Below are 55,364 nucleotides of genomic sequence, written 5' to 3'. Positions count from 1 at the left end.
GGCTGCCCAGCGCGGACGCCACGACGGCGCCGCCCATGCTTTCGCCCAGCACGTACACCGGCAATCCCGGATGCGCGGCGGAAACCGCCTCGACGGCGGCATTCAGGTCGGCGACCATGGTGGCGGTATCCGCCCAGATGCCGGGCCGGGGGCCCGCGCCGAAGCCGCGCTGGTCGTAGGCATAGGTGACGATGCCCAATCCGGCCCAATAGCGGGCGGCCTGGTCGAAGGCGTTGGAATAATCGTTCATCCCATGCAGCGCGACGATGGCCGCCCACGGCGCCCGCGCCGGCTGCCAGGTGCGCAAAGGCAGGCGTGCCCCGTCGATCGAAACCAGCTCGTCGCCGTCGATCGCCGGCGTCGCGCGTGCCGGCCCCATGGGCTGGTAGGCGGTGCCGCAGCCGGCCAGCGCCAGCACGGCCACCACGCAGGCGCGCCGCAGCCAGGGCCGTACGCGTGAGTACGGGCGGCGGAGCGGCGTGGCTGGCGTGCGGGGCATCGGCATAGGCATTAAGCGGTTGGGCGGAGCGGGTGACGGTGGCGCGCGGAGCGCGGCATCCGGCGGCGCGCCCATATCGGTAACCGCTTCGATTCTAAAAGACACCGGGGCCGGCGCAACGGCGGATACCTGGCGCCGGTGGTGCCGCTATCAAGCCAGGGCCGGAACCGGCGACGTGGAATCTGGCGTACTATATCGCCCGTTGTATATATCCGAACATAACGAAGGGAGTTGCGATGAAGCAGCGAGTTGTTCGCCTGGGCATCGGCCTGTACGCCGCGCTGAGCGGCACGATGGCGCTTGCCGCCGATGTCCAGGTCGCCGTCGCGGCCAACTTCACCGCGCCGATGAAGGCGATCGCCGCAGCCTTCCAGGAGAAGACCGGCGACACCGTAACCGCTGCCTACGGCGCCACCGGCCAGTTCTACGCGCAGATCAGGAACGGCGCCCCGTTCGAAGTGTTCCTTGCCGCCGACGACACCACGCCCGCCAGGCTGGAACAGGAAAAGGCCACCGTGCCGGGCACGCGCTTTACCTACGCCACGGGCGCGCTGGCCCTGTGGTCGGCCAGGGACGGCTATGTCGACAAGGACGGCATGGTCCTGAAACAAGGCCATTTCGCGCACTTGTCCATCGCCAACCCCAAGGCGGCTCCCTATGGCCTGGCGGCAATCCAGACGCTGGAAAAGCTGGGCCTGATGGACGCACTGCGGCCCAGGATCGTCGAAGGCCAGAACATCAGCCAGGCCCAGCAATTCGTCGCCAGCGGCAACGCCGAACTGGGCTTCGTCGCGCTGTCCCAGGTCTACAAGGACGGCAAGCTGACCAGCGGTTCGGCCTGGATCGTGCCGGAGTCCCTGCACGAACCCATCCGCCAGGATGCCGTGATCCTCGAGAAGGGCAGGGACAATCCCGCGGCCCGCGCCTTCGTCGATTTCCTCCGGGGCCCGGAGGCGGAGAAAATCATTCTTTCCTTCGGCTACAAGCGCTAGAACGCTAAAGGCTTTACTTCCATGTTGACGAGCGAGGACGCCGCCGCCATCTGGCTGACGCTGAAGCTGGCGGCGCTGACCACCTGCCTGCTGCTGCTCATCGGTACGCCCATCGCCTGGTGGCTGGCCCGTACTTCGTCCCGCTGGCGCGGCCCGGTCAGCGCCGTGATCGCGCTGCCGCTCGTCCTGCCGCCCACGGTCATCGGCTTCTACCTGCTGCTGGCGATGGGACCGAACGGCTACGTCGGCAAGCTGACCCAGGCCGTGGGCCTGGGCACGCTGCCGTTCAGTTTCGCCGGCCTGGTGGTGGGGTCCCTGGTGTATTCGCTGCCCTTCGTGGTGCAGCCCCTGCATAACGCCTTCGCCGCGGTCGGCAGGCGGCCGCTGGAAGCCGCCGCCACCTTGCGGGCCGGCGCCTGGGACCGCTTCATGACGGTGGCGCTGCCCTTGGCCCGTCCCGGCTATCTGACCGCCGCGGTACTGGGTTTCGCGCATACGGTGGGCGAGTTCGGCGTGGTGTTGATGATAGGCGGCAATATTCCCGGCCGCACCCGCGTCGTATCGGTGCAGATCTATGACCACGTCGAGGCCCTCGAATACAGCCGCGCGCACAGCCTCGCCGCCGGCATGGTGGTGCTCTCGTTCCTGATCCTGCTGCTGCTTTATGCGCGGCGGGGCGCTCCCTGGGGCAAGGCATGAGCGCGGGCCAGGGCTGGTCGCCGCCGGACGCGGCGACGGTGCCCGCAAGCGGCGATACCGGCGCCGGGCGGACGATAGCAGCGCGATTCCGCCTGCGGCACGGCACTTTCGACCTGGACGTGGACCTGCGCCTGCCGGGCAGCGGGGTCACCGCGCTGTTCGGCCCCTCCGGCTCGGGCAAGACCACGCTGCTGCGCTGCATGGCCGGACTGGAGACACCCGAGCCCGGCTATCTGAACATCAATGGCGAGGTATGGCTGGACACGTCCCGCCGCCACGCGCTGCCCCCGCACCGGCGGGCGCTGGGCTATGTCTTCCAGGACGCGAATCTATTCCCGCACCTGGACGTGCGCGCCAACCTGCACTACGGCTACAAGCGCGTCGCGCCAGCGGAACGACGCGTGCAACCGGCCGACGCGATTGCCTTGCTGGGCATCGATCACCTGCTGGACCGCATGCCGGCCGGGCTTTCCGGCGGCGAGCGGCAACGGGTGGGCATCGCGCGGGCGCTGCTGACCAGTCCGCGCCTGCTGCTGATGGACGAGCCCCTGGCCGCCCTGGACGACCGTCGCAAACAGGAAATCCTGCCGTACCTGGAACGCCTGCACGATGAACTCGACATCCCGGTGATCTACGTCAGCCACGCGGCGCAGGAAGTCGCCCGCCTCGCCGACCACGTCGTGCTGCTGGATAACGGCCGCGCGGTGTCCAATGGACCGATCGCCGAAACGCTGGCCGATCTGGGCCTGCCGCCCGCGCGCGGCGACGATGCCTCGGTCGTCGTGCAGGGCGTCGTCGCGGATTACGACGACAGCTACCGGCTGCTGTCCGTCGCTTTGCCGGGCAGCCGCTCCACGCTGCGGGTCGTGCATGCCGAGGTGCCGCGTGGCCGTCCCATGCGGCTGGTGGTAAAGGCGCGCGACGTCAGCCTGGCCCTGAGCCGGCAGGACGACGGCAGCATGCTTAATATCCTCCCGGTCACCGTACGGGGCAGTACGCCGGCCGACAACCCTGCCCACGTCATGGTGCGCCTGGACGCCGACGGCACGCCGCTGCTGGCGCGCGTCACCCGCTATTCGCATGACCGCCTGGAGCTCGCGCCGGGACTGCGGCTGTGGGCGCAGATCAAGGCGGTCTCCCTCCTGGTTTGAATGCCCCTTCGCCGGACGTCGAGCCCCTCCGGGACCCTGGCCGCGCGGCGCCAACGGTACGGATACCGCCGTGGGATGCAGCCGGGGATGGCCTCCGGCACACCGTTTCTGGCACGGTAAAATGGGTCCGGTTCAATACTTTTGGCGTAATGCCTCGGACTTGTGGCTTCCATCCAGGTCAGCATCGTTATGCCGGTGTACAACTGCGCCGCTTTTCTGCCGGCATCGCTGGACTCCCTGCTGAGCCAGCGCGGGTTGTCGCTGGAAATCATCGCGGTCAACGACGGTTCGACCGACGACAGCCTTGCCGTGCTGCGCGAACGGGCGCGCGCGGACGAGCGGCTTGTCGTCATCGACCAATCCAATCAAGGCCCCTCCGTGGCGCGCAACGCCGGCTTGCAGGCGGCGCGCGGCGAATGGATCGCCTTCGCCGATGCCGACGATTGGCTCACCCCCAATACCTTGCAGGAGTGGCAGGAACAGGCCCGCGCGCAGGACGTCGACGTGGTGATCGGCAACGGCTACCGTTTCGCGGCCGATCCGCTGGTGCCGACCAAAGGGCCGCTGTTGCACCGGCAGCGATGGGGCGAGGTCATGTCCGGCCCCGAATGGATCATCCACTGCACCAGCCATGGCGAATGGCCGCATTACGTCTGGCTGCAACTGATACGCCGGTCGCTTATCCAACAGCACCGGCTGAGCTTCACCCCCGCGCTGCTGCACGAGGACATACTCTGGACCTTGCATCTGGCGTTGGCGGCCCGCCGCGTGGGCTTTGCCCGGCGGCCGGCTTATGCCTATCGGGTCAATCCGCACTCCATCGTCCGCTCGCCCTCGCAGGCATCGCTGGCGCGGCGGGCGCAAAGCTATGTGCATATCCTGAAAACCCTGGTCGATTGTGCGGGGCGCGCGCGCGGCAACGCGGCGCTGCGTCGGGCGCTGCTGCGCCACGCCAATGTGGAATGCGTCTGCCTCGAGAGCATCCTGCGCAAGGAGCTGCACGGCGGATCGCAGCGGCGGGAAGTCGCCCGCAGTCTGCATGACATGAAGATCTGGCGCGAGCTGTGGCGCGGCGCCCGCGGCTTCAGGCAGCATCGCCGCCTGGCGCGATGCTATCTGACGGTCGCCCGCTGCCGCCGATGAAGTATCCTGCGACGATGGCGACTTCGTCGATCCGCAAGACGTCGAATTCCAGCGTGTCCGTCACCCAGGCGGACGCGCGCTTTCGCCTGCGTATCCGCAAAGGCGATCTGCTGGCGATCGGTCCCGGCAAAGTGGCGCTGCTGGAAGCCATCGCCGAGCACGGATCCATCTCCGCCGCGGCGCGCGACCTGGGCATGTCGTATCGCCGCGCCTGGCTGCTGATCGATGAACTGAACCGCGCGCTGGCCGAGCCGGCGACGCATTCCGGGCCGGGCGGCGCCAGCGGCGGGGGCAGCACACTGACTCCGGTGGGCCAGCGCATCGTCGCTTTATACCGAGACATAGAAACACGCGCCCAAGCGGCATGCGCGGAACAGATACGCGAATTGACCGGCCTGATGAACCACGACGGTTGATCCGGCAAGGTAGCGTCCGGGGATGTCGCGCAGCGCGCCCGCATGCCGCCCGGTTCGATGCGTCAGGAACCGCGGATGGGTGTTCCGGACTCAGGAGCGTCGATTGACCTTACGACGAAGTTTCCATGACCAGCGCATCGCTTCAGCCATCTCCCGCCAACCACCAGCCCGTTTGGCCTGCAGCCACGCCGGATGACCGGCCGCCCTTGTGGGATAGATTCTCCTTCTGGGCCAACGAGTGGTGGGCAGCCGCTCCGCCGAAAGGGTATCGCGGCTTCCGTCCCGAACAATCCAGCTACGTCAAGCTGCAGAGTCCCACGGGCGTCAATTACGCCCGCTGCCACGGCTCGCTGATCGGCGACGATGTCGTGCTGACGGCCGCGCACTGCATCAAACCGGAACGACGGACCGTCAATATCTATTACGGACGCGATTTCGGGTTTTCCAGGCGGATCGTGCTGGGCGAGGAAGGAACGAATTGGGTGAAGGCCAAGGCGGTGCCCGGCCGCGGCGCCGCGGCGGACTGGGGGCTGCTGAAACTGTCCAGGCCGGTTGGCGCCGACGAAGGCGCCATCACCGCCCGATTGCCGCAGCACGGCGATTGTCCCCGCGACGGCGACACCGCGCAGGCCTATCGTGGCATGGGCCTGCCGCCGAGCGATATGGGTATCCAGCACACCAAGACCGTCAACGTGCGCGTGGACGACGGCCGCCATCTGCATCTTTCATCCGAGTCCGTGGCCGACAAGGGGGACTCGGGCAGCCCGCTGATGTCGACGAATGAAGTGCAAATCGGTGTGCAGAGCGCCGGCTCGGACAAGCATGACCTCGCCGTCGCATTATGCAGGTATTCCGATCTGATCAGGGCCGCGGCGACGCGCCTGACACCTGTTTAGGGGCACGGCGCCGCGCATCGCGGCTGTCGGTGCCGTCGCGTTACGACTGATGCGATGTCCGCCGCGGCGCGCGGCGCGCGGCGGCGTTCGGCGGTGTGTCGATTTGCGCGATCGCCGTGCTGAAAAGCTCGATGAAGCGTTGCCCCGGGTCCGACAGCACCGACCCGCGCCGCGTGACCAGATTCAACGATCGCCGGACGACCGGATCGCGCAGCGGCTTGAGCACCATGTCCTGCGCGGTGGCCGCCGGCCGGATGCTGGTCGGCACGATGGCCACGCCCAGGTCCTCGCGCGCCAGGGCCAGCGCCGTGATCGTATTGGTGGCTTCATAGGCCGGCCGCAGCGCCTGGCCGGCGGCCATGAACACGTTCTCGGTCAGCGTGCGCACCGTACTGCCCACCGTCAGGGTAATGATGGGTTCGTGCAGGATGTCCTTCCAGCGCACGACGCGTTTGCGGGCCAGCGCATGGCCAGGCGGGAGCGCGACCGCCAACGTATCTTCCGTCAACGCGAGGCTATCCAGCTCGCTGTTCTTCTGGATCCCGAAGCCCAGGCCGAAGTCGATCTCGCGCGCATAGATGCGGCCGATGATCTCTTCGTTCACGCATTCGCGGAACACCACCGACACGCGCGGGTAATCGTCGCGGAAGGCCTTCAAGACTTCGGGCAGCACCGTCCCCGCCAGCTGCGGCGCCAGGCCCAGCGAGATCCTGCCCGCCTGATCGGCCGTCATCCCGCGGCCGCAGGCCAGCACCGCCTGCGCATCGGCCAGCATGCGTTCGGCGATCGGCAGCACCTGGTTGCCGGCCGGCGTCAGCGCCACGCTGCGCGTGGTGCGTTCGACCAGCCGCGCATCCAGCCGTTCTTCCAGCCGGCGAATCAGGATGCTCAGCCCCGCCTGTGTCAGATGCAATTGATCCGCCGCCCGGGAAAACCCGCCCAGGCGCGCGAGCAGTACGAAGGCCTCCAATTGGCGCAGATTGAGATTCATAAAATTCTGCAATGAGTGGATAGTTGACTGTTATTTTACTTATCAACCATGGCGCATGACACTGTCGCATCGCTTCAACGTGCAGGGCCAGGGACATGGGTTACACCGCTATCGAAAAGGTGCTGGCGCGAGCCTCGGGTAAACCCGGCGTGCGCGCGGGCGACCTGGTTTACCCGGAGCCCGACCTGGTGATGATCCATGACGGCCTGGTCAAGGAAGCCAAGGTGGAGCTGGACCGCATCGGCATCGGCCGCGTCATGCAGCCGCAAAGAGTCATGATGGTCAGCGACCACGACGTGGTCTACGGCAGCGACCGGGCCGCCGAGCGCGGCGCCTTCAACCGCAAGGCGGCGGCGCAGTGGGGCGTGGAACAGTTCTACGACGCGGGGCGCGGCGGCCACGGCCATATCTTCCCGATGGAAGACGGCAAGGTCCTGCCCGGCATGTTCTATTTCGACAACGACACGCATGCCACCAATGCCGGCGCGGTCGGCGCCTTCGGCATGCGGGTGGGCAACGAGATCTCGCGGGTGCTGGCCACCGGGACGACCTGGGTGGAAGTCCCGCGTACCGTCCTGCTGGAATTGCGCGGCAGCCTGGCCGACGGCGTCATGGCGCGCGATATCGGGTTTCTCCTGGCGCGCCAGGTCAAGCGCAAGGTGCTGGACATCGATCTGGACTACCGCGTGGTGGAGTACGGCGGCGACCTGGATGCCTTCGGCTTCGGAGCGCGCGTGGCCTTGTGCAGTACGCCCACCGAAATGCGCGCGGCCGGCGTGTTCGTGCCGCCTTCCGAGGCCATGCTGGCGTATTGCAGGCGGCATGCGCGGCGGCCGTTCGAGCCGGTGTACAGCGATCCCGACGCGGAATACGAATCGCGCCATCTTATCGACCTGGCGCGCATCGCGCCCCAGGTATCGCTACCGGGCAACGTCGGCAATGCCGTGGACGTGGGCGAAGCCGCCGGCACGCGCATCGATCACGCCTTCATCGGATCCTGTGGCTCGGGTACCTACGAGGACATGTTGCGCGCCGCCAGCATGCTGAAGGGGCGGCGCATCGCCGGCCATGTACGGCTGTTCATCGTGCCCGGCACCGAAAAGTCGACACGCAGGCTGGCGGAAGAGGGCGTCATGCAGGTACTGCTGGATGCCGGCGCGATGCTGTTGCCCGCCGGCTGCGGTCCATGCAACGACGCCGTGGTCGGCCCGCTGGCGCCGGGCGAAGCTTCAATATCCACGGCCACCAACAACAACGCGGGACGCTTCGGACCTGTCGATGCGCGCCTGTTCCTGGGCAATCCGGCCACGGTGGCGGCGTCGGCGGTGGCCGGCTGTATCGCCGATCCGCGCGGGCTGGATGCCGATGCCGACCTGTACCGCCGCAGCGAGGACGCCTATGAATGACTATCAATGGGTCCTGCGCGGCCGCTGCTACAAGCTGGGCCACGACGTACCGCATCCCGGCGGCGTCATTCCCGCGCGCTTCATTACGGCGCGCGAGATGGATCCGGCGGTGCTGACACCGCATCTGTTCGCGGAAACCGATCCGGGCTTTGCGCAACGCTGCCGGCCCGGGGACATCATCGTCACCGGACGCAATTTCGGCATGGGGCCCAAGGGCAACGGCTACGTCGCGATGCAGGCGCTGGGGCTGGGCCTGGTGTGCGAATCGATGTCGGTGCAGGCCTACCGCGCCGCCATCAGCACGGGGCTGCGCGTGCTGAATCATTGCCAGGACATCACGGCGTATTGCGAAACCGGCGACGAGCTGGAAGTCGATTTCCTGAATGGGACCTTCACCAATTTCACGCAGGGACTGACGCGCGCCGTTCCGCCGGTGCCCGAGGCGCTGCGCGAACTGCTGGCGTGCGGCGGCAACGAGGGCTGGCTCAGGCACTGGTGGCTCCAGCGCCAGCAGGCAACGCCGGCCGGCGCCGCCGCCTAGGGCATTACTTTCGGTCTCGATCCCGGGAACAGCCGGATCGAACAAAGATCCGCGCCTGCCGGCGCGGACAGTTGCATCGGATGGAAGATCCCGGCGATAGCGGGATCGCGAACAAGGATCCGCGCCCGCGGGCGCGGACGGTCCACCGGGTAGAGGGTGGAGACGGCAAAAGCATAGGCGCCGGCGGATGGTAAAGCACGGGCCGATGCGGGGAACCGCGGCGCCTCCCGGCACGGAGCGCGGCGGTACTGTGTTCAATCGTCACAGGAGTGGCGTCGCGCCGCGAGGCGGTGCGCGCCTGTTGCCATCATGTCCATATCTCGATCGCGTTTCCTGCGCGCGGCGCTGGCTTGTGCCATCGTTTGCGCATCGTCCTCCATGGCCCAAGCGGCGGATGTCTATCCCAATGGTCCCATCCGTTTCGTCGTGCCCGCGACGGCGGGCGGCACGACGGACGTCATCGCCCGCGTCGTGGCGCAGCACATCACGCAATCCTGGGGCGTTCCCGTGGTGGTGGAGAACCGCGCGGGCGCGGGCGGCGTCATCGGCGCCTCGTATGTGATTTCCAGCAAGCCCGATGGGCAGACCGTGCTGGTGGCGCCCAGCGCCTTCGGCGTGCGCTCGGCGCTGGATCGGCGGCTGCCCTACGATCCCTTGAAGGACCTTGCGGGCGTAGGCCTGATGGCGCGCTCGCCGAGCTTCCTGGTGGTGTCGACGACCTTGGGCGTGAAGTCGCTGGCGGAGCTGGCGGCGTATGCGAAAGGGCGGCCGGAGGGCGTCAGCTACGGGTCGGCGGGCGCCGGCAGCACCGGGCATTTGCACGCGGCGCAGTTCGCGGCGGTCTACGGGTTTTCCGGCGTGCACGTGCCGTATCGCGGCACGCCGGAAGCCGTGACGGACGTGATGCAGAACCGCGTGCAGTATGCCTTCGCGCCGGGGCCGAATGCCTTGCCGCTGGCGCGGGATGGCCGGCTGCTGGTGCTGGGCGCGACCTCCGCGGCGGCGCAGAAATTCCTGCCGGGCGTGGCGGTGGTGAATCAGCCCGGCATGAGCGACTTCGATGCGGACGACTGGTTCGGCGCCCTGGTGCCCGGGAAGACGCCCATGGCCGTGCGGCAGAAGCTGAGCGCCGAAATCGCGCGGATACTGGCGCTGCCGGAGGTGCGCAAGCGGCTCAACGACCTGGGCGCGGAGCCGCAGTCCAGTACGCCCGAGCAGTTCGACGCGATGTTGAAGAACTACGTGGCGACGATACGCAAGCTGGGCGACGAGATGAATATCTCATTGGAATGAGCGGTCGCGGCGATTCCGCTCAGGGTGGCCAGGATGGCGCGTTTCATGGAGGGTCCTCCCGCCAGGGTCAGCCCTGGCTGGGCGCGGGCGCGGCCTTGTGCTGCTGCTTGCGGGCCGCATGGCGTTCATGCGATTCGGCGAATACCTTGTCGGCGTTGCGCTTCTGATCGTCCGGCATGGCGTTGTACAGCGGCGCGAAAACGGCGGCCAGCTTCTTCACGCCGTCGGAATTGGCTTGCGTGATCTGGGCGTAGGAGTCCAGGTCTTCGAGCGCCGACATGGGATCGTGTGCCTCGCGCTTCGAGATCAACTGGTCGACCTGTGACGCGTTGTCGCGCATGGTCTGGGCGACGACGGCCCACTGCTGTTCTTCGGCGGACGTGATTTTCAGTTGGTCGTGCAATTGCTTGATGCGCTGTTCGACGCGGGCATCGGCCTGCGTCGACGCGGCGGCGCCGGTGGCGCTTACGGCGCTGGTTTGCGCCAGGGCCGCGGTGCCGAATAGCAGGGACGCGGCAAGCACGGTGATGCGGAGTTTCATCCTGTTCTCCTGAAGGAATGCGGCTTGGAGTCCGGGCCGCGCCCGCGATCCGGGCGCGCGGTGGAAGGCGGTGCTCAGCATACGCATTTGCCGGCGCGCGAATTTGCGCCGTCCCCCTTATTTGGTGATGAATCGTACTGTCAGCTTCAGGCGGGCGCGGCAGGCGCGAGCCGTGACTGCCTGCATCCCGGGCCGTTCGGCACGACGGACGCCGGGCGCGGCGGTTTGCCTATGCTTACGACTCATCCAGAATGTGCGGTCATTCCAGCAGCGGTCCCGGACGTATGTCGCTGGCGGACGGATCGCCGACGGTTTCGCGGCAGACGGCGCGCAGGATGTCGACGAAACGTTCTTCCGCTTCCAGCGCGACGTCGCGGCGGCGCCGGATCAGGCTGATGGGCGGCAGCGACCAATCGAAGCGCCACGCCACGCGGGTGACGTCGCCGCTGCGCGCCAGATCGTCGGCGATGTCCTCCGGAACGATGGATACCAGGCTGTCGTCATGGCGCATGAGCATGGCGATGACGTCCATCGAATAAGTCTGTATGCGCGGCGAAGGCGGCCGCACGCCGGCGCGCGTGAACAACTCGCTGACCATGTTGCCGATGGGCGTGGCGGGGGCCGGCAGGATCCAGTTCATCTCGGCCCACTCCCGCCAGTCGGGCTTGCGGCGCGCCATGCGGCGGGCCAGCCTGGGGTTGGCGATCAGGGCGGGGCGTTGCGGATAAAGCACTTCATGGTGCAGTTCGTCCATGCCTATCATCACCGAGGCACGGCCGATGACGCAGTCCAGCTCGTGGGCGCGCAGCGATTGCAGCAATTGGTCGGTGGTGGCGCGTTCCAGCCTGACGGTGATCCGATGGCCGTCGTACAGGCGTTCTATGGTCGGCACCAGGATACGCGCGGAGATGAAAGGGATGGCGCCGACGTGCAGATGCGCGGAATGTCCGCCGCGCAGGGCATCCATTTCCAGCGCCCAGTGGTCGATGTCCTGCAGCATGTGGCGGGCGCGCACGACCGCCAGCTCGCCGAGCGGAGTAGGGTGCAGGCCGCGCGCGGTGCGGATGAACAGCGGGCCGCCGAACAGGTCTTCGATCTCCGCCAGAGATTTGGTCGCCGCCGGCTGGCTGACGCCCAGCGATTCGGCGACCCGGGTCAGGGAGTCGCCCGGGGAGATGCGCGTCAGCAACGTCAGATGACGCAGTTTCAGGCGCGATAGCAGGCGCGCGGAAACGGATTGCACGGGCGGACTCCTTGGCGGTTGCGGGACAGGTGCCGTGGATCATAACCAAATGGTTATCACACCATCAGAAAAAACAGCACTTCCGTTATTTTCGGCAACATATACTTTCATCTTTCAGGAATAAGCCATGGCCACTCCCGCATTCACTACCCGCCCGGAGATCCGGGGCACCTTCGGTGTCGTTTCCTCGACGCATTGGCTGGCCTCGCAGGTCGCCATGAGCGTGCTGGAGCGCGGCGGCAACGCTTTCGACGCCGCCGCCGCCGGCGGCTTCATGCTGCAGATCCTGGAGCCGCACCTGAACGGGCCGGGCGGCGAAGTGCCCATGCTGTTCTGGAGCGAGAAAGAACGCCGCATCCAGGCCTTGTGCGGGCAGGGCAACGCGCCCGCGCTGGCCACGCCGGCATACTTCAAAGGCCTGGGCGTGGACATGGTGCCCGGGATAGGCCTGCTGCCGGCGACGGTGCCGGCCGCCTTCGGCGCCTGGCTGGCGCTGCTGCGCGACCACGGCACCTGGGAGCTGGCCGACGTCCTGCGCCCCACCATCGAATACGCCCGCAACGGCTTTCCGCTGGTGCCGCGCATCGTACAGGCCATTTACGCGGTGCAGTCCCTGTTCCGCGATGAATGGACGTCGTCCGCGGCGGTCTGGATGCCCGACGGCCGCGTGCCGCATCCGGAACGGCTGTTCCGCACGCCCGGCATCGCCGACACCTATACCCGCATCCTGAACGAATCCAGCGGCAAGGCCGATCGCCGCGCGCGCATCGACGCCGCCATCGACTGCTGGTACCGCGGCTTCGTCGCCCAGGCCATCGACAAGTTCTACCGCACCGAGGCCATTCGCGATACCACCGGCGAGCGCAACACCGGCCTGCTGCGTCTGGACGACCTGGCCGCCTGGAAGCCGCGCTACGAAGATCCGGTCACCACCCAACTGGGCCGCTATACCGTGGCCAAGTGCGGCCCCTGGTCGCAGGGCCCCGTTTTCCTGCAGCAGCTGGCGATACTGCGGCATCTCGGCATCGAGAATGTTTCTCCGGGTTCGCCCGAGTTCGTGCACAAGGTCACCGAAGCCGCCAAACTGGCCTTCGCCGACAAGCTGGCCTGGTACGGCGATCCTGACGCCGTGGACGTCCCGCTGCAAACACTGCTATCCGACGAATACGCCCGCAGCCGGGCGGCCTTGATCGGCGATCGCGCTTCCACCGAGCTGCGCCCCGGCCGTCCCGATGGCCGCGAGCCGCGCCTGCCGGACCTGGAGGCGGCCGTGCGTACGCTGGCGGCCTCGGACACGCGCTTCGGCGTGGGCGAGCCGACCTTCGCGCAACTGCCGCCCGTGCAGGAGTGGCTGGAGCGCGAGGTTTTCGTCGGCGACACCTGCCATATCGACGTGATCGATCGCGACGGCAATATGGTGGCGGCGACCCCTTCGGGCGGCTGGCTGTCCTCCAGTCCCGCCATCCCGGAACTGGGTTTTTCCATTACGACGCGTTTGCAGATGACGTGGCTGGACGAGGGCCTGCCCGGTTCCCTGCGCCCCGGCATGCGCCCCTGCACCACGCTGTCGCCCGGCATGGCGCTGCGCGACGGCGAGCCTTACATGGCCTTCGGCACGCCCGGCGGCGACCAGCAGGACCAGTGGGCCGTGGGCTTCTTCCTGCGCCATGCGCTGTGCGGCATGAATCTGCAGGAAGCCATCGAGCATCCGTCCTGGCACATCGACCACTTTCCCGGCTCCTTCTGGCCGCGCACCACCACGCTCAACCGCATCACCGCGGAGTCCCGTTTTCCGATCGCCACGCTCGAAGCGCTGCGCGCGGCCGGGCATGAGGTCAAGGTGGGCGGCGATTGGTCGGAGGGCCGCATCAGCGCCTGCACCCGCGAGCCCGAAGCGGGCGGCGGACGGCTGCTGCGCGCCGGCGCCAATCCGCGCGGCATGCAGGGGTACGCGGTCGGCCGCTAGCAACCTGACGTTCTTGCAAGCCGGGGCACGCGGGCCACGGCTTGTTGTTCCAACCCGCCGCGCGACAACCGGATCGCGCGGCACTATTTTGGGGATTCCCTTATGAAATCGATACGACATTACCTGCGCGCGGCCGCCGTCGCGCTGGCGATCCTGCCGGGCCTGGCTTCGGCCGCCTATCCTGAAAAGCCCATTACGCTGATCGTGCCCTGGGCGGCCGGCGGCTCCACCGACATCCTGGCGCGTCTGCTGGCCCAGCATATGAGCCAGAGCTTCGGCCAGTCGGTGGTCGTCGAAAACCGTTCCGGCGCATCGGGCAACATCGGCTCGGCCTTCGTGGCGCGCTCCAAGCCGGACGGCTACACGCTGCTGATCGGTTCGATGAGCACCCACACGATGAACCAGGCGCTGTACGCCACCATGCCTTTCGATGGCGTGAAGGATTTCAGCCCCATCGCCGAACTGGCCCTGGTGACCAACACCATGGTCATCAATCCGGAAGTCCCGGCCAAGAACGTGGCGGAGTTCATTGCCTACGCCAAGGCCCATCCCGGCGCGGTCGCGTATGCCTCCGCCGGCGCGGGTTCGACCAACCACCTGAGCGCCGCGCTGTTCCAGAAGGCGACGGGCGTGCAGATGATCCACGTTCCCTATCGCGGTGGCGCGCCCGCCGTGCTGGACACGGTGGCCGGCCGTACGCAGCTGCTGTTCAGCGCCGGCACGCAGACCCTGCCGCACGTCAAGACCGGCAAGCTGAAGCTGCTGGCCGTCACCGAGGACAAGCGCTCGCCGCTGCTGCCCGACGTGCCCACCGTGGCCGAAACCGTGCCCGGCTATGAACTGGCGGTGTGGTACGGCGCCTTCGGCCCGGCCGGCATGGACCCGGCGCTGGTGCAGAAGCTGAACACCGAGATCAACCGCATCCTGGCCCTGCCGGAGGTGCAGAAGCAGATGGGCGATATCGGCGTGCAGGTCCTGCAGACCACGCCCGCCGAGTTCCAGAAGACCCTGGAACGCGATGCCGACAAGTACGGCAAGCTGGTACGCGAACTGGGCATCAAGGCCGACGAGTAATGACCGACACCGCCTTCTCCATCAATGGCATCCCGCTCCAGCGCGCCGTGCTGGACGGCATAGACGCCATCGCCACGGCCTGCGCCGGCACCGATCCGGTGGCTTTGTTCGCCGCCATCGATGCCTACGCCAAGCCGGTTCTGCGGCACACGCTGTGCACCGTGAACCGCTTCGATGCCAAGCGCGTCGCCGTGGTCAGGCTGTACAGCTCGGACCCGGTCGCTTATCCGCCGGGCGGGTCCAAGGAGAAGGCGGGCACGCGCTGGGGCCAGCATGTCCTGCTGGACCGGCGCGTCTATGTGGGCGAAGGGGTCGACGCCATCCGCGAGTCGTTCGACGACCACGCGGCCATACTGGCGCTGGGCCTGAAATCGGTCATCAATGTGCCCGTGGTGACCAACGATGTCTGCCTGGGCACCTTGAATCTGCTGATGCCGGCCGAGCATATCGACAGCGGCCTGGTGGCTTTCGCGCGCCTGGCCGGCCTGCTGGCGGTGCCCGGCTTCCTGGCGCTGCGGCGCTGACCGCCGGCGTCACCGGCCCGGCGGCATCTTTTTCAGCGCTTCCTCTATCTCCTCCTGGGTCAGGTCGACCTTGTGCGTGGCGACCGACCAGCGATGCCCGTAAGGGTCGTCGATCTGGCCGTAGCGATCGCCCCAGAACATGTCGGTGGCCGACATGACCAGCGTGGCGCCGGCCGCGACGGCGCGTTCGATGAAGGCGTCGGCGTCTTCGACGTACAGGTGCAGCACCATGGATTTCGGCTGGCCGGGCTGGGGGCCCAGGGAGCCCCATTGCGGGCACTCTTCGGCCATCATCACGGCCGAGTCGCCGATGCGCAGCATCGCGTGCATCAGCATCTTTCCATCCGGCGCCATCAGCCTGGTTTCCAGCCTGGCGCCGAACGCTTTCTCATAGAACTCGATGGCGGCCAGCGCGTTGGCGCAGATGAGGTGCGGCGTCAGGGTGTGCATGCCGGGCGGGATGGGATGGGGCGACGGTTTGGGCATGGTAAGGTTCCTCTCAGCTAGGGCGGCGGGCCGGGCCGCGGATACGGGGCCTGTCTTACGACGAACGGCGCATGGGTGTATCGACATCGGGCCACGCAGGTGCGGGCTAAACTTTTATAACGCCAGCCCATGCCGCCCCAAGACACCGGAGTCACGATGAAAAAATCCAAGGCGCGAGTCCTTCCCATGCGGTCCATGCTGCAGGATGAAATGGAGATCGCCACCTCGGGGCGGGGGTTCTTCGAATTGACGCAGGAGGTCCGCTCGCGCGTCGCGGGCAGCGGCGTGCAATACGGGCTGGTCAACGTCTACACCCAGCACACCAGCTGTTCGCTGCTGATCACCGAAAACGCCGATCCCCAGGTGCGCGCCGACCTGGAACGCTATTTTGCACGCATCGTTCCCGACGGCGACCCCCTGTTTTTGCACGATGAGGAAGGCCCCGACGATATGCCGGCCCACGTGCGCGCGGCCCTGACCGGCGTCACCCTCACCATACCGGTCACCCGTGGCGATCTGGCGTTGGGAACGTGGCAGGGCATTTATCTGTGGGAGCATCGGCTGCGGCCGCACCGGCGCCTGGTCACCGTCACCGTGACCGGCTACAGCGAATTGGCGAACGATAACGGCAACGGGTAGGCGGCGTCATGGAATTGCGGCAGCTGCGCGCTTTCGCGCGCATCGTCGAACTGGGCAGCATGGGCCGCGCGGCGGCGGAACTGGGCGTGGTTACCTCGGCGCTCAGCCAGCAGATCAGCCGCCTGGAGAGCGAACTGGCCACGCGACTGTTGCAGCGCACCGCCACCGGCGTGGTCCCCACCGACGCCGGCCGCGCCTTTCTGCGCCAGGCGCAACTGGCCATCCGCCATGCCGACGCCGCCGCCATGGCCGCGCGCGAGGCCCGGCTGGCCGGCCAGGTCAGCGTCGGCCTGGCGTCGACCACGGCCACGGTGCTGGCGCCGCGTTTCATACACGCGATGCAGCAGCGCTATCCGGACGTGCGGCTGCGCATGACGGAAAGCCTGTCCGGCCATCTGGCGGCCATGCTCAATGCCCGGCAGCTGGATCTGGCCATCGTGTTCAATACCGACGCCGCGCAGCGCTGGACCGTGCTGCCGCTGCTGGACGAACAGCTCGCGCTGATCGGCCAGCCCACCACGCCACACTGGCCGGTCGCCGACATCGCCGGCCTGGGCGAGCTCGCCGGCGTCCCGCTGGTGCTGCCCAGCGCCGCGCATGGCCTGCGCAACCTGGTGGACGCGGCGTTCGCCAGGCTGGGCGCGGAGCCCAATATCGTGGCGGAGGTCGACGGCCTGGCCACGTTGATGGCCATGGTCAGGGTGGGGCACGTCGCCACCATCCAGCCGGGCGCCGCCCTGGCCGCCGATCCCAGCCTGGGCCGCATCTGGCTGACCGGCGCCGACCTGCATCGCAAGAACCTGCTCGTCAGTTTGCCTGAAGACGAGCTCTCGCCGGCCGGCCTGGCTGCCCGGGTCGTCCTGGGCGATGTGGCGCGCGAGCTGGTCAGGGAAGGCGGCTGGCCCGGCGCAAGTCTTCAAAATTCGTGAAGACCTGTTGAAGACTAGCCCCTTACGGCCGCGTGGCTTCTCGTCTACAGTCCGCACCTGTCCAAGGAGGGCTAGAAAGCCATGTGGGATGTATTGGTTATCGGCGGCGGCAACGCCGCCCTGTGCGCCGCGCTGATGGCGCGGGAGGCCGGCGCCAGCGTGCTGATGCTGGAATCCGCGCCCAAGGAATGGCGCGGCGGCAACTCCCAGCACACGCGCAACCTGCGCTGCATGCACGACGCGCCGCAGGATGTGCTGGTGGAGGCCTATCCGGAAGAAGAATTCTGGCAGGACTTGCTGAAAGTCACCGGCGGCATCACCAACGAACACCTGGCGCGCCTGACCATACGCGCGTCGTCCACCTGTCGGCCCTGGATGCGCAAGCATGGCGTGAATTTCCAGCCGCCGCTGTCGGGCGCGCTGCACGTGGCGCGCACCAATGCCTTCTTCATGGGCGGCGGCAAGGCGCTGGTCAATGCCTACTACCGCAGCGCCGAGTCACTGGGCGTGCAGGTGCGCTACAACGCGCCGGTCGACCGCCTGGAGCTGCGCGACGGCCGCTTCGTCGCCGCCTTCGTCGGCCAGGAGCGCATCGAGGCCAAGGCCTGCGTGCTGGCGGCCGGCGGCTTCGAATCGAACCGCGAGTGGCTGCGCGAGGCCTGGGGCCAGAACGAGCGCGGCGAATGGCCGGCCGATAACTTCCTGATCCGCGGCACCCGCTTCAACAAGGGCGTGCTGCTGAAGTTCATGATGGAGGCCGGCGCCGACATCATCGGCGATCCTTCCCAATCGCATTGCGTGGCCATCGACGCGCGCGCGCCGCTGTATGACGGCGGCATCTGCACGCGTATCGACTGCGTGTCGCTGGGCGTGGTCGTCAACCGCGACGCGCAGCGCTTCTACGACGAAGGCGAAGACTTCTGGCCCAAGCGCTACGCGATCTGGGGCCGCCTGGTGGCGGGCCAGCCCGGCCAGATCGGCTATTCCATCATCGATGCGAAGGCCATCGGCCGCTTCATGCCGCCGGTGTTCACCGGTACCCAGGCCGACACGCTGGAAGAACTGGCGCGCAAGCTGGGGCTGGATGAAGCGCGCTTCATGCAGACCATGCGCGAGTACAACGCCGCCTGCCGCGTCGGCACCTTCGACCACACCAAGCTGGACGACTGCCATACCGAAGGCATCGCCCCCGCCAAGACGCACTGGGCCCGTCCCATCGACCGCGCGCCGTTCTTCGGCTACCCGCTGCGTCCGGGCATCACCTTTACCTATCTGGGCCTGAAGGTGAACGACCAGGCCGCGGTGCACTTCAACGGCGTGCCCAGCGACAACCTGTTCGTCGCCGGCGAAATGATGGCCGGCAATGTGCTGGGCAAGGGCTATACCGCCGGGGTCGGCATGTCGATCGGTACCGCATTCGGCCGCATCGCCGGTACGCAGGCCGCGCAGGCCGCCGGCAAGAAATCATCCATGGGAGCCGCTCTTGAAACAGCTTGAAGCCCTCGTCAAACAGGCGAGCGCCATGCATATCGTTACGCCCGACGCTTCCATCACCCCGGCCCGTACGGCCGAAGGCCACGGCGCCATGAAGGAAACCACGGTCAAGTTCGTGTCCAAGCGCGAACCGACCACCGGGAACGAAGCCGAAGTCGCGCGCATCATGCAGATATGCAATGCCTGTCGCTACTGCGAAGGCTTCTGCGCGGTCTTCCCCGCCATGACGCGGCGCCTGGAGTTCGGCAAGGCCGACGTCAATTACCTGGCCAACCTGTGCCACAACTGCGGCGCCTGTCTGTACGCCTGCCAGTATGCGCCGCCGCACGAATTCGCCGTGAATGTGCCGCAGGCCATGGCCAAGGTGCGGGTGCAGACGTATACGGATTACGCCTGGCCGGCGGCGTTGGGGTCGCTGTACAAGCGCAACGGCTTGACGGTATCGCTGGCGACCGCCGCCATGCTGGCCCTGTTCCTGGTCCTGGCCATGATGTCGGCCGGCTCGCTGATCCACGCGCCGCTGGCAGGCAATTTCTACGCCATCTTCCCGCACAACACGCTGGCGCTGATGTTCGGCGTGGTGTTCCTGTTCGCCATCCTGGCGCTGGGGATAGGGGTGACGCGCTTCTGGCGCAATGTGTCGCCCGGCAAGGCCACCGGTCCCGCGGTGGCGGAGGCGGCGCACGACGCCTTGCGGCTGCGCTATCTGGATGGCGGCCATGGCAAGGGCTGCAACGAGAACGACGACGCCTTCACGCTGGCGCGCCGCCGTTTCCATCACTTCACTTTCTACGGCTTCATGCTGTGCTTTGCCGCCACCTGCGTGGCCACGCTGTACCACTACCTGCTGGACTATCACGCGCCGTATCCCTTCTTCAGCGCGCCGGTCCTGCTGGGAACACTGGGCGGCATCGGCCTGATCATCGGGCCGGCGGGCCTGCTGTGGCTGAACCTGCGGCGCAATCCGGAGCAGGGTGATGTGAACCAGCGTCCCATGGACCGCGGTTTTATTGCCTTGCTGCTGCTGATCTCGATCACCGGGCTGGCGCTGCTGGCGGGGCGTGACACCGGCGCGATGGGCCTGTTGCTGGCCATCCACCTGGGCACGGTGATGGCGCTGTTCCTGACGCTGCCGTATGGCAAATTCGCCCACGGTATCTATCGCAGCGCCGCGCTGCTGAAGTGGAACATCGAGAAGCGCCAGCCGAATTCGCTGCAACTGGGTTCGGACTGAGTGTTATCGGGTGGGGCCGCCCAGGTGGGCCCGCCCGGGTGGCCCTTTCAAAACTCTGTCAGCAGGACTGCATGGCCGCTGCACGCCGTGAAGTCATACCCATGTATGGCAACGTGCCCTCGGCCTGTCATTGCGCGTGCATTCGCACTGTACGCCGAACTGCACTCAGCGTAGCCGTCCAGCGTGCAGGCAACAGGCTTGCCGCCGCCACCGCTGCATCGAAATCGCGTGCCGTTTGGCATGAGAGCGGCGGAAGACAAGATTAAAGGGCGCGGCACCACGGTGCGCGCAAAGCCAGTCTGCACATGAGGTTGACGCGGCACGCGCCATATTGCGGCACCGTGCCGTCGAGATGCGCAAAGCCGCATGGCGGCTGGCTTGGCCGCGTGCCATCCACGCCGCAACATGCCCTGCTGCGCCAGGGCAGCAGGGCATCGAGACCAGAAGGCAAGTCAACGGCGTGAGGCGGGAGCGTCCGAAATGGCGCGCTTGATGAAGCGGGCCAGCGGCTCGGAGGCCGCTTTGTCGGGCCGCAGCAGATAGGTGTTCAACCGGGGTGCCTGCCCGGCCAGCGGGCGGCTGGTCACATCGGCGGTACGGCAGGCGGCGACCTGCGAAGCACCGACCAGAGCCAAGGCATATCCGGCCGCCACCAGGGTTAGCATCAGGTCGAACGAGGCGACTTCCTCCGCCACCAGTGGCTCGATGTCCACGGTGCGAAGCACTCGCGCGATCTGGCGGCAGTAGCCCTCGCAGATGTGCGGGTCGCACATCACCAACGGGTAGCGCAACACTTCCTCAAGCGGGATGCGCTTGTGAGTCAACAGGGGATGCCGCACGGGCACGGCCACCACCAGCAGGTCGCTCCACGCCAATTCGGCCAGCAGGCCGTCGCCGACTTCGTCAGACTGCGCAAACCCCACATCGTACAGGTCGGCGCGCAGCCCTTCGATCTGCTGCGATAGCGGCACTTCAACCAGATGGATATCGACTTCGGGGTCTTCCTCGCGGCACTGCATCAGGAAGGCGCTCAGGCGCGGCGGTGGGATGCCATCGGACAGCGCAACGCGCAATTGGCTGTCGTAGCCAGCCATGACGGCCTTGACGCTTTCGCGGGCCTGCTGCAGGGAGGTAAAGATGCGCGGAACGTGCTCCAGGAACATCTGTCCGGCCCGCGACAGGCGCGTGTTGCGCGAGTTACGGATAAACAGGCGTGTGCCAAGCTCTTCTTCCAGCTCCTTGATCGCTCGCGACAGAGGCGACTGTTCGATGTGTAGCCGTTCGGCTGCGCGAGCGAAATGCAATTCGTCAGCAACGGCCAGGAAGCAACGTAAATGTCGGAGTTCCATAGGGCCTCCTCATTTCTGCTTCAAGGTCGCATAGCCAGCTATGCCTGCTGTAGACATGACAAGGCAATAGGCTACCAACGGCCAAGCGGTAGAGCCGTCAAGCGCCAAGACTGACAACGTACCCAAACCGCTGACGATTAAACTTTGAATGCCGTAATACATGGCGACGGCAGTGCCCGCAGCATCCCCGAAATCCCCAAGTGCCCCATTTGCCGTGACAGCAACCACTAAAACAATCCCAACGGCAATCAGCCACATGGGCATCACGAAACTGATGAAACTTGCCTTCGTCGAAATGGATAGAACTCCCAGGACAATGGCCCCTCCGGCCATGACGAAAAGGCCCCGAGCAAAAGAGCCTGAGATACCCCATTTATTTACAAATATGCCGATAAAGCGCGTGGTGCCAATCATCACCAACGCGACCGAGGCAAACGCCAAGCTGAAGGAAACCTGGCCCCATCCAGCCCCGTCAATCAGCACCCTCGGGGCGATAGAAAAGAAGACGAAAAAAGCGCCCATCGCTGCCCCGAAGCCAACGGTATAAACCCAAAAGGATTGACTTCTGAGGATGGAAGAAATGGCTGGGCCTTGCCGCCATGAATTTTTAGGCCGCGTTTCATGCCATTTAGGCCAAGCGTGCAAAAGCGCTAGGACAGCCATCATGCCGAGCATGACGAAAATTGCCCGCCAGCCTAATGTCAGCGCGACTGTTGCTCCAAGAATTGGCCCTAAAGCCGGTACGAACGCCAGAATGGAACTAAACAGACCGTAGATAGTGGTGCTTTCTGGCGTGTCGGCAAAAACATCGCGCACAGTGGCAAACGTGCCTACGAGTGCCGCTGAGGCTCCCAAGGCTTGGAAGATTCGAAGGACAAGAAATTCACCTCCGCTGCTTGCCATCGCCAGCAAGAACGATGCGATGGCAAAAAGCCCTGCACCTCCCAGCACGACGGGGCGTCGGCCAATCCAATCCGAAACTGGCCCGAAAATGATCTGCCCCAATCCCAAGATCAGGATATAGGCACTCAGCGTTAATTGGATAAGGGACTCGGATGTGGCCAGGGCGACCGGCATCTGTGGAACAACCGGCAAATACACATCCATTGCCAGTGAAGCGAGGAGATCAAAAGGAACCATCAACATCAACGTTGACGGCAAAGAGTAGGCCCAAGCGTGGGTAATTTTTTTAGGCATGGCAAAGCATCCGCTCAGAAATGGAAATCTGGCGGCGATCTGCCTGTTCGGTTATATCGAGATCGAGGAGAGATCGCCGCAACAACTAGAACATGAAGTTGTTGCGGCTTAACGATCTGTGGACGGACCTACTCCCATGCACGTGTCCTTAAAAATCCAGCTAGCTTGTGAAGTCTATCCAATTCCCCGCGTGAACACTAGACGGACATGCCAGCAAGGTGATAAACGCTCGCGTGCTCGCGCCAGCAGGCGGCTGCGACAGTGCGCCGGTAGCTTGCTGGCCGTACACTGTCCGTGATGTTGGGCAATACGCTAGGCCGGTTCGGTAGCAATGTGCTTCGCTGTCTGCGCCAGAACCCGCTACATGGCTTCAGGGCTTTCCTTCGCAACGCACCTATGCAGCGCCTAGCACACGCGAGGGTAAATGCAGGAAAGGCCCAAAATCTGTCCTAACCCATTGTCCTATATGGACTATTGCTTCACTGCGCCAGTCAAAAATAGCTTGACAGCGGACATTTTTCATTCCTCCACCGGCTTTTTCCTGTAGTACCACGTCAGCGTCGGCATGGCGGAAACGCCATGCACGATCACCGATAGCGTGATGGCGCCCAGCAGGAAAGGCATGATGGGTTTCACCTGCTCGGGCACGTGCTCCAGCGCGAACAGCAAATAGAAGAACGTGCCCACGCCGCGAAACCCCAGCCATGACGCGACCAGGCGTTCGCGCCAGGGCGCATCCGTGCCCGCCATCGCGGCCTGTACGGCCATCGGCCTGGCCACGAAGAAAAGCAGGGCGACCGTACCCAGCAAGGGCCAGGACAACATCTCGCGCCAGTGCGCGGAAATCACGCTGCCTATCATCAACATCAACGCCAGTTCGACGATGCGCTCCATCTCGATGGAGAAGGCCATCATGGATTCGGCCAGGTAGGCATGTGCCAGCCCGGGGTCCTTGGCGGCTTCCTTGCGTTCGCCATGGGTCACGTCGTTCAGCGCTTCCCGTGGCGTTTCCTCGCCGGTTTCGCGCATTTCGCGGCGCCGCAGCGCCACGCCGGCACAGAACACGGCGAGAAAGCCGTAGCCGTGCGCCAGCAGTGTCAGGCCATAGCAGGCCGTCATCAGGCCCAAGGCCAGGAAGCCTTCGAAACCGAGCGCCTTGGCGTAGCGTATGCGCAGCCGCGCCACCAGTTTTTCGGTGAAGGTGCCCATGGCCCAGCCGATCGCGGCGGCCGACAGGATGCCCCAGAGCAGGCCGGCGGCCAGCAGCCAGGGCTTATCCAGTGGGCTGTCCGGCATGCCGCACAGCATCATGCCGAACAGCGCGAAGGGATAGGCCGCGCCATCGTTGGCGCCGCCTTCGCCGGACAAGGAAAAGCGCAGCGGATCGTCGTCTCCCGCTTCGCGCGGACGCAGCTCGCTGGCCAGCACGGGGTCGGTGGGCGCCAGCGCCGCGCCCAGCACCAAGGCCGGCCCGATTGAGAAACCCAGGCCGTAGTAGCCGGCCGCCGTCATGATCGCGATCGTGATCACCATCGCGGGCAGCGCCAGCCGGAAGGGCGGCGACCAGAGCCGATGGCCCAGCGGCGCGCGCAGGTGCAGGCCGATGGCGAACAGGGAGATGATCAGGCCGGCTTCCGTGATGACCCGCAAGGTATGGGTGTCGTGATAGATGTCCACATCCAGCAGGCCGACGCCGGATGGGCCGATGGCGAATCCGACCATCAGGTAGACCATGGCGCCGGTCATGGGCAGCCGCGCGATGACGTTGCGCGCGAGGGCCATGGCGATCAGCAGGCATCCGACCAGCACATACCAGACAGCTTCGATCATGAAGGGGATTCCTCTTCCCGTGTCGCCGGTCCCCGGCGCCCGGTGGCCGCCGGCCGACGTCGCGCCGCCTCAGCACGCTGCATGCCCATTCATCTCGCGGCGGGGCCGCCAGGCCGGGGGGATCCGGCCGGCCGCCGGAAGGCCAGCCGTCCATGATGTACCCATTCGGGCGGGGAACGACGGCAGGGCCGGCGTGCGGCCAGCCGGCCTCAGGGCCGCGGCGCGGCCGCCATCACCGCCAGGCTCTTCCTGGCATCATCCAGCAGGCGGTCGGATAGTTCGGGATCGTCGATGGCGCGCGCCATGGCGACCGTGCCTATCAGGGCCGCCATGATGGTCCGCGCCCGCGCGCGTGCCTGCGGCGTGTCCGGCTCGGGAAGGTACTGGACAATGATATCGGCCATGCGCTCGAAAGCGCGCGTGGTCGCCGCGCGCGCCGCGTCGCCCGCGCGGCTCAGTTCGCTTCCAAGCGCCGCCAGGCCACAGCCGTTCTCGGGCGAATCGCGGTGCGTGGCGGATAGATACGATTCCAGGAAAACCGCCAGGCGCCGTTCGGGCGGCTCTTTCGCCACCCGCGCGACCAGATCGTCGAGCACACGGTTTATCGATTTCCCGCAGGCTTCCGCGACCAACTCTTCCTTGGAGGAGAAGTGCTTGTAGAACCCGCCGTGGGTCAGTCCGGCGGCATGCATCAGTCCGGCGAGACCGGTCGCCGCGATGCCGTCGCGGCGGAACGCCTGTCCCGCCGCGACGACGATGCGTTCGCGCGTGCGGGCAGCTTCTTCGCGGGATTTGCGCATGGCGGGACTCCCTTAAAAATGTGATTGACATTTAGATGATACTCGACATCTAATTGGATGTCGACTGACATCTAACCGTACGGCAAAGGCCGATGCCGCCGCTGTACTGCAACCTTATGGAGAGCATCATGGAAATCAAAGGACGCGTGGCATTGGTTACCGGAGCCAACCGGGGCCTGGGCAAGGCCGTCGCACAGGCGCTGCTGCAGGCCGGCGCCGCCAAGGTTTATGCCGCCGCACGCAATCCGGACAGCGTCGATCTGCCCGGTGTGGTTCCCATCGCCCTGGACGTGACCGATCCGGCCAGCGTAAAAGCCGCCGCGGAGCGTTGCGGCGACGTGGACATTGTCGTCAACAACGCCGGCATTTCCTTGCGCGGGCCGGCATTGGGCGGCGATGCCCTGGCGCGGGCGCGCCAGTTGTTCGACGTCAACTTCTACGGGATCTTCAATGTGAGCGACGCCTTCGCGCCGGCAATGGCGCGCAAGGGGGGCGGCGCCATCGTCAATGTGCTGTCCGTGCTGAGCTGGGTCGTCATCGAAGGCTCCACCTTTTATAGCGCCTCCAAGGCCGCGGCGTGGGCGCTGACCAACGGCATGCGGCATCAGCTGAAGGCCCAGCGCATCCAGGTAACGGGCGTGCACGTCGGCTATATGGATACCGACATGGTCAAGAGCATCGATGCGCCCAAGACCTCGCCGGCCGTCGTCGCGGACAAGATCATCGCGGCAATACGGGACGACCAACCCGAACTGTTGATCGACGATATCAGCCGTGAAGTAAAGGCGTCCTTGAGCCTGGACAAGCCCGCGTATCTTTAAGCTGCCCCTGGCGCGATCATTCGGTTTTTTCCGGTTTGATCTGCGCCAGATGCACACCGAAGTTCGCATTGCACCAGTTGGCGTCCAGCCGCGTGCGGGCGCGCGCCGCCGATACGCCGGGCCCGCCCATCGCTACGTCGAATATGCGCCGCATGGAACCCGTGGAAAGGCGGCTCGACGCCTCTTCTTTCAAATCGGCGCGGTTGCTGGCGACGTTGAAGATGCGCAATTCCCGGGGCAGTTTGAGCGGCAGCGATGACAGGCGGTTGTTCTGGACATCCAGGCGTATCAAACGGGTGGGCAGGGTTTCCGGCAGGGACGTCAGCGCATTGTGCGATAGGTCGAGCACGACCAGCTGCGAGGGCAGGGGATTCGTCAGTTCCTTGATCCGGTTGCCCGACGCCAGCAGGAACTGGATGTCGCAGGGCAGTACGGGCAAGGCCGTTATACGGTTGTTCGAAATATCCAGGCTGAATACCGCCGGAAGGACGGGCGGTAATTCGCGCAGGCCAAGTCCCTTGAGCGACAGCTTGGCGTTGTCCCCCTGGGCGATCGCGGCTTCGATGCGGCGGCGGGCCGTCGCGCGGTCTTCCCCGGGCCGCGCATTGGCGACGTAAATGTCCAGCGTCTTGGCGATGCGGGGATCCACCTTGACGCCGCTGCGCAGCAGCACGGGTTTAGCTGCCTGCTCCACCTGGGTCATGGCCGCCGTCGCTTCCGCGAGCGCGCTCCACGTTATGTTGACGTCCGCTTCCATGCGCTGCGTGTCGACGGGCATAGCGGAAGTCCTGATCATCGGACTGACCACAATCATTGGGTTCCCTTGCCGGGTAATTGGAAAGTGCGGGTTCGTCACCCGGGCAACATCGGGGTTCCCCCAGACGACCGTGTTATCTTTGCCGCGACACAGGATCCCTTATGGACAAGACGCTATTGAAGGGCTTGATGGTGCTCGAGGCAGTCACTGAAGTCGACCACAAGCCCCGCACGATCGAGGAGCTGGCAAGCCGCGTCGGCTTGACCCGCAGCAACACGCACCGGACTTTACAGACGCTGGCGCATGCCGGGTATGTCGTGAAGGACGAAGCCAGCGGCGAATACCGGGCCACCGTCCGGCTGTTCGAACTGGGCGCGCGTCAGCTGGCGCAGCTGGACGTGCGCAAGCTCGCGCAACCGGCCATGCGCAAGCTGGCGGAACTGTCCGGCGAAACCGTGCACCTGTCCCTGCTGGATGGCATCGAGGTCGTCTACATCGACAAGATCGACAGTCCGCAGCCCGTGCGGGCCTATTCCTATATCGGCGGGCGGGCGCCCGCCTATGCCGTGGCGACCGGCAAGGTGCTGCTGGCGCACCAGCCCGACGGCTATATTGCGCGCTATGCGGATGCGCTGCAGGCGCATACGCCCAGGACCATCGCCACCATCGCGGCGCTGGAAGACGAAATGCGCAGGATCCGCCGCCAGGGCCATGCCGTGAATCGCGGCGAATGGCGGGCCACCGTAGGCGGGGTTGCCGTTGCGATCTTCAACGGCATGGGGCAGGCGGTGGCCGCCTTGGGCATATCGGGACCGCTGGAACGGCTGACCGCGGCCCGGATGAAAGAGCTGGCCCCGGCCGTGACCGCGTGTGCTCGCGAAGTATCGGAATTGCTGGGGTATCGCGCCGAAGCGGCCTGACGGCGTCCCGCACGGCGCCCCGCATGGCACGACAGCACGTTGCGACAGCACGGCGGCGGTTCGCCGTGCCGCCCGATGCCCGGCGCCTGGCCCGTCCGATCACCCGTTGTAGAACCGGCGCCCATGATTGCGCAGCCACAACCTGACCAGATGGCGCTTGCGGTCCTCCTCGGGGTAGTCGACGAAGCCGGTCCGCCGATGTCCCAGCCGGGTGTTGTCCACGATCTGGATCTGGCCGGCTTCGAAAAAGAACTCCCGCGACCAGCGCGGCTCCATCATGATCGACTCCAGGGTGAATAGCGCGGCCTTGGTCAACTCGTCCATTTCCTGTCCCGCCATCGCATAGCCGGTCACGACGTGCCGGTGCGACAACCGGCATAGCGTGCGGCTGCCGCGCGCCTGGAACAGCGGGTGGCTGATCAGCCTGGCGTCGTCCGGCGCGTGTTCGCGCTGCCGGTCGAACAGATAGGGTTGGTACAGCCGCTCCACCAGGTCGGGATGCGCGGCCAGCATCTCGTTGTAGACCGAATAGAAGCTGACGATGCTGCTGATGCCGCCTTCCTTCGCCGGCCGCAGGCATAGCAGCGCGACGTAGTCGGGCGGGTAGAGGTTGTAGCTGTTGTCGGTATGGAAGTTCTGTTCGGCGTTCGTGATGTCGGGGCGCACGCCGTTGCCGGGGGGCTTGCCCAGGTCGCGGACGTCGTAGATCACCTTGCCGTCCCAGCTCTGGGCCACCGGGCGCGACACCATCTGGGACAGCAGCCAGTACACGGCGCGCGCCTCGTCGACGGTGTAGTCGTCCATGGGCAGCTTGTCGATGATGACGAAGCCCACGCCGTCTTCCAGCACGGCGCGCGCGCCGGACATCATCGCGCGGCAGGCCGGCAGGTCGAAGTCTTCCAGTTGCAGCAGCGGCGTGGGCAGGGGATTGCGCCTGAGCGTTTCGACCAGTTCGTCCAGCTCGCGGCGGCTGGCGGCGTCCAGCGCGATGATGCCGTCGTCCGGCGCGAGCGTGTCGCGCCGCCAGACCACCGGGCCCACGAAGGGCGTGTCGCGGGCACGCGCGGATTCGTCGTGGTGTTCGGCAAGAATTCGTTCTATGGCGCCCATGTCTTCCTCCATGTGTGGCAGGCCGGTTCGAAAACAGTCTAGGTTCGCCAGTCAATCGAAGAAAGCGATTTATTTTTATGCGACTTCATCGGATACTTCGATGAACTGCCGGCCTGGGTCGCGAGGCGGCGCGCGTTCGGGAGGCACGGCATGCATATCCGTCAGTTGGAAACTTTCATACGCATCGTCGATAGCGGCAGCTTCGCGGCGGCGGCGCAGGCCATGCATGCCACGCAATCGACCATCTCGGCCCGCATGCGCGAACTGGAAGAGTCCCTGGGCGTGCCGCTGTTCGACCGCAGCGGCCATCGGGCGGTCCTCACGCCGCGCGGGCGCGCACTGTTGCCGCGCGCGCGCCGGATGGTCGGGCTGGCGGCCGATATTGCCCGGGATATCGGCGATGCACGGGCCGCGAGCGGCACCGTGCGCCTGGGCGTGGCGGGTCTTGTGGCCATGACCTGGCTGCCGCGCCTGATGGCCGCGCTGCGCGAGCGCTTTCCCGCGGTGGCCATACAGCTGGATATCGCGCTGACCACGCCGCTGGTGGAGCGGCTCGCCAGCGGTGAACTGGACCTGGCCATCGCGACGGGGCCGGTGCAGGGCGCGCGCCTGCAATGCCTGTCGCTGGGCTACGACGAATTCGTCTGGATGGCGCCGGGCGGCATGCGCCTGCCGCGGCGCGCGCTGACGCCCGCCGAGCTGGCGGAGTGGCCGGTGCTGGGATTGTCGGAGGCCTCCCACCATTACCCGGTGATCGAGCAATGGTTCAGCGCCGGCAAGGCTTCCTACGCGCCCGTGGTTTCATGCAGCAACGTCAGGGTGCTGGCCGATCTGACCATGGCCGGCCTGGGCGTCAGCCTGTTGCCGCTGCGTTCCTGCGCCAGGGAGCTGGAAAGCGGGCGCCTGCGCCGCATCCCGACCCGGCCCGCCTTGCCGCCGGTGGAGTTCGTCGCGGTGTACAAGCGCGATGCGCTGGATCCGCTGGTCGGCGCCATTGCCGAGCTGGCGCGCGCGACCAGCGAATTCCCTCTTACTTCTTCGCGATCTCCTTCCCGCCGGCGGCCTGCACCACCGCCGTCCACTTCTTGAGCTCGGCCTGCAGCATCCGCGTGGTTTCCTCCGGTGTGGTGGTGACGGCCTGCGCGCCTTGCTGGCGGAACTTCTGTTGCACGTCCGGCATGGCGCCGACTTCCTTCATCGCCTTCGCCAGCTTGTCGATGACGGGCTGTGGCGTGCGCGCCGGGGCCAGTACGGCATAGGCGTTGGTCACGTCATAGCCGCGTACGCCCGCTTCCTGCAGCGTCGGCAGGTCCGGCATGCTGGGCGAGCGCTGCGCGCTGGTGACCGCCAGCACATGGATGCGGCCGGTGTTGATGTTTCCCTGCAGCGCGGGCAAGGTTTCGAAAACCATGTCGACCTGGCCGCCCAGCAATGCCGCCACCGAAGGACCGCTGCCCTTGTAGGGCACGTGCATCAGGTTGGTGTGGGTGTCGGCCTTGAACAGTTCGACCGCCATCTGCTGCGGCGTGCCGGGGCCGGCCGATCCGAAGGTCAATTGTCCGGGCTTCTGCTTGGCCAGCGCGATCAGGTCGGCCACCGATTTCACCGGCACCTTGCTGTTGACCGCCACCACCATGGGCACGGTGGCCGCCATCGAGACGCCGACGAAGGCCTTGCTCAGATCGTAGGGGCTCTCGCCCAGCGCGGCGTGGATGGAATGGCTGCCCAGCGCGCCCAGCAACAGGGTATAGCCATCGGGATCGGATTTGGCGACGTGGTCCGCGCCGATCTCGCCGCCGGCGCCGGCGCGGTTTTCCACCACCACGGACTGGCCGAGTTTCTCCGTCAGGTACTGCGCATAGATGCGGCCCGCCGCATCGCTGGCGCCGCCGGGGGGGAAGGGCACGACCAGCTTGATGGGCCGCGACGGCCAGTTATCGGGTTGCGCCTGCGCCGGCCCGGCGGCCGCGCAGAGCCCAAGCACGACCGTGCTTGCGAGGGTACGCCAATGATGGTGCATGATGAGTCTCCTTCCTTATCCCCTTTGGGGCTTGTGTATGCGCCGCATTCTTCGATGCGGCATGACGACTGCTTGTTCATGCCGGCCGCAGGCGCGCGGCCAGCGCGCTGCGGTCCACTTTGCCGACGGCGTTCTCGGGCAGCCGGTCCACGGCGATGATGCGGTCCGGCACGTAGATGCGGCCCAGGCCGCGCAGGATTTCACCGCGCAGCGACGCCTCGTCGATGCCCGCGCCGTCGCGGCTGACCACGAAAGCGACGGGCACCTCGCCCAGGTCGCCGTGGGGGCCGCCGACCACCGCGCAGGCGGCGACCGCGGGCAGGGCGGCCAGCGCGCGTTCGATCAGCGACGGCGATATGTTCTCGCCGCCGCGTATGATCACGTCCTTGATGCGGCCGGTAATGCTCAGGTAGCCGTCGGCGTCGAAGCGGCCCAGGTCGCCGGTGCGCAGCACGCCGTCGCTGATGCCGCGTTCGGCGGCGCCGATATAGCCGGTCATCAGGTTGTCGCCCGCGATGCAGATCTCGCCTTCCGCGCCGGCCGGCGCCTCGCCGCCGTCGGGCCCGCGCAGAAAGACGCGCTGGCCCGGCAGGACCGTGCCGACGGTGCCGATGCGCCGCGCATCCGGCGGGTTCATCGTCGACGTGCAGGTGGCCTCGGACAGGCCGTAGGAAACGATCAGCGGACAGCCCAGGAAGGCCTCGATGCGGTGATGCAGGGCTTCGGTGATGGGCGCGGAGCCGCAGCGCGCGAAACGCAGGCGCGCCAGATCGGCGCGGTCGAATGGCAGGTCCAGCATGCGCGCATACATGGTCGGCACGCCCGTGATGATGGTCGGTGCATGACGCGCCATCAGGGCGGGCATGTCTTCCGCGCGGAAGCGGCCGCCCAGGATGACGGCGGCGCCGGCGTAGAAGGGCGCCAGCACCTGGTTATTGATGGCGTTGGTGTGATGCAGCGGCATCACGTGCAGCAGCCTGTCGTCCGGGCGCAGGCCGGTATGCGCCGCCACGCCGCGCGCGTTGCACAACAGGCCGCGATGGTTCAACAGCACGCCCTTGGGCTGGCCCGTGCTGCCGGAGGTGAACAGCAGCAGCGCCGGGTCGTCGGGCAGGATGCCGGGATCGTCTTCCGGCGCCGCGCCGGTGGGCGAAGTGCCGCCGGCGGATGGCGCGGGCGAAAGCGCCGCCGCCGGCGCGCCCGCGGAGGATGGGTCGATCGCGTCCCAGGCCAGGCGCCGCCCGGCCGGCAGGCCGCAGTCCGCGGCCAGCGCGGCGTGTCCGGCGTCGTACATCATCCAGCGCAGATCCACCGCCGCCACGCGACGGCGCGTTTCGTCGGCGGAGATCCGCGGTTCGAGCGGGCAGGGGCAGGCGCCGGCCATCAAGGCGCCCAGCAGCGCGAGCACTTGCGCCGGCGCGCGCGCCATCGCCAGGCCGACGTAGTCGCCGCGTCCCACGCCCAGTCCACGCAGCCCCGTGGCGATACCGGCGACGCGATCCGCCATATCGCCGTAGGACAGGACGCCGTCCTCGTGGATCAGCGCCGGCCGCGCGCGCCATGCCGGGTCGCGCCAGCGGCGTCGCAGGGCCGCGGGCAGCGTCTTGTCGTCGGTGTGGGGGCCGGCCACGCCGTCGTGGCGGCTGCTATCGGTGTCGTCGTGCATGGCGGCGGCTCTTGTGGACGGCGGCTCCGGTGCGCGCAGGGGCAGGGGGGCCATCAACGCAACCTGACCGCGGCGTCGCGTTCGAACTGGCCGTCCGGGTCCAGCGCACGCAGCGCGCGCAATTCCCCCGCCGTGGGAGGCTCGGTCGGCGTCGCGCCGGTGGCGTCGAACTCGAAGCCTGTCCTTGCGCGCACTTCCTCCAGGCTGGCTTCCGGATGCCATGACTGCAGGGCCAGCCTGCCGTCGCGCTTGACGAACACCGCGATGGGCGTCGCGACGCCGTGGAAACCGCCCCAGGATGTTTTGAAGTCCAGCTTGCGCACGAAGGTGCGCGTCGAATGTTCCGTGCGCCAGGTGCAGGCACGCCGCGCGGTCGGCAACATGACGGCGCCGCCGCCGCCGCCGGGCAGGCGCACCTTGGGCCGGTGCCAGTCGCCGATGCTGGAGTTGTTGGCGCAGCCATCGCCATCGATCTGCGCCGCGCCCAGGAAGGTCAGGTCCATGCGCCCGCGCGTGCACAGGTCGTAGAAATCCTCGTTGGCGAAGATCGAGGCGGAATGCTCCGCCAGCACCGGATCCGAGCTGGACAAAGGCACATGCGATGGCCGTGGATCCACCCCGCCCGCCACGTTGATGTAGACGAAGTCCCAGTCGTACGCCTGCTTGGCCAGCAGGCAGGCCAGCATGGGAAAAGTGGAGTTGACGCCGCTGAAGGTGATCTCGTCCGGCCTGATGAACCGCGCCAGATTGATCACCATATAGGAGAAGGGGGACCAGGATTCACGCATGGGCGGTCTCCCGGATTTCCGGCGCTTCGGCCATGTGGGCGTCCAGGTCGCGCGATGCGTCCATATAGCGTTCCACCGCCGGATAATCGATCGCATAGTGCGGCCAGCAGGAACCCGGCCACGCGCCGTTGGGCACCACCGCGTAGGCCTGCACCATGAAGTAGGGCACGACGGTGGCTTCCGGCTCGCGTTCGAATACGGCGCTGTCCACCATGCGTTCCGCCACAACCAGCACGCTGCCGGCGGCGCGGCTCATGATGCGGTCCCAGTGATAGGTGCCGCGCACCCGCACGTTGCCGCGGGCGTCCACCTCGCTGGCGTGGATGACGGCGAAATCCGGCCGCACCGCGGGTATGACCCATGTTTTGGCGCCGCTGCCGTAGGGATCGTCCAGGCAGGCCCAGCGGTTCAGCGCGGGCAGATCGCTACCGTGCAGGCCGCCGCACGGCATGAAGGGTACGCCGAAGGCGGCGGCGCGCAGGCCGGCCGTCAGGCTGGCGCAGGCGTGCTCTTCGAGTTCCACCTTGCCTTGCTCGATGGCCTTGCGATAACCCGGCGCCAGGCCGAAGTTGCCTTCCATGGCGACGATGCCCGCGCGCACGCGCCGCAGGGTGCCGGCCCGGCACAGGATGTCGACGTCGTAGCCCGGCGATTGCTTGATCAATTCCAGGTCGCGGCGGCCTTGGCGTATCAGCTCTCGCACCAGGGCGAACGGGCCCCGGTGCAGAAAGCTGCCGCCCAGCGCCACCGAGGCGCCGTCGGGTATCAGCGCGGCCAGTTCGGCCAGCGAGCGCTGCTTGTCGGGTGCGTTGAAGCCGGATCCCATGATGCTGTGTCTCCCAGTGTTCTTGGTCGTAAGTACTGGCGGCCCTGGCCTGGGCCTCTTCCTATGCCTGCTTGCGGCCGGCGATGTTTTTGTTCGCCGCGCCGGAGGCCTGTTCGGCGGATACCCGCGCGGGTGGCGCTTCGGTCCGGGACGCCTGCAAATACGCCGCGATCCGTTGTTTCAATCCCGGCGCGGCCGCCGATCGCACCAGCCGGGCGAGGTCTTCATCGGCGCCGCGGTCGGCCAGCGTGTCGTACAGCGCCGCGCGGCTGGCGGACGGCAGATGCGCGGCGCGCGCTTGCGCGGCCTCGCACAGCGCCGGCCACGCATCGCGCGCGGCAACCTGCGTCACGAAGCCGATGTTCGCGGCGTGCGGGGCATCGAAGGTGGCGGCGGCTTCCAGCAGCGCGCGGGCCGGCTCTACGCCCACCAGCGAGGCCAGATGTCGCGTGCCCAGCACCAGGCCGAACTTCAGGCCCGGCATGCGGAAGGTGGCTTCCTTCTCGGCATAACGCAGCCGGCATGCCGCGATCAGGTCCACGCCCGCGCCGAAATTGCGGCCATGCGCCAGCGCCACGGTGAGGCAGGGCGATGCGCGCACGGTTTGCAGCAGCGTTTCGATGCGCACGAAGCGCAGCAGCAGGTCGCCTTCGGACTGCGTCTCCACATCGGAGAAATCGAAGCCCGCGCTGAAGTTCTTTCCGGCGCCCTCCAGCACGATGACGTCGGCCGCGGCGCGATGCGCCTGTTCTATCGCGTCGATCAGGGCCTCGACCATGGGGGCCGACAGCGCGTTCATTTTCTCGGCGCGGTTTAGCAGGATGTGGACGGCCTTGCCCTCCCGCCGCACCTGTACCAGGCCGCTCATTTGGCGCCCTCCGTGGCCGTCACGGACGCGCGCAAGGGCGCCAGGATGTCCTTATTGTGCTCACCCAGCCCTGGAGGCCGCTGGCGTATGGCGGCGGTACGCCCGTCGAAACGCACGGGCATGCCGAAGGTCCGGGTCTTGACGCCATTCGGCAATTCCACCGGCTGGACCCAGCCCATGTGGGCGACCTGGGGATCGTCGAGCACCTGGGAGTACGAATTGATGGGCGCGCAGGGCACGCCCGCCTGCCGGAAGCAGCGCAGCCAATGCTCGGCGTCCTCGCGCGCGAAGATCTCCTCCAGCATTTCCCGCAGCGTGTCCTGGTTGCGGGCCCGCAGGCTGGTGTCGGCGAAGCGCGGATCGTCATACCAGGCTTCGTGGCCGACGACCGCGCAGACGCTTTTCCACAAGGCATTGTTGCCGGCCGCCATGCCGAAATAGCCGTCGCGGCAGCGGAAGGCCTGGTAAGGCGCGTTGCGCGGATGGGCCGAGCCCAGTTTGACCGGATCGCGGCCGCTGCCGAAGAACTCCGACGTCTGCAGCGCCGCGATACCCAGCGTCGCTCCCAGCATGGCCACGTCGATATGCGAGCCCTGGCCGGTTTCCCGCACCTCGCGCAGCGCGCTGGCGATGCTGAACGCCGCATAGAGCCCCGCGGAGAAGTCGGCGAGCGGGACGCCGCATTTGACCGGCGCGCCGCCTTGTTCCCCCGTCACGCTCATGATGCCGCTCATCGCCTGGATGGTCAGGTCGAAGCCGCCCTCCTGGGCGCGCGGACCGGACTGCCCATAGGCCGAGATCGAGCAGTACAGCAAGCGGGGATTGCGCTCACGCAGCGCGGCATAGCCCAGGCCCAGGCGGTCCATGACGCCGGGACGATTGTTCTCCAGCAGGACGTCGGCGCCGGCGATCAGGCGGCGGGCCAGCTCGACGTCGTCGGCGTCTTTCAGGTTCAGCGTCACCGAACGCTTGTTGCGGTTCAGCGAAGCGAAGTTTTCGCTGTAGCCCTGCGAAATGGGCGGCCAGCTGCGCAGCGTGTCGCCGCCCTCCGGATGTTCGATCTTGATCACGTCCGCGCCCATGTCGGCCAGCAGCATGCCGCAGAAGGGGCCCGCGGCGACGTTGCAGATCTCGACGACGGTGATTCCGGACAGGGGCGCAACCATGGAATCTGGCATATCTATATTTCCTAATATTTGGGATGATGCAAACGAAATATGAAATTTGCTCCAGCGTAGCACCACGTCGCGCGGTACGTCTACTGGCGTGGTGACCGGCTTGGCCGGCGCTCGCCGCGCCGGCGCTACGCGGCGCCGTATGCCCGCCGTGCCGGGTCGCGTCCGTCCGCGTCCCGATTGCCAGGCTCCAGGTCTATCATCGGGGGACCACAACACGGGAAGGAGCTTGTCTCATGTCTATGCACACGTCGAAGTTGCGCCGCGCCGCCGCATCCGCGCTGCTCATCCTGGCGAGCCTGGGTCCGATTGCCGCTCGCGCCGAACCGGTCGCGGACGTCATGGCGGCCGCGCAGGCCCAGCAGCAGCCCATGCTGGACACCCTGCGCGATCTGGTCGGTATCGAATCCGGCAGCCGCGACGTGGAAGGCGTCGAACAGATCGCCGCGCTGGTCGCCGACAAGCTGAAGGCGCTGGGCGGTACGGTGCAGATCCTCAAGCCGACCGACGTTTTCCGCATGGGCGACACGCCGGAAGCCATCGGTCCCATGGTGCACGCCGAATTCAAGGGCAAGGGCAGCAAGAAAATCATGCTGATCGCGCACATGGACACCGTCTACCGCAACGGCATGCTCAAGGACCAGCCTTTCCGTATCGACGGCGATCGCGCCTACGGCCTGGGCATCGCCGATGACAAGCAGGGCGTGGCGCTGGTCATCCATACCGTCGCGTTGCTGCGGAAGCTGAACTTCGATGATTTCGGCACCCTGACGGTGCTCTTCAACGGCGATGAGGAAATCAGTTCGCCAGGCGCGCGCAGCACGATCACCCGGCTGGGCGCCGAGCAGGATGCCGTGTTCTCCTTCGAAGGCGGTGGCACGCATGGCGACTTGCGGCTGGCCACCAGCGGTATCGGCGCCGCGTATTTGACGGTGGAAGGGCGCACCTCGCACGCCGGCTCGCGGCCCGAGGGCGGCGTGAACGCCTTGTACGAGCTGTCGCACCAGATCCTGCAGTTGGACGATCTGTCCAAGCCGCAGGAAGGATTGAAGCTGAATTGGACGGTGGCCCAGGCCGGCACCAACCGCAACGTGATTCCCGGCAATGCCAGCGCGCAGGCCGATGCCCGCGCGCTGCGCGTGGCCGACTTCGACGCGCTGGAAAAGGCCTTGCAGGAACGCATCAAGAACAAACTCCTGCCGGAATCCAAGGTCAGCATGAAGTTCGAAGTGCGCCGCCCGCCGCTGGAGGCCACTCCGGCGTCGCGCGCGCTGGCGGGCTACGGCAAGGAAATCTACCAGCGTGAACTCGGCATATCGATCAATGTGGTGGACCGCGCGGCGGGCGGCGGCACCGATGCGGCCTTCGCCGCGCTGAAGGCGCGCGGACCGGTCATCGAAGGCATGGGCACCAGCGGTTTCGGCGCCCACTCCAATGCGGCCGAATACATCGAGGTGAAGACCATCGTGCCGCGCATGTATCTCGCCTCACGGATGATCATGGATATCTGCAACGGCAAGGCGCCGATGGGGCAATGACGCCGTGCCTCGCGCATGCCGCCGCGGGCGTCTGCGCGCGGCACCGGCATGCGCTGGCCGCCGGCGGGCGGGGAGGCGGGGGCGATGGTGTAATATTCAGTACACTAACAACTTTGCGCTTCCTCGCACTCCTATTCCATGGCAGACGCGGATACTCGACCCAAGGCAAGCAAACGGCGGCGCTCCCCGGCGGCCGACGGCCCTGACGATACCGTGTTCGCGCCCGCCAAGCAGGTGCTCTGGGCGCGGCCGGGCTATCTGGTCCGGCGGCTGAACCAGATCCACTACGCCATGTTTTTCGAGGAATGCAGGACGCAGAACATCACGCCGGTCCAGTACGGCGTGCTGACCGCGCTGTCGCTGACGCCTTGGATGGACCAGACGGCCATCGGCATGGAACTCGGCCTGGATCGCACCACCACCGCGGACGTCATCAAGCGCCTGCAGGAACGCGGGTTGGTGCAGCGCCGCATCAATCCCAACGACAAGCGGTCGCGCCAGGCGGTGATCACGGAAGAAGGCCTGCGCATCATGGGGCTGCTCCAGGCCGGCATGGCGCGGGCGCAGCAGCGCCTGCTGGAGCCGCTGTCGCCCAGGAACCAGCAGCTTTTCATGAAGCTGCTGTCCACGCTGGTCGAAGCCAATAACCAGTACGGACGCGCCCAGCTGCGGGCGTTCTGATTCATCCCATTGCGGATTCGCGAGGGCGCGGCGCGTCCCGCCGGCGCTCGCCGTTTTCCCGTATCCAGGATTTCCCTAATTTGTCAGTACGCTGACTATAAAGTCAGTATACTGACCAGATCGACCATCAGGGGAGCACATGCATGGCCAGGGTGCGCAAGATCGCCTTTGAAGAGCACTACACCGCGGTGGGCTTCAAGGACTACACGAAGAGCTTTTCCCAGCACATCGATCCGGCGGTTTTCGCGGACATCGGCGCCAGGCTGGAAGACTTCGACGATATGCGGCTGCGAGAGATGGACGAAGCCGGCATCGACTATGTCATCCTGTCGCAGACCGGCCCCGGCGTGCAGGCGGAGCCCGACGCGGCGCTGGCCTTGAGCCGGGCCCGGCAGAACAACGATTTCCTGGCCGAACAGGTCGCGCGCCATCCGGATCGCTACGGCGGGTTCGCGGTGCTGCCCATGCACGATCCGGCGACGGCGGCGCGCGAGCTGGAGCGCTGCGTCCGTCAATATGGCTTCAAGGGCTCGCTGGTCAATGGCCATACCAACGGGCGCTACTACGACGATCCCGCGTATGACGCATTCTGGGAGTGCATGCAGGCGCTGGACGTGCCCTTGTATCTGCATCCCATAGATCCCTACGTGACGCCGCAGTCCTACCAGGGCCATCCCGAGCTGGTGGGAGCCACATGGGGGTGGGGCGTGGAGACCGCCACGCATGCCTTGCGGCTGCTGTTCGGCGGTGTGTTCGATCGCTTTCCCCGCTTGAAGCTGATTCTCGGGCATATGGGCGAAGGCCTGCCATTCCAGCGCTGGCGTTTCGACAGCCGCTTTTCCGTGTATTCGCATGGCATCACGCTGCAGCGGGCGCCGTCGGAGTACATCGGCAGCAATATCGTCATCACGACCTCGGGAGTGTGCTCGCCGCACACCCTGCAGGGCGCGATCGCCGAAATGGGCGAGGATGCCGTCATGTTCTCGGTGGACTATCCCTACGAATCGACGCGCATCGCCGCGCGCTTCATCGAAGAGGCGCCGATGGACGAAAGCGTCCGCGAAAAAATCTGCAGCGGCAACGCGCGCCGCCTGTTCAAGCTCTGACGCAGGAGACCGTCATGCAGCGCACCTATCGCATCGGGCAGATCGTGCCCAGTTCCAATACGACGATGGAAACCGAAATTCCGGCCATGCTGCTGGCGCGCCAGCAGATCCGGCCGGAGCGTTTCACCTTCCATTCCAGCCGCATGCGCATGAAGAAGGTGGTCAAGGAAGAATTGGCGGCGATGGATGCGGAATCGGACCGCTGTGCTGTGGAGCTCAGCGATGCCCGCGTGGACGTGCTGGGCTACGCCTGCCTGGTGGCCATCATGGCGATGGGGCCGGGATACCACCGGCAGTCGGAAAGCCGGCTGAAGGCGCATACCGCCGCCAACGGCGCCGATGCTCCCGTGATCACCAGCGCCGGCGCGCTGATCGAGGCGCTGGAGGTGATCGGCGCGCGCCGCATCGCCGTCGTCGCGCCTTATATGAAGCCGTTGACGCAGCTGGTGATCGACTACATTGCCAACGAAGGCTACGAGGTCGTCGATCATCGCGCCCTGGAGATTCCCGACAATCTGGAGGTCGGGCGGCATGATCCTTCGCGACTGCCGGACATCGTCGCCGGTATGGACCTGTCGCGCGCCGACGCGGTCGTGCTGTCCGCGTGCGTGCAGATGCCATCCTTGCCGGTGGTGGCGCAGGTCGAGGCCATGACCGGCAAGCCGGTCATCACCGCGGCGATCGCCACGACCTACGCGATGCTGAAGGCCCTGGATATGGAACGCATCGTGCCGGGCGCGGGGGCGTTGCTGTCGGGCGCGTATTGACGGTGATGGCCACCGCGGGAGCTTAGCGATATGTCCTTTCTATATGGCGCCAACATCCACGCCAACGGTATCCGGCAGCACTATCTGCGCTACGGACCCGGCGGTGGAGCAGGGCAGGACCTGGACCCTGTGATCATCGTGCCGGGCATCACCAGTCCGGCCATCACCTGGGGCTTCGTCGGTGAGCATTTCGGCCGGGTGTTCGACACCTATGTGCTGGACGTGCGCGGCCGCGGCCTGTCGCAGGCAGGCGATGATCTCGATTACAGTCTGGATGCCCAGGCCGCGGATGTGATCGCGCTGGCCGGCGCGCTGGGGCTGACCCGCTACAGCGTGGTTGGCCATTCGATGGGCGGGCGCATCGCCATCCGCGCGGCCAGCCGCGCGCCCGGCGGGCTGGCGCGCGTCGTCGCCGTCGATCCGCCGGTTTCCGGTCCCGGCCGGCGCGCCTATCCGGCACAGCTGCCCTGGTACGTCGATTCCATCGCGCAGGCCCGCGCCGGCATGGGCGTGGAAGAAATGCGGCGCTTCTGCCCCACGTGGACGGAAGCACAGCTGCGCCTGCGCGCCGAATGGCTGCATACCTGCGACGAACGGGCGATACGCCAGAGTTTCGACGAATTCCATACGGAAGACGTCCACGCCAACCTGCCGGCGGTCGCCGTGCCCTTGCTGCTGATGACGGCCGCGCGCGGCGATGTCGTCAAAGATGAAGACGTTGCCGAAATCCGCCGGTTGAAGCCCGGCGCCCTGCATGTTCGCGTGCCGGATGCCGGCCACATGATCCCCTGGGACAACGAGCCGGGCTTCTACGCCGCATTCGGCGATTTCCTGGGCGCGCGCCTGCCGGAGTAGGCCGCGCGGCGGTGTCCGCGCACCGCGACCCTCTTCAGCAACGTGGCAGTGGATCGAGGAGCGAGCAATGCCAGTAGCCGACTATGAAATGATCCGCGCCTGGAAACAGGTGCTGACGCTGTCCAATCTGCGCGCCGGCCAGGCGGTGACGATACTAACGGGCGCGGCGACGCACCCGCAGACACTGGCGACGGCCCTGATCGCCTGCCAGGACATGGGCGCGGTGGTCAACCGCCTGGACCTGCCGCCGGTGAACGGGGAAAAGGCCTTGAGCCGCGACGCGCTGGCCTATCTCGGCACGACGCCATTGACCGGCAACAAGGCCGCCATGGCGGCGCTGAAGGCCAGCGATCTGGTGCTGGACCTGATGACGCTGCTGTTCTCGCCCGAGCAGCATGAAATCCTGCAAGGCGGCACGAAGATCCTGCTGGCGGTCGAGCCGCCGGAAGTCCTGGCGCGGCTGGTGCCCACCGAGGCTGACCGGGCCCGGGTCCAGGCCGCCGCGCGCCGCGTGCAGGCCGCGAAACAGATGACGGTGACGTCGGCGGCTGGCACGTCGCTGGTCTGCCCGCTGGGCGAATTTCCCGCGATCAGCGAATACGGTTTCGTCGACGAACCGGGCCGCTGGGACCATTGGCCCAGCGGTTTCGTCCTGACCTTTCCGGACGAAGGCGGCGCCAACGGCACCATCGTCATCGACCGTGGCGACATCGTGCTGCCGCAGAAATCCTATGTGGCCGATCCCATCGTGCTGACGGTGGAGAACGGCTACGCCACACGGATCGAAGGCGGCGTCGACGCCGAGCTGCTGCGCACCTATATGGCCACCTTCAACGATCCCGAAGCCTATGCGATTTCGCATATCGGCTGGGGCTTGCAGCCGCGCGCCCACTGGAGCACCCTGGCGATGTACGACCGCGAGGCCACGCTGGGCATGGATGCGCGCGCCTACGAGGGCAATTTCCTGTTCTCGCTGGGGCCCAACAACGAGGCGGGCGGCTCGCGCACCACGGCATGCCACATCGATATTCCCTTGCGGCGCTGCACGGTAAGCCTGGATGGCCAGGAAGTGGTGCGGGACGGCAAGGTGGTGAACGAGACGATGTGAACGATGGCGCCGCGGGAGGCATGCCGCGGCGGGAACCGCAGGCCGGCGCGCAGGAGCACGACATGGAAAGCAAAGAGCAGACATACGCAAGACAGGGGTTCGGCGCGACCATGCAGCCGCGGCCGCCCTACGGCCTGTTGATCGTCGACCTCGTCAACGGTTTCGCCGATCCCGCCGTGTTCGGCGGCGGCAACATCCCGCAGGCCATCGCCAACACCGTGCCCTTGCTGGCGCACGCGCGCCGGCAGGGCTGGGCCATCGCCCATACCCGCATCGTCTACGCCGACGACGGCGCCGACGGGAACATCTTCAGCATCAAGGTGCCCGGCATGCTTACGCTGAAAGAGCATGATCCGCGCAGCGCGATCGTGGCGGAATTGACGCCGCGCGAAGGTGAACTGGTGGTGCGCAAGACCGTGCCGTCCGCCTTCTTCGGCACCAGTCTTTCCGCCTGGCTGGCGCAGCGCGGCGTGCAAACCCTGCTGGTGGCCGGCGCCGTCACCAGCGGCTGCGTGCGCGCCAGCGTGGTCGACGCCATGCAATACGGCTTTCGTCCCCTGGTCGTGGCCGATTGCGTGGGCGACCGCGCCCTGGGGCCGCACGAGGCGAATCTGTTCGACATGGAACAGAAGTACGCGACCGTGATGACGCGCGACCAGGCCCTGGCCGCGATCAGCGGTTAGACGGGGTATACCAGATCGTTCGCCAGGATCTCGGTGTCGTAGATCACCTGGCGTTCCTTCAGCTTCAGCATGCCGTCGACCCGGGTGAAGACGTCGTGATAGAAGCCGGCCAGGTGCAGGGTGGTGGGGCCTTCCACCAGGGTCTGCAGCAGCAGGAAGGAGGACTGCGCCTCTATTCCCGCGGCCGATTCATCCAGTACTCGCGTGTTCGTCACCAGATGCCGCATGTAGCGCGGCGCGAACATCTGCGTGCGCGAGATGGCGACGGCACGGTCCTGCATCATGGCGCGGCCTTCCGCGTAGACCAGGCCGACCAGCAGCCCGCGCTCGGCATTCTCGCGCGCGGTGACGCGATACAGGCCGTCTTCGGTGAAGAAATCCGGCCAGCTTTCGATCTGGTTGGCATCCAGCGCGGCGCAATAGTCGGCGTGGAATTCCTCGATATGCTGGCGCAGCTCGATGGCGCGCGCGGCGTCGATGCGGCGGGGAGCATAAGGGAAGTTCGTTTTCATTGTGCGAATCTCGGTGCTGTTTCGTGGCAAGGTCGGCGTGGCGGGGCGCCCTACAGTCCCATGACGGACCGGTAATAGCCATACATCGAGCGGATCGCCGCCTCGGATATCAAGGTGTTGGACGTGCCCAGCTTGTTCGATTCCAGCTTCAGCACGTTCACGTCCGTGGTTGAACGGCGCACGCCTTCCTGCACGAACTTCATCGCTTCGTTGTCCTCCAGTCCCAGGAACCCGGCCGGCCCCATCAGATTGCCCTGGCGCAGGCGATGGCGGGTCATTTCGGGCGTGTCGTCCTCGTAGCCGAACATGGTCCATTGCATGATCATGCTGTCCGGCCCGTTGGGGACGATGTGGCGCACGCCCAGCGTATTCATCTCGCGCTGCACGATCAGATTGGGCCAGATGGTCTGCATGGTCACCGACCAGGGCGAGTCGAATTCCTTGACGAATTCCAGGAAGCGGTCGTCGCGCAGGCGCAGGCCGTCATGGAAGGACCGCATCTCTTTTTTGTTTTCTTCGCTGACGCTGGCGTATTTGTCTTCGCTCTTGGCCGACGCCATGGTGCCGTGCCGGCCATGCACGCCGTCCACCAGCATGGCGGATTTGTTGCCGGCGACCAGCAGCCCGAAGACGACCAGGAAGGAATGCAGCAGCGTGGCGTGGTAGGGATCCTTCAGGTTCTCGTGATACATCTTCCAGTTGCAAGGCAGCTCGTTGCGGTAGTAGCCCAGTATCTTCAGCGGCTTGCCCGGAAAAACGGTATCGAAGTCGGCCAGAATCTCCGGCGTCAGGTATTCGTCTATCGGTTCCACATCGGCTGCGTAGGACGCGAAGACCACGCCGTGCCGGGTCGTGACGTGCAACCGCCGCAGTCCATGCTCGTCATTGCGGAAGTCCTTGGGCATGCCGCCTTCCTTGTTCACCCCGCGCTTGAAGGGTATGCCCTGCAGGTTGCCCTTCAGGTCATAGGACCATTGATGGTAGGGACAGACGAACTCCTTGGTATTGCCCTGCGAGTTGCGGCAGAACTCCGCGCCGCGGTGGGCGCAGCGGTTCTCGAACACATGGATGGAGCCGTCGTCGGCGCGCGATACCACCACGGGTGTCGGCCCGACGTAGGAGCGCTTGTAGTCGCCGGGATTGGGGATCTCGGCCTCCAGCGCGACATAGTTCCAGCTGCGTCCGCGAAAGATGCGCTCCATCTCGCGTTCGTAGATGGCGTTGCTGGTGTAGATCCAGTCGGGAATGGCGTGCAGGGCGTCTTCCGGCCACTTGCATTGCGCCAGTTCGGCGTCCTTGGCGGCTTCGGTGCGGCCGATCACGGTTTGGGATTGGTACATGTGGGCTCCTTGCGCGATGCATGACGCCGGCTCGTGTCAAGCCGGCGCGGCGGCCTGCTGGCAGGCCTTGATCCAGGGTTTCAGGGCGACATTCGTATCGGCGAAGCCGGCGGGGTCCATGGGGATGCCGCGTTCGAACAGGACGCGCATCTGGCGCAGATCCGCCGCGGCGTTGACGGCGACGCCGTGCACCGGCACGCCGTCGCGATGGCCCAGCCAGATAAGCCTGGGCGTGCCGGTGTCCGGGGGCGCCGCGCCGCGGCATACGTAGGCGAGCCCCGGCACGGGCATACCCAGCATCTGGATATTGCAGCCGAACTGGTCGGTCCAGAACCAGGGATAGGGCGCGGGCGGGGGATCGGCGTCCAGCATGGCCGCGGCGGCCACCCTTGCTTGTTCGTTGGCGTTCTGCCAGGACTCCAGCCGCGCATGCCGGCCCAGGAAATCGCGATGCTGGCTGGCACAGTCGCCGATCGCCAGGATGCGCGGATCGGCAGTGCGGCAGTGCGCGTCGACCCGTATGCCGCCGTTGTTCGCATCGATCTCCAGCCCCGCCGCGCGGGCCAGTCCGGTCTCGGGTTGCAGGCCGATCGCCACCACGATGGCGTCCGCCGGCAGGGATAGGCCGTTGTCCAGCAGCAGCCCGGCCGGCGGGTTGGTGGACGGGCCGGCGCCCGGGCTGTCCGCGCGCGGAAGCACCGACGCGATACGCGCGCCCAGGTGCAGCCTGGCGCCCGATGCAATCGCGCGCGCGGCCAGCCACTCCGCGAGCGGGACGGGCAGGGCATTAGGCAGCAGCCGTTCCGCGCTTTCGACTACCGCCACGTCCGCGCCGCTTTCCAGCGCGGTGGACGCAATTTCAAGACCGAGAAAACCGCCGCCGATGACGACGACGCGGGCGCCGGCGCGCAGGCAGGCGCGCAGACCGCGGGCGTCGTCCAGCGTGCGCACGTAGTGCACCTTGGCCATGCCGGGCGGCAGCGCCGGCAGTGTCCGCGCCTGGCCGCCCGTCGCCAGCAGGCAGCGGTCGTAGGCCAGGACGATGCCGTCCGACAGGACGATCTCCCGCCGCGCGCGATCCAGCGACACCGCTTCGACGCCGCGCATCAGCTCGATGTCCTGCTCCGCGTAATAAGCCTCGGCGTGGATGGCCGCCGCCGCTTCCGCCGCCGCATCGCGCAGCACCGCCTTGGATAGGGGCGGGCGCTCATAGGGCGCATGAAATTCACGGCCGACCAGCGTCAGTTTTCCGGCATAGCCTTGCAAGCGCAGGGCGGCCGCCGCCATGGCGCCGCCCTGGCCGGCGCCGACGATCACGATGGATGCGGGAGCCGCCATGGGCCTACTCGGAAACATCGGCAAGGACGTCGCTGCCTTCCACCTTGACGGGGTAGACCTGGATATCACGCGTGGCGGGCGCGCACATCGCCTTGCCGGTGCGGATGTCGAAGCGCGCCTGATGCAACGGACATTCGATACAGCCATCTTCCAGATAGCCGTCCGACAGCAGCGCGTAGGCGTGCGTGCATACGTTATCCGATACGAAGAACTCGCCCTCGCTGCGGTACAACGCCAACTGTTTGCCGCCGGCTTCAACCGCCATTACTTCGTCGTCTGCCAGCGCGTCCGTCGATGCGATTTTTGTCCAGTTCATATCATTCTCGTCAGTATGCTGAGTAATTGTGATCAGTGTACTGCTCATAAAAAGCGGCGCGTTCCTAGGGATTTCCCGGGGCGAGGCGCCTGCGACAGCTCGCGCGACATACTCGGGTAATCATCGTTGACACTCCAAAACTCTCTCAGTATGCTGACTAACAAGTCAGTGTACTTACGTTTTTTCGGCACAGTCGTGCACGTCGAGCGCGACGCACCCACGGTCCACGAGTCCAGGAGTCAGAGTTATGCAACGACGCCGTTTTCTTACGCAGGCCGCGGGGGCCGCGGGCGCAGGGCTGGCGGCGGTCGCCGCGCCGGCCGTCGCGCAGGCCTATCCGTCCGTGCGCTGGCGCATGTCCACCAGCTGGCCCAAGAGCCTGGACACCATCTATGGCTCCGCCGATGAGATGTGCAAGCGCATCTCGCAGCTGACCGACGGCAAGTTCGAAATCCGCGCCTTTCCCGGCGGCGAGATCGTGCCGCCCGCGCAGAACATGGATGCGGTCAGCAACGGCACGGTGGAATGCAATCATGTCCTGAGCACCGCGTATATCGGCAAGAACACCGCATTGACTTTCGATACCGGTTTGTCGTTCGGCCTGAACGCGCGCCAGCACAATGCGTGGATACATTACGGCGGCGGCCTGGAACAGCTGCGCACGCTGTACAAGAAGTACAACATCGTCAACCACGTCTGCGGTAACGTCGGCGTGCAGATGGGCGGGTGGTACCGCAAGGAAATCAAATCGGTAGCGGACCTGAAGGGCCTGAACATGCGCATCGGCGGCATCGGCGGCATGGTGCTGTCCAAGCTGGGCGCGGTGCCGCAGCAGATCCCGCCCGGCGATATCTATCCCGCCCTGGAAAAAGGCACCATAGACGCGGCGGAATGGATAGGACCCTACGACGACGCCAAGCTCGGCTTCAACAAGGTCGCGCCGTTCTATTACTCCCCGGGCTGGTTCGAAGGCAGCGCCTCCATCACCAGCATGGTGCACGACAAGGCCTGGGAAGCGCTGCCCGCGTCATACAAGGCGGCGTTCGAATGCGCCGCCGGCGAACAGACCATGCGCATGCTGGCCAATTACGATGCCCGCAATCCACAGGCCCTGCGCGGCCTGATCGCCAATGGCGCCAAGGTGCGTTATTTTCCCAAGGAAGTGATGGATGCCGTGTACAAGGCATCGCAGGAATTGTGGGAAGAGCTGTCCGCCAATAACCCGGACTTCAAGGCCTTGTATCCGGGCTGGAAGAAATTCCAGCAGGACGAGGCGGGTTGGTTCCGCGTCGCGGAAAGCGCCCTGGACAACTACACGTTTGCCGAAGTGGCAAGGGCCCAGTCCAAGTAAGCAGCGCGGGGGAGCAGAATGACGGTGGAACACGGCAGGTCCGTCAAGCCTGAAGGCGTGGGCGCGCGGGTGCCTCGCAAAGAGGACGCGCGCCATCTGCACGGCAAAGGCAATTTCGTCGCCGACATGGCCATGCCCGGTTTGTCCGAGGTCGCCTTTTTGCGCAGCCCGCTGGCGCATGCGCGCATCGCCGGGACGCGGGTGGACGATAGCGTGACGGCCTGTGTGGTGCTGCGGACGGATATGGCCGACTGCACGGACATCGTGGCCGATTCGACCCTGCCCACGTACCAGTCGTCGGCCCAGCCGCCGCTGGCCAGCGGCAAGGTCCGGTTCGTCGGCGAACCGGTCGCCATGGCGTTCGCGCCCACGCGCGCCGAAGCCGAAGACTACATTGAGCTGGTCGACGTCGACTACGAAGACCTGCCCGTCTACGCCGACGTGTTCGCCGCGCAATCCGCCACCACCGATTTGGTGCATGAAGCATGGCGGGACAATGTCTTCGTTACGCTGACCGCGGACCGGGAATTCGATACGCTGGCGGCCCAGGCCGACGTCGTCGTGAACCGGCGCATGCGGCTGGCGCGCCAGTGCATGGTGCCGATGGAAGGCAAGGCGGTGCTTGCCTATTGGGACCATCAGGCCGACCAGCTGGTGGTCTACAGCGCCACGCAGGTGCCGCACATGATACGTACCGTGCTGGCCGAATGCCTGGGGCTGGAGCAGGCCCGCGTGCGGGTGATCTCGCCGGATGTGGGCGGCGCTTTCGGCTACAAGTGCGTGCTGCAACAGGAAGAACTCTGCATCGCCTGGCTGGCCAAGACCTATAGGCGGCCGTTCCGCTTCATCGAGGACCGGCGCGAGCACCTGACCGCCGGCGCGAATTCGCGCGAGCATCATTACGAGATGACGGCCTACACGGACCGGCGCGGCAAGCTGCTGGCCCTGGATGCGAAGATCACCGTCGATGGCGGCGCATATTCGGTCTGGCCTTTCACGATCGGGCTGGAGCCGGGCCAGGCGGTGGGCAATCTGCCGGGGCCTTACGCCTTTCGCGGCTATCGCTGCGTGACGCGCGCCGTCGCCACCAACAAGCCGGGCTTCGTGCCGTATCGCGGTGTGGCGCGCACGGGCGTTTGCTTCGCCATCGAATTGATGATGGACGCGATCGCCCGCGAGGTCGGCCGCGAGCCCTGGGAAGTGCGCCTGGACAACCTGGTGCAGCCCGAGCAGATGCCCTATGTGAACGTCACCAACAAGCATCTGGATAGCGGCGACTATCCGGCCAGCCTGCGCAAGGCGCTGGAGATGATAGACGCGCCCGGTATACGCGAACGCCAGCGGCGCGGCGAGGCCGATGGCCGCCTGATCGGGCTGGGCGTCGCTACCTATACGGAACAGGCGGCGCATGGCACGTCCGTGTTCGCCACCTGGGGCACGCCGGTGATACCCGGCTTCGACCAGGCCACCGCCCGGATTACGCCCGACGGCGGGCTGGAGGTCAGGGTGGGCGTGCATTCCCACGGGCAGGGCATGGAAACCACCTTTGCCCAGATCGCCAACGAAATCCTCGGCATTCCGGTGGCGCGCATCAAGGTGCTGCACGGGGATACCGGCCAGACGCCTTACTCCACCGGAACCTATGCGTCGCGCTCGCTGGTGATGTCGGGCGGGGCGGTGTCGCAGGCATGCAAGCGGCTGTTGCCGCGCGTCATGCATATCGCCGCCCATCTGCTGCGGACGCCGGAGGAACAGCTGAAGGTCGGCGACGGCCGCTTCGTGGCGGCGAACGCCGATGAACGCTCGGTGTCCATGGGCGACGTCGCCGATGCCTGGTACCTGAAGCCGCATCTGTTGCCGCCGGACGTCGATCCGCTGGGCCTGGAGGTTACCGTGGGCTACAAGCCCAAGGTGGACACCGGCTGCTTTACCTACGCCAGCCAGGCGGCCACCGTCGCGGTGGACCCGGCGACCGGCGGCGTGGAGATCCTGGATTATGTCGTGGTGGAAGACTGCGGCACGATGATCAATCCCATGGTGGTCGAAGGCCAGACCATGGGCGGCATCGCGCAGGGCATAGGGACGGCGTTCTACGAAGAAACGCCCTACGATGCCAACGGCCAGCCGCTGGCGTCGACGCTGGCCGACTACATGCTGCCGGGGCCGACGGAAGTGCCGCATCTGCGCATGCATCATTTCGAGACGCCGTCGCCGCACACCGAGTTCGGCGCCAAGGGCATGGGCGAAGGCGGCGCCATCGCGCCGCCGGCCGTACTGTTCAATGCGGTCAACGACGCGTTGCGCGCGATGGGCGCCGCCGAACTGGCGCAGACGCCCTTGACGCCTTACCGCGTGCTCCAGGCCATCGCGCGGGGGCGGGGCCACGAGCAAACCAGCCAGCCCAAGGCAGCCTGAGACCTCCATGAAAGCGGCGAAATTCGACTACATTCGCGCCACGTCGGTGGCCCAGGCGCTGGATGCGCTGGGCGAGCATGCCGGCATGGCCAAGCTGATGGCCGGCGGTCAGTCCCTGGGGCCCATGCTGAATCTGCGACTGGCCCGGCCCGCCGCGGTTGTCGACATCTCGGGTTTGCAGGACCTGCGTGGCGTCAGCCGCGAAGGCGACTCCGTGCGCATCGGCGCCGCCGTGACGCACGCGGAGATCGAAGACGGCCTTCATCCGGCGCTGCGCGATTCGCCGATGCGCGCGGTGGCCGCCGGTATCGCCTATCGCGCCGTGCGCAACCGCGGCACGCTGGGCGGCAGCCTGGCGCATGCGGATCCCGCCGCCGACTGGGTGGTGGCGATGGCGGCGCTGGGCGCGCGCATCGAGTTGGCCGGCCCTGGCGGCGTGCGCCATATCGAAGCCGACCGCCTGATGCAGGGCGCCTATACGACCGCCGTGGGGGAAGACGAACTGATCCAGGCCATCCACGTCCCCGCGGGCGGCGCGCGGGCCCGCTGGGGCTATTACAAGTTCTGCCGCAAGACCGGCGAATTCGCCGAAGCCAGCTGTGCGGCGTGGTTCGATCCCGCAACGGGACAGGCGCGCATTGCGCTGGGCGCGCTGGACGGGCCTCCGCGCCTGCTGCAAGGCCTGGCCACGCGCGTGGCGCAGGCTGGCGGCGCCGCACTGGATCCGGTGGAGATCGCCCGGGAAGTGGCGGACGCCATGCCCGGCAAGGATGAAGCGCATCGCCAGTTGCATGCCGCCGCGGTCGGCCGCTGCCTGGCGCAGGCGACGGGCAAAGGATTGCAGCCATGACCCAGGTGACGATGGAAGTGAACGGCCGCCAGGTCGCCGATGAAGCGCCGGCGCGCATGCACCTGGGCGATTTCCTGCGCGACAAGCTGCGATTGACCGGTACGCATCTGGGTTGCGAACACGGCGTATGCGGCGCGTGTACGGTGTTGCTGGACGGCGTGCCGGTGCGTTCCTGCATCTCTTACGCGGTGGCCTGCGAAGGGCGGCGCGTGACCACGATCGAAGGCTATGACGCCGACCCGGTCATGCAGCGGCTGCGCGAGGCCTTTACGCGCCACCACGCGCTGCAATGCGGGTATTGCACGCCGGGCATGCTGGCGACGGCGCGCGATATCGTGCTGCGCCTGCCGGATGCGGACGAGGCGCGCGTGCGGATCGAACTGTCGGGCAACCTGTGCCGCTGCACGGGCTATATGGGCATCGTCGCCGCCGTGATGTCGGTGCTGGCCGGCCTGCGCGAATCGCCCGACGCGGAGGTGGACCGCATGCGGGCGGCGTTGCGGGGCGGGGAGGGCGGTGCGCCGCCGGCGCTGGCGCAGCCGGTGGTGTTCGAGGCCTTTGCCGTGAAGACGGCCGCCGCGACACCGGTCGCCACGAAGACCGCCGCCGTATCCGCCGCCGACGACGCGCGGCCGACGCCGGCGGCGCAGGCCGGGCAGGCTGTGCCCGGCGCCGGCAAGACCAGCCAGATCGACGGCGGTTTCGAAGTGCCGTTTCCGCCGGACCGGGTATGGGCGTTCATGACGGACCTGCCGGCCGTCGCGGCCTGCCTGCCCGGCGCCTCCATCCAGGAACAGCAGGGCGATCGGGTCAAGGGCACGATCGCCGTCAAGTTCGGTCCCATGCGTGCCGCCTTCAACGGCGCCGCGCGGCTGGACCGCGACGACACCGCCATGCGTGCCGTCTTCCGCGGCGCCGGGCAGGACACGGTCAGCCGCTCACGCGCCAACGGCGACATTACCTACCAGGTGCGGGATGCCGGCAACGGCGGCGCGCGCGTCGACGTCGACCTGGCGTACTCGCTGCAGGGACCGCTGGCGCAGTTTTCGCGATCCGGGCTGGTGCGGGACTTCGTGCGCCGGATGATCGCCGACTTCGGCGCCAACGTCGCGGCGCGCCTGGGTGGTACGGCGTCGGGCGAGCCCGTTCAGGCCTCGTTCAACGCCTCGGGCATGTTCTTCCATGTCATCTGGGCGCGCATCAAGCGCTGGTTCGGCCGCGGCTGACCGCAGCCCCGGCGTTACAGGGTCCGCCGGCGGCGTAGGCCGCCCCGGGCGTCATCCGCGGGGCCATCCGCACGCGATCGCGTGCGGATGAGTCCATACAACATACAAGGGGAAGCTCATGCGAGCGAACTGGGCAGTTGCATGGCGCCATGTTCTTAAGGGTCTGGCCGGCCTGGTCCTGGGCGCGGCCGCCACGGCCGCGGCCGGGCAGGGCACCGAGTCCCTGAAGGTGCGCCTGGACTGGACGCCGTGGGGCGTGCAGGCGCCTTTCCACCTGGCGCAGCAGAAAGGCTGGTACAAGCAGGCGGGCCTGGACGTAACGCTGGAGGACGGCAACGGTTCCGTCACCACCGTGCAGATCGTCGGTTCCAGCGGCGCCTTCGACGTGGGGCATGCGGCGCTGGCGTCCATGATGATCGCGCGCGATAAAGGGCTGCCGGTCAAGGCCGTCGCGGTCTTCGCGCGGCAAAGCGACATCGGCCTGCTGGTGCCCGCGGAATCCGGCATCACCGGCCCCGCCGCCTTGAAGGGCCGCAAGATCGCCTACACGGCGGGCTCGCTGGAAGCGCCCTTCATCGATGCATTCCTGGCGGCGGGAAAACTGAAGCGCGGCGATGTCGAACTGGTCAATGTGGACGCCGCCAGCAAGGCCTCGACTTATGCGGTCGGCCGGACGGACGCGGCTTTTTCCACCATCCCCTTCTTCCTGCCCGTGGTATCGCAAACGCGGCCGTCGGCGGCGGTGCGCTTCGCGGACTACGGCCTGAATATGCCCAGCTTCGGCCTGTTCGCCACCGAGGAAAAACTGCGCGCGCGTGGCGAGGCGATCGGCCGTTTCGCCAGCGTCACGGCGCGGGCCTGGGAATACATCTACGCGGGCCACGAGGAAGAAGCCGTGGACGCCGTGCTGGCGCAACGGCCGCAGGCGCGGCTGGACCGCAAGGTCCTGCGCGGCCAGATCGATGCCTTGAAGCCTTATTTCGGCGATACCCTCACGGCCGGAAGGGTGGGTCCTCCGGTGCCCGATGATTGGGCGCAGGCGGTAAAGACCTTGTCGTCCGTGGGATTGATCGGCGCCGCCGGTCAGGGCGCACAGGCGGATCCCGCCGGCTTCTACGCCACCGGCCTGGTGCATCCGGAACGCTACGACGCCATGGTGGGCAAATGACTACCGCGGCCGTGTCGGCGCGCGGCGTCGGCAAGCAGTATCCGGGCGAGCGCGGCGTGCGCGCGCTGGACTCGGTCTCCGTCGAGTTGCCGCCAGGCCGCTTCGTCAGCATCCTGGGGCCCAGCGGCTGCGGCAAAAGCACTTTCCTGCGCTGCGTCGCCGGGCTGGAAACCATCAGCGCCGGCGAATTGCGTGTCGAGGGCTGGCCGGTGAAGGGGCCGCCCGATGGCATCGGCATGGTGTTCCAGCGCGACGCCTTGCTGGACTGGCGCAGCATCCGCCGCAACATCCTGCTGCCCATCGAGTTCGCCCGCAAGCCCCTGGCCGGCTATGCCGCCAAGGCGCGGCAACTGCTGGAGCTGACCGGTCTGCAGGACTTCGCCGATTGCTATCCGCATGAATTGTCCGGCGGCATGCGGCAGCGCGCCGCCATCTGCCGCGCCCTGATCGACGATCCGCGCCTGCTGCTGATGGACGAACCCTTCGGCGCGCTGGACGCGCTGACGCGCGACCAGATGAACGTCGAGCTGCAGCGTATCTGGCTGGAAACGCGCAATACCGTGCTGTTCGTGACCCATGGCATCGCCGAAGCGGTGTTCCTGGGGGACACGGTGATCGTGTTTTCGCCCCGTCCCGGGCGCATCGTCGAAACCCTGGAGATCGATCTGCCGCGCCCGCGGCCGCTGTCGCTGCGCGAATCGCCGGAGTTCGGCGCCTATGTGCGGCATATCAGGGGTCTGTTCGAGGACATGGGCCTGATCGACGAAAGGACCCACGCATGAAACCATCGTCCCGCAAGCTCATGCACGGCGCGGCCGGCGCCGGTTCGCTCGTCCTGTTCCTGCTGATATGGGAAGCCGCGGCGCGGCTGCTGCACGTCAAGCCCATCATGCTGCCCTTGCCGTCGAAGATAGGCGTGGAGCTGTACAACGACGCCGGCTGGTACGCCGGCCAGGCCGCCTATACCTTGATGACCACGCTGGCCGGCTTCGCGCTATCGGTGCTGGGCGGCGTGGGCGTCGCGGTATTGCTGGTGGGGTCACGCTGGTTCGAGAGCGTGTTGCAGCCCCTGATCGTGGCGCTGAACAGCGTCCCCAAGGTCGCCGTCGCGCCGCTGTTCGTGATCTGGCTGGGCACGGGCGCGGAGCCCAAGATCGCCATTGCTTTCCTGATCGCGGTTTTCGCCATCATCGTGGATACCGTGCACGGCCTGCGCTCGGTACCGAAGGACATTCTGGACCTGGGCCGCGTGTTGAAAGGCTCGCGGCGCGATTTCTTCTTCAAGGTCCGCCTGCCTTGCGCCTTGCCGTCCATCCTGGCGGGGATGAAGGTGGCCATTTCGCTGGCCCTGGTGGGCGCCATCGTGGGCGAGTTCGTGTCGTCGCAAAGCGGCCTGGGCTACGTGATCATGACCGCGCAGGGGACTTTCGACACGGTGCGCGTCTTCGCCGCGCTGTTCGTGCTGGCCTTCATCGGCCTCGCGCTGTTCGGCGCGCTGGCCTGGCTGGAGCGCCGGGCGACGCCCTGGCGGCGTCATCAGGACGATCACTGACGTCCTGGAATCGCACGCCGCGCGCGACAGGCCTGCAACAACATTATGGAAAGGGGAAAACAAATGCAGTCGTTGATAGCCCTGTCGCGTCTGATCGACGCGATAAACCTGCGCGTGGGCCGCGCGGTCACCTGGGTGACGCTGCTGGTGGTGCTGGTCAGCGCGGGCAACGCGGTGGTGCGCAAGGTCCTGCACACCAGCTCGAATGCGTGGCTGGAGCTGCAGTGGTATATGTTCGGGGCCATGTTCCTGCTGGCCTCGGGCTATACGCTGC

At 66.6% G+C, this 55,364-nt stretch carries 55 protein-coding genes and 1 pseudogene (1 of these 56 running past the window's edge); 34 read left to right on the top strand and 22 right to left on the bottom strand.

Annotated elements, in window-relative coordinates; all coding sequences use genetic code 11:
* Window positions 1-499, bottom strand: the 5' end (the start) of a protein-coding gene (locus tag ACNA0R_RS24245; RefSeq protein ID WP_415828632.1) for an alpha/beta hydrolase. 638 nt of this gene lie to the left of the window's left edge; the window shows 499 of its 1,137 coding nt (coding positions 1-499); it begins with the start codon at window positions 497-499; its stop codon lies off the left edge, out of view.
* Between the two features lie 236 nt (window positions 500-735).
* On the opposite strand from ACNA0R_RS24245, the gene modA reads away from it, so the two are divergent.
* From modA to ACNA0R_RS24215, 6 genes are all read left to right on the top strand, one after another.
* Window positions 736-1,491: a molybdate ABC transporter substrate-binding protein gene (modA, locus tag ACNA0R_RS24240; RefSeq protein WP_415828631.1), complete on the top strand. Its 756-nt coding sequence runs from the start codon at window positions 736-738 to the stop codon at window positions 1,489-1,491.
* A 21-nt stretch (window positions 1,492-1,512) separates the two neighbouring features.
* Entirely contained in the window at window positions 1,513-2,190 is a 678-nt protein-coding gene (modB, locus tag ACNA0R_RS24235) for a molybdate ABC transporter permease subunit (protein ID WP_415828630.1), read from the top strand.
* Window positions 2,187-3,341, top strand: a complete 1,155-nt coding sequence (gene modC, locus ACNA0R_RS24230) for a molybdenum ABC transporter ATP-binding protein (RefSeq protein ID WP_415828629.1) — start codon at window positions 2,187-2,189, stop codon at window positions 3,339-3,341. Before modB ends, modC begins: the two co-directional genes overlap by 4 nt.
* A gap of 162 nt (window positions 3,342-3,503) precedes the next feature.
* Entirely contained in the window at window positions 3,504-4,484 is a 981-nt protein-coding gene (locus ACNA0R_RS24225) for a glycosyltransferase (protein ID WP_415828628.1), read from the top strand.
* A 14-nt stretch (window positions 4,485-4,498) separates the two neighbouring features.
* Entirely contained in the window at window positions 4,499-4,900 is a 402-nt protein-coding gene (locus ACNA0R_RS24220; protein ID WP_415828627.1) for a winged helix-turn-helix domain-containing protein, read from the top strand.
* Between the two features lie 125 nt (window positions 4,901-5,025).
* Entirely contained in the window at window positions 5,026-5,796 is a 771-nt protein-coding gene (locus ACNA0R_RS24215; protein ID WP_415828626.1) for a trypsin-like serine protease, read from the top strand.
* A gap of 40 nt (window positions 5,797-5,836) precedes the next feature.
* Here the strand turns inward: ACNA0R_RS24215 and ACNA0R_RS24210 are convergent, their stop codons facing one another.
* Complete coding sequence (locus ACNA0R_RS24210; protein ID WP_415828625.1) at window positions 5,837-6,787, bottom strand: LysR family transcriptional regulator; 951 nt, start codon at window positions 6,785-6,787, stop codon at window positions 5,837-5,839.
* Between the two features lie 95 nt (window positions 6,788-6,882).
* Here ACNA0R_RS24210 and ACNA0R_RS24205 point away from each other — a divergent pair, with 95 nt between their 5' ends.
* The 3 genes from ACNA0R_RS24205 to ACNA0R_RS24195 all read left to right on the top strand — a co-directional run bounded on the left by ACNA0R_RS24205 (window position 6,883) and on the right by ACNA0R_RS24195 (window position 10,027).
* The gene (locus ACNA0R_RS24205; protein ID WP_415828624.1) at window positions 6,883-8,193 is read left to right on the top strand and encodes a 3-isopropylmalate dehydratase large subunit; all 1,311 of its coding nucleotides are present in this window, start codon (window positions 6,883-6,885) and stop codon (window positions 8,191-8,193) included.
* Window positions 8,186-8,734: a 3-isopropylmalate dehydratase small subunit gene (locus ACNA0R_RS24200; RefSeq protein ID WP_415828623.1), complete on the top strand. Its 549-nt coding sequence runs from the start codon at window positions 8,186-8,188 to the stop codon at window positions 8,732-8,734. The genes ACNA0R_RS24205 and ACNA0R_RS24200 overlap by 8 nt, the downstream gene beginning before the upstream one ends.
* 309 nt (window positions 8,735-9,043) lie before the next feature.
* Window positions 9,044-10,027: a Bug family tripartite tricarboxylate transporter substrate binding protein gene (locus tag ACNA0R_RS24195; RefSeq protein WP_415828622.1), complete on the top strand. Its 984-nt coding sequence runs from the start codon at window positions 9,044-9,046 to the stop codon at window positions 10,025-10,027.
* Window positions 10,028-10,094: 67 nt separating this feature from the next.
* Here ACNA0R_RS24195 and ACNA0R_RS24190 read toward each other — a convergent pair whose 3' ends face one another.
* Both ACNA0R_RS24190 and ACNA0R_RS24185 read right to left on the bottom strand, forming a co-directional pair.
* Window positions 10,095-10,568 carry a Spy/CpxP family protein refolding chaperone gene (locus tag ACNA0R_RS24190; RefSeq protein WP_415828621.1) on the bottom strand — a complete coding sequence of 158 codons (474 nt, stop codon included), beginning with the start codon at window positions 10,566-10,568 and terminating at the stop codon, window positions 10,095-10,097.
* A gap of 259 nt (window positions 10,569-10,827) precedes the next feature.
* Complete coding sequence (locus ACNA0R_RS24185) at window positions 10,828-11,811, bottom strand: LysR substrate-binding domain-containing protein (RefSeq protein ID WP_415828620.1); 984 nt, start codon at window positions 11,809-11,811, stop codon at window positions 10,828-10,830.
* Window positions 11,812-11,938: 127 nt separating this feature from the next.
* Between ACNA0R_RS24185 and ACNA0R_RS24180 the strand changes: the two genes are divergently transcribed.
* The 3 genes from ACNA0R_RS24180 to ACNA0R_RS24170 all read left to right on the top strand — a co-directional run bounded on the left by ACNA0R_RS24180 (window position 11,939) and on the right by ACNA0R_RS24170 (window position 15,375).
* Window positions 11,939-13,777 (top strand): gamma-glutamyltransferase family protein, encoded by a 1,839-nt coding sequence (locus ACNA0R_RS24180; protein WP_415828619.1) that lies wholly within the window; start codon window positions 11,939-11,941, stop codon window positions 13,775-13,777.
* Window positions 13,778-13,879: 102 nt separating this feature from the next.
* Window positions 13,880-14,851: a Bug family tripartite tricarboxylate transporter substrate binding protein gene (locus ACNA0R_RS24175; RefSeq protein ID WP_415828618.1), complete on the top strand. Its 972-nt coding sequence runs from the start codon at window positions 13,880-13,882 to the stop codon at window positions 14,849-14,851.
* Entirely contained in the window at window positions 14,851-15,375 is a 525-nt protein-coding gene (locus ACNA0R_RS24170; RefSeq protein WP_415828617.1) for a GAF domain-containing protein, read from the top strand. The genes ACNA0R_RS24175 and ACNA0R_RS24170 overlap by 1 nt, the downstream gene beginning before the upstream one ends.
* A 9-nt stretch (window positions 15,376-15,384) precedes the next feature.
* On the opposite strand, the gene ACNA0R_RS24165 is transcribed toward ACNA0R_RS24170, so the two are convergent.
* Complete coding sequence (locus tag ACNA0R_RS24165) at window positions 15,385-15,861, bottom strand: VOC family protein (protein ID WP_415828616.1); 477 nt, start codon at window positions 15,859-15,861, stop codon at window positions 15,385-15,387.
* A gap of 156 nt (window positions 15,862-16,017) precedes the next feature.
* On the opposite strand from ACNA0R_RS24165, the gene ACNA0R_RS24160 reads away from it, so the two are divergent.
* The 4 genes from ACNA0R_RS24160 (at window position 16,018) to tcuB (ending at window position 20,157) form a co-directional block, all read left to right on the top strand.
* Window positions 16,018-16,500 (top strand): secondary thiamine-phosphate synthase enzyme YjbQ, encoded by a 483-nt coding sequence (locus ACNA0R_RS24160; protein WP_415828615.1) that lies wholly within the window; start codon window positions 16,018-16,020, stop codon window positions 16,498-16,500.
* An 8-nt stretch (window positions 16,501-16,508) separates the two neighbouring features.
* Entirely contained in the window at window positions 16,509-17,429 is a 921-nt protein-coding gene (locus ACNA0R_RS24155) for a LysR family transcriptional regulator (protein WP_415828614.1), read from the top strand.
* Window positions 17,430-17,510: 81 nt separating this feature from the next.
* A complete protein-coding gene (gene tcuA / locus ACNA0R_RS24150; protein WP_415828613.1) occupies window positions 17,511-18,926 on the top strand; it encodes an FAD-dependent tricarballylate dehydrogenase TcuA in 1,416 nt (471 codons plus the stop codon).
* Window positions 18,913-20,157: a tricarballylate utilization 4Fe-4S protein TcuB gene (tcuB, locus tag ACNA0R_RS24145; protein ID WP_415828612.1), complete on the top strand. Its 1,245-nt coding sequence runs from the start codon at window positions 18,913-18,915 to the stop codon at window positions 20,155-20,157. Before tcuA ends, tcuB begins: the two co-directional genes overlap by 14 nt.
* Window positions 20,158-20,284: 127 nt before the next feature.
* On the opposite strand, the pseudogene ACNA0R_RS24140 reads toward tcuB, so the two are convergent.
* From ACNA0R_RS24140 to ACNA0R_RS24120, 5 genes and pseudogenes are all read right to left on the bottom strand, one after another.
* Window positions 20,285-20,404, bottom strand: a pseudogene (locus ACNA0R_RS24140) (hypothetical protein); the annotation flags it as partial.
* A 205-nt stretch (window positions 20,405-20,609) separates the two neighbouring features.
* Entirely contained in the window at window positions 20,610-21,506 is an 897-nt protein-coding gene (locus ACNA0R_RS24135; RefSeq protein WP_415828611.1) for a LysR family transcriptional regulator, read from the bottom strand.
* A 9-nt stretch (window positions 21,507-21,515) separates the two neighbouring features.
* Complete coding sequence (gene cml, locus ACNA0R_RS24130; RefSeq protein WP_415828610.1) at window positions 21,516-22,703, bottom strand: CmlA/FloR family chloramphenicol efflux MFS transporter; 1,188 nt, start codon at window positions 22,701-22,703, stop codon at window positions 21,516-21,518.
* A gap of 519 nt (window positions 22,704-23,222) precedes the next feature.
* Window positions 23,223-24,533: a cation:proton antiporter gene (locus tag ACNA0R_RS24125; protein WP_415828609.1), complete on the bottom strand. Its 1,311-nt coding sequence runs from the start codon at window positions 24,531-24,533 to the stop codon at window positions 23,223-23,225.
* A 209-nt stretch (window positions 24,534-24,742) separates the two neighbouring features.
* Window positions 24,743-25,333, bottom strand: coding sequence for a TetR/AcrR family transcriptional regulator (locus tag ACNA0R_RS24120; RefSeq protein ID WP_415828608.1), 591 nt, complete (start codon window positions 25,331-25,333; stop codon window positions 24,743-24,745).
* Window positions 25,334-25,461: 128 nt separating this feature from the next.
* Between ACNA0R_RS24120 and ACNA0R_RS24115 the strand changes: the two genes are divergently transcribed.
* The gene (locus tag ACNA0R_RS24115; RefSeq protein ID WP_415828607.1) at window positions 25,462-26,154 is read left to right on the top strand and encodes an SDR family oxidoreductase; all 693 of its coding nucleotides are present in this window, start codon (window positions 25,462-25,464) and stop codon (window positions 26,152-26,154) included.
* Window positions 26,155-26,170: 16 nt separating this feature from the next.
* On the opposite strand, the gene ACNA0R_RS24110 is transcribed toward ACNA0R_RS24115, so the two are convergent.
* Entirely contained in the window at window positions 26,171-26,932 is a 762-nt protein-coding gene (locus ACNA0R_RS24110) for a hypothetical protein (protein ID WP_415828606.1), read from the bottom strand.
* 140 nt (window positions 26,933-27,072) lie between these two features.
* Here ACNA0R_RS24110 and ACNA0R_RS24105 point away from each other — a divergent pair, with 140 nt between their 5' ends.
* Window positions 27,073-27,831 (top strand): IclR family transcriptional regulator, encoded by a 759-nt coding sequence (locus tag ACNA0R_RS24105; RefSeq protein WP_415828605.1) that lies wholly within the window; start codon window positions 27,073-27,075, stop codon window positions 27,829-27,831.
* 99 nt (window positions 27,832-27,930) lie between these two features.
* Here the strand turns inward: ACNA0R_RS24105 and ACNA0R_RS24100 are convergent, their stop codons facing one another.
* A complete protein-coding gene (locus ACNA0R_RS24100) occupies window positions 27,931-28,941 on the bottom strand; it encodes a TauD/TfdA family dioxygenase (RefSeq protein WP_415828604.1) in 1,011 nt (336 codons plus the stop codon).
* A 150-nt stretch (window positions 28,942-29,091) separates the two neighbouring features.
* Between ACNA0R_RS24100 and ACNA0R_RS24095 the strand changes: the two genes are divergently transcribed.
* Window positions 29,092-30,030 carry a LysR family transcriptional regulator gene (locus tag ACNA0R_RS24095; protein ID WP_415828603.1) on the top strand — a complete coding sequence of 313 codons (939 nt, stop codon included), beginning with the start codon at window positions 29,092-29,094 and terminating at the stop codon, window positions 30,028-30,030.
* Here the strand turns inward: ACNA0R_RS24095 and ACNA0R_RS24090 are convergent.
* The 6 genes from ACNA0R_RS24090 to ACNA0R_RS24065 all read right to left on the bottom strand — a co-directional run bounded on the left by ACNA0R_RS24090 (window position 29,972) and on the right by ACNA0R_RS24065 (window position 36,287).
* Window positions 29,972-30,961, bottom strand: coding sequence for a Bug family tripartite tricarboxylate transporter substrate binding protein (locus ACNA0R_RS24090; RefSeq protein WP_415828602.1), 990 nt, complete (start codon window positions 30,959-30,961; stop codon window positions 29,972-29,974). The genes ACNA0R_RS24095 and ACNA0R_RS24090 overlap by 59 nt on opposite strands.
* 76 nt (window positions 30,962-31,037) lie before the next feature.
* A complete protein-coding gene (locus ACNA0R_RS24085) occupies window positions 31,038-32,627 on the bottom strand; it encodes a class I adenylate-forming enzyme family protein (protein WP_415828601.1) in 1,590 nt (529 codons plus the stop codon).
* A gap of 53 nt (window positions 32,628-32,680) precedes the next feature.
* The gene (locus ACNA0R_RS24080) at window positions 32,681-33,415 is read right to left on the bottom strand and encodes a CoA-transferase subunit beta (RefSeq protein ID WP_415828600.1); all 735 of its coding nucleotides are present in this window, start codon (window positions 33,413-33,415) and stop codon (window positions 32,681-32,683) included.
* A complete protein-coding gene (locus ACNA0R_RS24075) occupies window positions 33,408-34,241 on the bottom strand; it encodes a CoA transferase subunit A (RefSeq protein ID WP_415828599.1) in 834 nt (277 codons plus the stop codon). Before ACNA0R_RS24075 ends, ACNA0R_RS24080 begins: the two co-directional genes overlap by 8 nt.
* Window positions 34,242-34,302: 61 nt before the next feature.
* Entirely contained in the window at window positions 34,303-35,109 is an 807-nt protein-coding gene (locus tag ACNA0R_RS24070; protein ID WP_415828598.1) for an enoyl-CoA hydratase/isomerase family protein, read from the bottom strand.
* Window positions 35,106-36,287: a CaiB/BaiF CoA transferase family protein gene (locus ACNA0R_RS24065; protein WP_415828597.1), complete on the bottom strand. Its 1,182-nt coding sequence runs from the start codon at window positions 36,285-36,287 to the stop codon at window positions 35,106-35,108. Before ACNA0R_RS24065 ends, ACNA0R_RS24070 begins: the two co-directional genes overlap by 4 nt.
* A gap of 239 nt (window positions 36,288-36,526) precedes the next feature.
* Here ACNA0R_RS24065 and ACNA0R_RS24060 point away from each other — a divergent pair, with 239 nt between their 5' ends.
* The 7 genes from ACNA0R_RS24060 to ACNA0R_RS24030 all read left to right on the top strand — a co-directional run bounded on the left by ACNA0R_RS24060 (window position 36,527) and on the right by ACNA0R_RS24030 (window position 43,022).
* Window positions 36,527-37,822 (top strand): M20/M25/M40 family metallo-hydrolase, encoded by a 1,296-nt coding sequence (locus tag ACNA0R_RS24060; RefSeq protein WP_415828674.1) that lies wholly within the window; start codon window positions 36,527-36,529, stop codon window positions 37,820-37,822.
* 213 nt (window positions 37,823-38,035) lie between these two features.
* Complete coding sequence (locus ACNA0R_RS24055; RefSeq protein WP_415828673.1) at window positions 38,036-38,503, top strand: MarR family winged helix-turn-helix transcriptional regulator; 468 nt, start codon at window positions 38,036-38,038, stop codon at window positions 38,501-38,503.
* A gap of 143 nt (window positions 38,504-38,646) precedes the next feature.
* Window positions 38,647-39,609 (top strand): amidohydrolase family protein, encoded by a 963-nt coding sequence (locus ACNA0R_RS24050; RefSeq protein WP_415828596.1) that lies wholly within the window; start codon window positions 38,647-38,649, stop codon window positions 39,607-39,609.
* Window positions 39,610-39,623: 14 nt separating this feature from the next.
* Entirely contained in the window at window positions 39,624-40,376 is a 753-nt protein-coding gene (locus ACNA0R_RS24045) for a maleate cis-trans isomerase family protein (RefSeq protein WP_415828595.1), read from the top strand.
* Between the two features lie 30 nt (window positions 40,377-40,406).
* Window positions 40,407-41,231, top strand: a complete 825-nt coding sequence (locus tag ACNA0R_RS24040; RefSeq protein WP_415828594.1) for an alpha/beta fold hydrolase — start codon at window positions 40,407-40,409, stop codon at window positions 41,229-41,231.
* A gap of 67 nt (window positions 41,232-41,298) precedes the next feature.
* On the top strand, window positions 41,299-42,339 hold the full coding sequence (locus tag ACNA0R_RS24035; protein ID WP_415828593.1) for a M29 family metallopeptidase: 1,041 nt from the start codon (window positions 41,299-41,301) through the stop codon (window positions 42,337-42,339).
* Between the two features lie 62 nt (window positions 42,340-42,401).
* Entirely contained in the window at window positions 42,402-43,022 is a 621-nt protein-coding gene (locus ACNA0R_RS24030; RefSeq protein WP_415828592.1) for an N-carbamoylsarcosine amidohydrolase, read from the top strand.
* On the opposite strand, the gene ACNA0R_RS24025 is transcribed toward ACNA0R_RS24030, so the two are convergent.
* From ACNA0R_RS24025 to ACNA0R_RS24010, 4 genes are read right to left on the bottom strand one after another with little or no spacing between them, the layout of a single operon-like run.
* A complete protein-coding gene (locus ACNA0R_RS24025; RefSeq protein WP_415828591.1) occupies window positions 43,019-43,534 on the bottom strand; it encodes an aromatic-ring-hydroxylating dioxygenase subunit beta in 516 nt (171 codons plus the stop codon). The two genes, ACNA0R_RS24030 and ACNA0R_RS24025, sit on opposite strands and share 4 nt — an antisense overlap.
* Before the next feature lie 50 nt (window positions 43,535-43,584).
* Window positions 43,585-44,874 carry an aromatic ring-hydroxylating dioxygenase subunit alpha gene (locus ACNA0R_RS24020; protein WP_415828590.1) on the bottom strand — a complete coding sequence of 430 codons (1,290 nt, stop codon included), beginning with the start codon at window positions 44,872-44,874 and terminating at the stop codon, window positions 43,585-43,587.
* A gap of 36 nt (window positions 44,875-44,910) precedes the next feature.
* On the bottom strand, window positions 44,911-46,212 hold the full coding sequence (locus tag ACNA0R_RS24015; RefSeq protein WP_415828589.1) for an NAD(P)/FAD-dependent oxidoreductase: 1,302 nt from the start codon (window positions 46,210-46,212) through the stop codon (window positions 44,911-44,913).
* Window positions 46,213-46,216: 4 nt separating this feature from the next.
* Window positions 46,217-46,528 carry a non-heme iron oxygenase ferredoxin subunit gene (locus ACNA0R_RS24010; RefSeq protein ID WP_415828588.1) on the bottom strand — a complete coding sequence of 104 codons (312 nt, stop codon included), beginning with the start codon at window positions 46,526-46,528 and terminating at the stop codon, window positions 46,217-46,219.
* 247 nt (window positions 46,529-46,775) lie between these two features.
* Between ACNA0R_RS24010 and ACNA0R_RS24005 the strand changes: the two genes are divergently transcribed.
* The 8 genes from ACNA0R_RS24005 to ACNA0R_RS23970 all read left to right on the top strand — a co-directional run.
* The gene (locus ACNA0R_RS24005) at window positions 46,776-47,879 is read left to right on the top strand and encodes a TRAP transporter substrate-binding protein (RefSeq protein ID WP_415828587.1); all 1,104 of its coding nucleotides are present in this window, start codon (window positions 46,776-46,778) and stop codon (window positions 47,877-47,879) included.
* Window positions 47,880-47,897: 18 nt separating this feature from the next.
* Window positions 47,898-50,294: a xanthine dehydrogenase family protein molybdopterin-binding subunit gene (locus ACNA0R_RS24000; protein WP_415828586.1), complete on the top strand. Its 2,397-nt coding sequence runs from the start codon at window positions 47,898-47,900 to the stop codon at window positions 50,292-50,294.
* Window positions 50,295-50,301: 7 nt separating this feature from the next.
* Entirely contained in the window at window positions 50,302-51,144 is an 843-nt protein-coding gene (locus ACNA0R_RS23995) for an FAD binding domain-containing protein (protein ID WP_415828585.1), read from the top strand.
* Complete coding sequence (locus tag ACNA0R_RS23990; protein ID WP_415828584.1) at window positions 51,141-52,370, top strand: 2Fe-2S iron-sulfur cluster-binding protein; 1,230 nt, start codon at window positions 51,141-51,143, stop codon at window positions 52,368-52,370. Before ACNA0R_RS23995 ends, ACNA0R_RS23990 begins: the two co-directional genes overlap by 4 nt.
* 118 nt (window positions 52,371-52,488) lie before the next feature.
* A complete protein-coding gene (locus tag ACNA0R_RS23985) occupies window positions 52,489-53,538 on the top strand; it encodes an ABC transporter substrate-binding protein (protein WP_415828583.1) in 1,050 nt (349 codons plus the stop codon).
* Window positions 53,535-54,320, top strand: coding sequence for an ABC transporter ATP-binding protein (locus ACNA0R_RS23980; protein WP_415828582.1), 786 nt, complete (start codon window positions 53,535-53,537; stop codon window positions 54,318-54,320). Before ACNA0R_RS23985 ends, ACNA0R_RS23980 begins: the two co-directional genes overlap by 4 nt.
* Window positions 54,317-55,090 (top strand): ABC transporter permease, encoded by a 774-nt coding sequence (locus ACNA0R_RS23975; protein ID WP_415828581.1) that lies wholly within the window; start codon window positions 54,317-54,319, stop codon window positions 55,088-55,090. Before ACNA0R_RS23980 ends, ACNA0R_RS23975 begins: the two co-directional genes overlap by 4 nt.
* A 63-nt stretch (window positions 55,091-55,153) precedes the next feature.
* The coding region (locus tag ACNA0R_RS23970) for a TRAP transporter small permease subunit (protein WP_415828580.1) at window positions 55,154-55,364 on the top strand (211 nt) is incomplete at its 3' end.

Source organism: Bordetella sputigena, assembly GCF_965137885.1.
Lineage (GTDB): Bacteria > Pseudomonadota > Gammaproteobacteria > Burkholderiales > Burkholderiaceae_B > Bordetella_C > Bordetella_C sputigena.
Note: the sequence above shows the minus strand (reverse complement) of the source record. Positions and strands in the feature narration are given on the sequence as shown.

Coding starts and splice junctions, on each gene's coding strand:
- modA (WP_415828631.1), top strand. CDS start 736: ATGAAGCAGCGAGTTGTTCGCCTGGGCATCGGCCTGTACGCCGCGCTG.
- modB (WP_415828630.1), top strand. CDS start 1,513: ATGTTGACGAGCGAGGACGCCGCCGCCATCTGGCTGACGCTGAAGCTG.
- modC (WP_415828629.1), top strand. CDS start 2,187: ATGAGCGCGGGCCAGGGCTGGTCGCCGCCGGACGCGGCGACGGTGCCC.
- ACNA0R_RS24220 (WP_415828627.1), top strand. CDS start 4,499: ATGGCGACTTCGTCGATCCGCAAGACGTCGAATTCCAGCGTGTCCGTC.
- ACNA0R_RS24215 (WP_415828626.1), top strand. CDS start 5,026: ATGACCAGCGCATCGCTTCAGCCATCTCCCGCCAACCACCAGCCCGTT.
- ACNA0R_RS24210 (WP_415828625.1), bottom strand. CDS start 6,787: ATGAATCTCAATCTGCGCCAATTGGAGGCCTTCGTACTGCTCGCGCGC.
- ACNA0R_RS24205 (WP_415828624.1), top strand. CDS start 6,883: ATGGGTTACACCGCTATCGAAAAGGTGCTGGCGCGAGCCTCGGGTAAA.
- ACNA0R_RS24200 (WP_415828623.1), top strand. CDS start 8,186: ATGAATGACTATCAATGGGTCCTGCGCGGCCGCTGCTACAAGCTGGGC.
- ACNA0R_RS24195 (WP_415828622.1), top strand. CDS start 9,044: ATGTCCATATCTCGATCGCGTTTCCTGCGCGCGGCGCTGGCTTGTGCC.
- ACNA0R_RS24190 (WP_415828621.1), bottom strand. CDS start 10,568: ATGAAACTCCGCATCACCGTGCTTGCCGCGTCCCTGCTATTCGGCACC.
- ACNA0R_RS24180 (WP_415828619.1), top strand. CDS start 11,939: ATGGCCACTCCCGCATTCACTACCCGCCCGGAGATCCGGGGCACCTTC.
- ACNA0R_RS24175 (WP_415828618.1), top strand. CDS start 13,880: ATGAAATCGATACGACATTACCTGCGCGCGGCCGCCGTCGCGCTGGCG.
- ACNA0R_RS24170 (WP_415828617.1), top strand. CDS start 14,851: ATGACCGACACCGCCTTCTCCATCAATGGCATCCCGCTCCAGCGCGCC.
- ACNA0R_RS24165 (WP_415828616.1), bottom strand. CDS start 15,861: ATGCCCAAACCGTCGCCCCATCCCATCCCGCCCGGCATGCACACCCTG.
- ACNA0R_RS24160 (WP_415828615.1), top strand. CDS start 16,018: ATGAAAAAATCCAAGGCGCGAGTCCTTCCCATGCGGTCCATGCTGCAG.
- ACNA0R_RS24155 (WP_415828614.1), top strand. CDS start 16,509: ATGGAATTGCGGCAGCTGCGCGCTTTCGCGCGCATCGTCGAACTGGGC.
- tcuA (WP_415828613.1), top strand. CDS start 17,511: ATGTGGGATGTATTGGTTATCGGCGGCGGCAACGCCGCCCTGTGCGCC.
- ACNA0R_RS24135 (WP_415828611.1), bottom strand. CDS start 21,506: ATGGAACTCCGACATTTACGTTGCTTCCTGGCCGTTGCTGACGAATTG.
- cml (WP_415828610.1), bottom strand. CDS start 22,703: ATGCCTAAAAAAATTACCCACGCTTGGGCCTACTCTTTGCCGTCAACG.
- ACNA0R_RS24125 (WP_415828609.1), bottom strand. CDS start 24,533: ATGATCGAAGCTGTCTGGTATGTGCTGGTCGGATGCCTGCTGATCGCC.
- ACNA0R_RS24120 (WP_415828608.1), bottom strand. CDS start 25,333: ATGCGCAAATCCCGCGAAGAAGCTGCCCGCACGCGCGAACGCATCGTC.
- ACNA0R_RS24115 (WP_415828607.1), top strand. CDS start 25,462: ATGGAAATCAAAGGACGCGTGGCATTGGTTACCGGAGCCAACCGGGGC.
- ACNA0R_RS24110 (WP_415828606.1), bottom strand. CDS start 26,932: ATGCCCGTCGACACGCAGCGCATGGAAGCGGACGTCAACATAACGTGG.
- ACNA0R_RS24105 (WP_415828605.1), top strand. CDS start 27,073: ATGGACAAGACGCTATTGAAGGGCTTGATGGTGCTCGAGGCAGTCACT.
- ACNA0R_RS24100 (WP_415828604.1), bottom strand. CDS start 28,941: ATGGGCGCCATAGAACGAATTCTTGCCGAACACCACGACGAATCCGCG.
- ACNA0R_RS24095 (WP_415828603.1), top strand. CDS start 29,092: ATGCATATCCGTCAGTTGGAAACTTTCATACGCATCGTCGATAGCGGC.
- ACNA0R_RS24090 (WP_415828602.1), bottom strand. CDS start 30,961: ATGCACCATCATTGGCGTACCCTCGCAAGCACGGTCGTGCTTGGGCTC.
- ACNA0R_RS24085 (WP_415828601.1), bottom strand. CDS start 32,627: ATGCACGACGACACCGATAGCAGCCGCCACGACGGCGTGGCCGGCCCC.
- ACNA0R_RS24080 (WP_415828600.1), bottom strand. CDS start 33,415: ATGCGTGAATCCTGGTCCCCCTTCTCCTATATGGTGATCAATCTGGCG.
- ACNA0R_RS24075 (WP_415828599.1), bottom strand. CDS start 34,241: ATGGGATCCGGCTTCAACGCACCCGACAAGCAGCGCTCGCTGGCCGAA.
- ACNA0R_RS24070 (WP_415828598.1), bottom strand. CDS start 35,109: ATGAGCGGCCTGGTACAGGTGCGGCGGGAGGGCAAGGCCGTCCACATC.
- ACNA0R_RS24065 (WP_415828597.1), bottom strand. CDS start 36,287: ATGCCAGATTCCATGGTTGCGCCCCTGTCCGGAATCACCGTCGTCGAG.
- ACNA0R_RS24060 (WP_415828674.1), top strand. CDS start 36,527: ATGCACACGTCGAAGTTGCGCCGCGCCGCCGCATCCGCGCTGCTCATC.
- ACNA0R_RS24050 (WP_415828596.1), top strand. CDS start 38,647: ATGGCCAGGGTGCGCAAGATCGCCTTTGAAGAGCACTACACCGCGGTG.
- ACNA0R_RS24045 (WP_415828595.1), top strand. CDS start 39,624: ATGCAGCGCACCTATCGCATCGGGCAGATCGTGCCCAGTTCCAATACG.
- ACNA0R_RS24040 (WP_415828594.1), top strand. CDS start 40,407: ATGTCCTTTCTATATGGCGCCAACATCCACGCCAACGGTATCCGGCAG.
- ACNA0R_RS24035 (WP_415828593.1), top strand. CDS start 41,299: ATGCCAGTAGCCGACTATGAAATGATCCGCGCCTGGAAACAGGTGCTG.
- ACNA0R_RS24030 (WP_415828592.1), top strand. CDS start 42,402: ATGGAAAGCAAAGAGCAGACATACGCAAGACAGGGGTTCGGCGCGACC.
- ACNA0R_RS24025 (WP_415828591.1), bottom strand. CDS start 43,534: ATGAAAACGAACTTCCCTTATGCTCCCCGCCGCATCGACGCCGCGCGC.
- ACNA0R_RS24020 (WP_415828590.1), bottom strand. CDS start 44,874: ATGTACCAATCCCAAACCGTGATCGGCCGCACCGAAGCCGCCAAGGAC.
- ACNA0R_RS24015 (WP_415828589.1), bottom strand. CDS start 46,212: ATGGCGGCTCCCGCATCCATCGTGATCGTCGGCGCCGGCCAGGGCGGC.
- ACNA0R_RS24010 (WP_415828588.1), bottom strand. CDS start 46,528: ATGAACTGGACAAAAATCGCATCGACGGACGCGCTGGCAGACGACGAA.
- ACNA0R_RS24005 (WP_415828587.1), top strand. CDS start 46,776: ATGCAACGACGCCGTTTTCTTACGCAGGCCGCGGGGGCCGCGGGCGCA.
- ACNA0R_RS24000 (WP_415828586.1), top strand. CDS start 47,898: ATGACGGTGGAACACGGCAGGTCCGTCAAGCCTGAAGGCGTGGGCGCG.
- ACNA0R_RS23995 (WP_415828585.1), top strand. CDS start 50,302: ATGAAAGCGGCGAAATTCGACTACATTCGCGCCACGTCGGTGGCCCAG.
- ACNA0R_RS23990 (WP_415828584.1), top strand. CDS start 51,141: ATGACCCAGGTGACGATGGAAGTGAACGGCCGCCAGGTCGCCGATGAA.
- ACNA0R_RS23985 (WP_415828583.1), top strand. CDS start 52,489: ATGCGAGCGAACTGGGCAGTTGCATGGCGCCATGTTCTTAAGGGTCTG.
- ACNA0R_RS23980 (WP_415828582.1), top strand. CDS start 53,535: ATGACTACCGCGGCCGTGTCGGCGCGCGGCGTCGGCAAGCAGTATCCG.
- ACNA0R_RS23975 (WP_415828581.1), top strand. CDS start 54,317: ATGAAACCATCGTCCCGCAAGCTCATGCACGGCGCGGCCGGCGCCGGT.